This window comes from Alcanivorax sp. S6407 (assembly GCF_023016115.1).
Lineage (GTDB): Bacteria > Pseudomonadota > Gammaproteobacteria > Pseudomonadales > Alcanivoracaceae > Alcanivorax.
This window is the reverse complement of record NZ_JALKBH010000009.1, coordinates 1-57210: the sequence shown is the minus strand read 5'-3', so window position 1 is coordinate 57210 and position 57210 is coordinate 1. Positions and strand designations below refer to the sequence as shown.

At 58.4% G+C, this 57210-nt stretch carries 51 protein-coding genes (1 of these 51 only partly in view); 35 read left to right on the top strand and 16 right to left on the bottom strand.

The features are described 5' to 3' along the window. Window positions 1-937 carry the 3' portion of a VWA domain-containing protein gene (locus tag MWU49_RS16145; RefSeq protein ID WP_246974304.1) on the top strand. The gene continues 458 nt to the left of window position 1, outside the view, so 937 of the gene's 1395 nt are visible here — the last part of the coding sequence; its start codon lies off the left edge, out of view; it ends in the stop codon at window positions 935-937. 5 nt (window positions 938-942) lie between these two features. Here the strand turns inward: MWU49_RS16145 and MWU49_RS16140 are convergent, their stop codons facing one another. After that, the gene (locus MWU49_RS16140; protein WP_246974303.1) at window positions 943-3363 is read right to left on the bottom strand and encodes a hybrid sensor histidine kinase/response regulator; all 2421 of its coding nucleotides are present in this window, start codon (window positions 3361-3363) and stop codon (window positions 943-945) included. Window positions 3364-3570: 207 nt separating this feature from the next. Between MWU49_RS16140 and MWU49_RS16135 the strand changes: the two genes are divergently transcribed. Continuing rightward, the gene (locus MWU49_RS16135) at window positions 3571-4122 is read left to right on the top strand and encodes a porin family protein (protein WP_246974302.1); all 552 of its coding nucleotides are present in this window, start codon (window positions 3571-3573) and stop codon (window positions 4120-4122) included. Between the two features lie 390 nt (window positions 4123-4512). On the opposite strand, the gene MWU49_RS16130 is transcribed toward MWU49_RS16135, so the two are convergent. Together MWU49_RS16130 and MWU49_RS16125 are read right to left on the bottom strand one after the other, a co-directional pair. After that, complete coding sequence (locus MWU49_RS16130; RefSeq protein ID WP_246974301.1) at window positions 4513-5850, bottom strand: AarF/ABC1/UbiB kinase family protein; 1338 nt, start codon at window positions 5848-5850, stop codon at window positions 4513-4515. Window positions 5851-6105: 255 nt separating this feature from the next. Continuing rightward, window positions 6106-6534 (bottom strand): hypothetical protein, encoded by a 429-nt coding sequence (locus tag MWU49_RS16125; protein ID WP_246974300.1) that lies wholly within the window; start codon window positions 6532-6534, stop codon window positions 6106-6108. A 288-nt stretch (window positions 6535-6822) separates the two neighbouring features. Between MWU49_RS16125 and MWU49_RS16120 the strand changes: the two genes are divergently transcribed. Continuing rightward, window positions 6823-7203 (top strand): hypothetical protein, encoded by a 381-nt coding sequence (locus MWU49_RS16120; protein WP_246974298.1) that lies wholly within the window; start codon window positions 6823-6825, stop codon window positions 7201-7203. A gap of 6 nt (window positions 7204-7209) precedes the next feature. Here MWU49_RS16120 and MWU49_RS16115 read toward each other — a convergent pair whose 3' ends face one another. Further along, the gene (locus tag MWU49_RS16115; RefSeq protein WP_246974296.1) at window positions 7210-7413 is read right to left on the bottom strand and encodes a hypothetical protein; all 204 of its coding nucleotides are present in this window, start codon (window positions 7411-7413) and stop codon (window positions 7210-7212) included. 162 nt (window positions 7414-7575) lie between these two features. Beyond that, window positions 7576-8409 (bottom strand): NAD(P)-dependent oxidoreductase, encoded by an 834-nt coding sequence (locus tag MWU49_RS16110; protein ID WP_246974293.1) that lies wholly within the window; start codon window positions 8407-8409, stop codon window positions 7576-7578. 163 nt (window positions 8410-8572) lie between these two features. On the opposite strand from MWU49_RS16110, the gene MWU49_RS16105 reads away from it, so the two are divergent. The 3 genes from MWU49_RS16105 (at window position 8573) to MWU49_RS16095 (ending at window position 10275) form a co-directional block, all read left to right on the top strand. Beyond that, window positions 8573-9589 carry an AraC family transcriptional regulator gene (locus MWU49_RS16105; RefSeq protein WP_246974290.1) on the top strand — a complete coding sequence of 339 codons (1017 nt, stop codon included), beginning with the start codon at window positions 8573-8575 and terminating at the stop codon, window positions 9587-9589. A gap of 84 nt (window positions 9590-9673) precedes the next feature. Beyond that, window positions 9674-10084, top strand: a complete 411-nt coding sequence (locus MWU49_RS16100; protein ID WP_246974288.1) for an HIT family protein — start codon at window positions 9674-9676, stop codon at window positions 10082-10084. Next, on the top strand, window positions 10081-10275 hold the full coding sequence (locus MWU49_RS16095) for a CPXCG motif-containing cysteine-rich protein (protein ID WP_246974287.1): 195 nt from the start codon (window positions 10081-10083) through the stop codon (window positions 10273-10275). The genes MWU49_RS16100 and MWU49_RS16095 overlap by 4 nt, the downstream gene beginning before the upstream one ends. A gap of 131 nt (window positions 10276-10406) precedes the next feature. Here MWU49_RS16095 and MWU49_RS16090 read toward each other — a convergent pair whose 3' ends face one another. The 3 genes from MWU49_RS16090 to MWU49_RS16080 are packed head-to-tail and all read right to left on the bottom strand — an operon-like array spanning window position 10407 to window position 12274. Continuing rightward, a complete protein-coding gene (locus tag MWU49_RS16090) occupies window positions 10407-10682 on the bottom strand; it encodes a SelT/SelW/SelH family protein (RefSeq protein WP_246974286.1) in 276 nt (91 codons plus the stop codon). Between the two features lie 4 nt (window positions 10683-10686). Continuing rightward, window positions 10687-11268 (bottom strand): YajG family lipoprotein, encoded by a 582-nt coding sequence (locus tag MWU49_RS16085; RefSeq protein WP_246974285.1) that lies wholly within the window; start codon window positions 11266-11268, stop codon window positions 10687-10689. A gap of 34 nt (window positions 11269-11302) precedes the next feature. Further along, a complete protein-coding gene (locus MWU49_RS16080; protein ID WP_246974284.1) occupies window positions 11303-12274 on the bottom strand; it encodes a polyprenyl synthetase family protein in 972 nt (323 codons plus the stop codon). Window positions 12275-12562: 288 nt separating this feature from the next. On the opposite strand from MWU49_RS16080, the gene rplU reads away from it, so the two are divergent. The 4 genes from rplU to proB all read left to right on the top strand — a co-directional run bounded on the left by rplU (window position 12563) and on the right by proB (window position 15739). After that, on the top strand, window positions 12563-12874 hold the full coding sequence (gene rplU / locus MWU49_RS16075; RefSeq protein ID WP_246974283.1) for a 50S ribosomal protein L21: 312 nt from the start codon (window positions 12563-12565) through the stop codon (window positions 12872-12874). Window positions 12875-12904: 30 nt separating this feature from the next. Then, on the top strand, window positions 12905-13165 hold the full coding sequence (gene rpmA, locus MWU49_RS16070; RefSeq protein ID WP_246974282.1) for a 50S ribosomal protein L27: 261 nt from the start codon (window positions 12905-12907) through the stop codon (window positions 13163-13165). A gap of 146 nt (window positions 13166-13311) precedes the next feature. Continuing rightward, a complete protein-coding gene (gene cgtA, locus MWU49_RS16065) occupies window positions 13312-14499 on the top strand; it encodes an Obg family GTPase CgtA (protein WP_246974280.1) in 1188 nt (395 codons plus the stop codon). Between the two features lie 109 nt (window positions 14500-14608). Next, a complete protein-coding gene (gene proB, locus MWU49_RS16060; protein WP_246974277.1) occupies window positions 14609-15739 on the top strand; it encodes a glutamate 5-kinase in 1131 nt (376 codons plus the stop codon). A gap of 114 nt (window positions 15740-15853) precedes the next feature. On the opposite strand, the gene rpsT is transcribed toward proB, so the two are convergent. Continuing rightward, the gene (gene rpsT / locus MWU49_RS16055) at window positions 15854-16120 is read right to left on the bottom strand and encodes a 30S ribosomal protein S20 (RefSeq protein WP_022986431.1); all 267 of its coding nucleotides are present in this window, start codon (window positions 16118-16120) and stop codon (window positions 15854-15856) included. Between the two features lie 280 nt (window positions 16121-16400). Between rpsT and murJ the strand changes: the two genes are divergently transcribed. The 12 genes from murJ to MWU49_RS15990 all read left to right on the top strand — a co-directional run bounded on the left by murJ (window position 16401) and on the right by MWU49_RS15990 (window position 31317). Further along, a complete protein-coding gene (murJ, locus tag MWU49_RS16050; RefSeq protein WP_246974275.1) occupies window positions 16401-17978 on the top strand; it encodes a murein biosynthesis integral membrane protein MurJ in 1578 nt (525 codons plus the stop codon). 110 nt (window positions 17979-18088) lie between these two features. Further along, window positions 18089-19057, top strand: coding sequence for a bifunctional riboflavin kinase/FAD synthetase (gene ribF / locus MWU49_RS16045; RefSeq protein ID WP_246974273.1), 969 nt, complete (start codon window positions 18089-18091; stop codon window positions 19055-19057). Continuing rightward, on the top strand, window positions 19054-21861 hold the full coding sequence (ileS, locus tag MWU49_RS16040; RefSeq protein ID WP_246974270.1) for an isoleucine--tRNA ligase: 2808 nt from the start codon (window positions 19054-19056) through the stop codon (window positions 21859-21861). Before ribF ends, ileS begins: the two co-directional genes overlap by 4 nt. A 74-nt stretch (window positions 21862-21935) precedes the next feature. Then, window positions 21936-22430, top strand: coding sequence for a signal peptidase II (gene lspA / locus MWU49_RS16035; protein WP_246974268.1), 495 nt, complete (start codon window positions 21936-21938; stop codon window positions 22428-22430). Next, window positions 22423-22893 carry a peptidylprolyl isomerase gene (locus tag MWU49_RS16030; RefSeq protein ID WP_246974266.1) on the top strand — a complete coding sequence of 157 codons (471 nt, stop codon included), beginning with the start codon at window positions 22423-22425 and terminating at the stop codon, window positions 22891-22893. Before lspA ends, MWU49_RS16030 begins: the two co-directional genes overlap by 8 nt. 97 nt (window positions 22894-22990) lie before the next feature. Further along, window positions 22991-23926, top strand: a complete 936-nt coding sequence (gene ispH, locus MWU49_RS16025) for a 4-hydroxy-3-methylbut-2-enyl diphosphate reductase (RefSeq protein ID WP_246974263.1) — start codon at window positions 22991-22993, stop codon at window positions 23924-23926. Between the two features lie 244 nt (window positions 23927-24170). Then, window positions 24171-24659, top strand: a complete 489-nt coding sequence (locus MWU49_RS16020; RefSeq protein WP_246974261.1) for a GspH/FimT family pseudopilin — start codon at window positions 24171-24173, stop codon at window positions 24657-24659. Between the two features lie 2 nt (window positions 24660-24661). Next, the gene (pilV, locus tag MWU49_RS16015) at window positions 24662-25162 is read left to right on the top strand and encodes a type IV pilus modification protein PilV (RefSeq protein ID WP_246974259.1); all 501 of its coding nucleotides are present in this window, start codon (window positions 24662-24664) and stop codon (window positions 25160-25162) included. Further along, window positions 25159-25944 (top strand): PilW family protein, encoded by a 786-nt coding sequence (locus MWU49_RS16010; RefSeq protein ID WP_246974257.1) that lies wholly within the window; start codon window positions 25159-25161, stop codon window positions 25942-25944. Before pilV ends, MWU49_RS16010 begins: the two co-directional genes overlap by 4 nt. Window positions 25945-25988: 44 nt before the next feature. Then, window positions 25989-26522 (top strand): PilX N-terminal domain-containing pilus assembly protein, encoded by a 534-nt coding sequence (locus tag MWU49_RS16005; protein ID WP_246974254.1) that lies wholly within the window; start codon window positions 25989-25991, stop codon window positions 26520-26522. Between the two features lie 21 nt (window positions 26523-26543). Continuing rightward, window positions 26544-30857, top strand: a complete 4314-nt coding sequence (locus MWU49_RS16000) for a PilC/PilY family type IV pilus protein (protein ID WP_246974250.1) — start codon at window positions 26544-26546, stop codon at window positions 30855-30857. Between the two features lie 43 nt (window positions 30858-30900). Further along, entirely contained in the window at window positions 30901-31317 is a 417-nt protein-coding gene (locus MWU49_RS15990) for a type IV pilin protein (RefSeq protein WP_281502359.1), read from the top strand. Between the two features lie 33 nt (window positions 31318-31350). Here the strand turns inward: MWU49_RS15990 and MWU49_RS15985 are convergent, their stop codons facing one another. After that, the gene (locus tag MWU49_RS15985; protein WP_246974246.1) at window positions 31351-31875 is read right to left on the bottom strand and encodes a GspH/FimT family pseudopilin; all 525 of its coding nucleotides are present in this window, start codon (window positions 31873-31875) and stop codon (window positions 31351-31353) included. A 91-nt stretch (window positions 31876-31966) separates the two neighbouring features. Between MWU49_RS15985 and MWU49_RS15980 the strand changes: the two genes are divergently transcribed. Next, window positions 31967-32995 (top strand): FAD-dependent oxidoreductase, encoded by a 1029-nt coding sequence (locus MWU49_RS15980; protein WP_246974243.1) that lies wholly within the window; start codon window positions 31967-31969, stop codon window positions 32993-32995. On the opposite strand, the gene MWU49_RS15975 is transcribed toward MWU49_RS15980, so the two are convergent. Genes MWU49_RS15975 through MWU49_RS15965 form a run of 3 tightly spaced genes read right to left on the bottom strand, consistent with a single transcriptional unit; the run spans window position 32996 to window position 36182 of the window. Next, on the bottom strand, window positions 32996-34381 hold the full coding sequence (locus MWU49_RS15975; RefSeq protein WP_246974241.1) for a sigma-54 dependent transcriptional regulator: 1386 nt from the start codon (window positions 34379-34381) through the stop codon (window positions 32996-32998). It abuts the gene before it with no gap. Window positions 34382-34393: 12 nt separating this feature from the next. Continuing rightward, window positions 34394-35947: a HAMP domain-containing sensor histidine kinase gene (locus MWU49_RS15970; RefSeq protein WP_246974239.1), complete on the bottom strand. Its 1554-nt coding sequence runs from the start codon at window positions 35945-35947 to the stop codon at window positions 34394-34396. Continuing rightward, window positions 35937-36182 carry a PP0621 family protein gene (locus MWU49_RS15965; protein ID WP_246974236.1) on the bottom strand — a complete coding sequence of 82 codons (246 nt, stop codon included), beginning with the start codon at window positions 36180-36182 and terminating at the stop codon, window positions 35937-35939. The genes MWU49_RS15970 and MWU49_RS15965 overlap by 11 nt, the downstream gene beginning before the upstream one ends. Before the next feature lie 91 nt (window positions 36183-36273). On the opposite strand from MWU49_RS15965, the gene MWU49_RS15960 reads away from it, so the two are divergent. After that, window positions 36274-37899, top strand: coding sequence for an NAD+ synthase (locus MWU49_RS15960; RefSeq protein WP_246974411.1), 1626 nt, complete (start codon window positions 36274-36276; stop codon window positions 37897-37899). Between the two features lie 105 nt (window positions 37900-38004). Here the strand turns inward: MWU49_RS15960 and MWU49_RS15955 are convergent, their stop codons facing one another. After that, window positions 38005-38820, bottom strand: a complete 816-nt coding sequence (locus tag MWU49_RS15955; RefSeq protein ID WP_246974232.1) for an outer membrane protein assembly factor BamD — start codon at window positions 38818-38820, stop codon at window positions 38005-38007. Window positions 38821-38890: 70 nt separating this feature from the next. Between MWU49_RS15955 and rluD the strand changes: the two genes are divergently transcribed. The 3 genes from rluD to clpB all read left to right on the top strand — a co-directional run bounded on the left by rluD (window position 38891) and on the right by clpB (window position 43512). Then, window positions 38891-39862, top strand: a complete 972-nt coding sequence (rluD, locus tag MWU49_RS15950) for a 23S rRNA pseudouridine(1911/1915/1917) synthase RluD (RefSeq protein WP_246974228.1) — start codon at window positions 38891-38893, stop codon at window positions 39860-39862. A gap of 37 nt (window positions 39863-39899) precedes the next feature. After that, window positions 39900-40658, top strand: coding sequence for a peptidoglycan editing factor PgeF (pgeF, locus tag MWU49_RS15945; protein ID WP_246974227.1), 759 nt, complete (start codon window positions 39900-39902; stop codon window positions 40656-40658). A gap of 271 nt (window positions 40659-40929) precedes the next feature. Continuing rightward, entirely contained in the window at window positions 40930-43512 is a 2583-nt protein-coding gene (gene clpB, locus MWU49_RS15940) for an ATP-dependent chaperone ClpB (RefSeq protein ID WP_246974225.1), read from the top strand. A 67-nt stretch (window positions 43513-43579) separates the two neighbouring features. Here the strand turns inward: clpB and MWU49_RS15935 are convergent, their stop codons facing one another. Further along, the gene (locus MWU49_RS15935; protein WP_246974222.1) at window positions 43580-44074 is read right to left on the bottom strand and encodes a DUF4124 domain-containing protein; all 495 of its coding nucleotides are present in this window, start codon (window positions 44072-44074) and stop codon (window positions 43580-43582) included. A gap of 451 nt (window positions 44075-44525) precedes the next feature. Between MWU49_RS15935 and MWU49_RS15930 the strand changes: the two genes are divergently transcribed. Both MWU49_RS15930 and ilvN read left to right on the top strand, forming a co-directional pair. After that, entirely contained in the window at window positions 44526-46247 is a 1722-nt protein-coding gene (locus tag MWU49_RS15930; protein WP_246974219.1) for an acetolactate synthase 3 large subunit, read from the top strand. Next, the gene (ilvN, locus tag MWU49_RS15925) at window positions 46247-46738 is read left to right on the top strand and encodes an acetolactate synthase small subunit (protein ID WP_246974218.1); all 492 of its coding nucleotides are present in this window, start codon (window positions 46247-46249) and stop codon (window positions 46736-46738) included. Before MWU49_RS15930 ends, ilvN begins: the two co-directional genes overlap by 1 nt. 268 nt (window positions 46739-47006) lie before the next feature. On the opposite strand, the gene ilvY is transcribed toward ilvN, so the two are convergent. Further along, a complete protein-coding gene (ilvY, locus tag MWU49_RS15920) occupies window positions 47007-47891 on the bottom strand; it encodes an HTH-type transcriptional activator IlvY (RefSeq protein WP_246974217.1) in 885 nt (294 codons plus the stop codon). A gap of 153 nt (window positions 47892-48044) precedes the next feature. Between ilvY and ilvC the strand changes: the two genes are divergently transcribed. The 6 genes from ilvC (at window position 48045) to MWU49_RS15890 (ending at window position 56882) form a co-directional block, all read left to right on the top strand. Beyond that, window positions 48045-49061, top strand: a complete 1017-nt coding sequence (gene ilvC / locus MWU49_RS15915) for a ketol-acid reductoisomerase (RefSeq protein ID WP_246974409.1) — start codon at window positions 48045-48047, stop codon at window positions 49059-49061. Between the two features lie 103 nt (window positions 49062-49164). Beyond that, window positions 49165-49947: a CDP-diacylglycerol--serine O-phosphatidyltransferase gene (gene pssA, locus MWU49_RS15910; RefSeq protein WP_246974216.1), complete on the top strand. Its 783-nt coding sequence runs from the start codon at window positions 49165-49167 to the stop codon at window positions 49945-49947. A gap of 409 nt (window positions 49948-50356) precedes the next feature. After that, window positions 50357-50905: a PilX N-terminal domain-containing pilus assembly protein gene (locus tag MWU49_RS15905; RefSeq protein ID WP_246974215.1), complete on the top strand. Its 549-nt coding sequence runs from the start codon at window positions 50357-50359 to the stop codon at window positions 50903-50905. A gap of 14 nt (window positions 50906-50919) precedes the next feature. Continuing rightward, window positions 50920-55173, top strand: a complete 4254-nt coding sequence (locus MWU49_RS15900) for a PilC/PilY family type IV pilus protein (RefSeq protein WP_246974214.1) — start codon at window positions 50920-50922, stop codon at window positions 55171-55173. Window positions 55174-55302: 129 nt separating this feature from the next. Beyond that, window positions 55303-56298 (top strand): protein-methionine-sulfoxide reductase catalytic subunit MsrP, encoded by a 996-nt coding sequence (gene msrP / locus MWU49_RS15895; protein ID WP_246974213.1) that lies wholly within the window; start codon window positions 55303-55305, stop codon window positions 56296-56298. Further along, entirely contained in the window at window positions 56298-56882 is a 585-nt protein-coding gene (locus MWU49_RS15890; protein WP_246974210.1) for a protein-methionine-sulfoxide reductase heme-binding subunit MsrQ, read from the top strand. The genes msrP and MWU49_RS15890 overlap by 1 nt, the downstream gene beginning before the upstream one ends. Window positions 56883-57210: the final 328 nt, after the last annotated feature.

Genomic DNA, 57210 nt, shown 5'->3' with positions numbered 1-57210 from the left:
TACCCGCCGGCTGTTGATGAATATGGGCATGGGGGCGGTGGATGATCGCGTATTGCAGCTTGCTCAGGGCAGTGCGGCGGACGAAGCCCGCGCCGATAGCTTGCGGGAGTGGCGCAGTCAGGTTCGCGAGCAGGCCGCCAGTCTGGTGCGTCGACAATTCCTGCTGCATGGTGCGGCAAAGGGGCGAGAGCTTCGCGAGCAGACCATGCGCCAGGTGGCCTTCCGGGATCTGCGTGAGTTTAACGAGGTGAAGACACTGGTGCGCAGGATGGCCCGTCGGCTGGCCAGCGCCCACCAGCGGCGCCTGAAGGTGGCGAAACGCGGACAGCTGGATGCCCGCCGCACCCTTGGTCGCAGTATCCGCCATGACGGGGTGCCTGTGTCACTGGTGTGGCGGCGCAAGCCGCCGCACAAAAGCCGGGTCATGGTGATCTGTGATGTGTCCAGTTCGGTCAGTGATGCCGCCCGCTTTCTGTTGCAGTTTCTCTACGCGCTCAATGATGTGCTGCCGCGGGTTCGCAGCTTTGCCTTTGCCTCGCAGTTCGATGAAATCAGTGACGATTTTCAGCGCTATCCGCCGGATGTGGCTGTAGGCAGGGTGCTGGATCGTTTATCCGGTAGTGGTACGGATTACGGGGCCATGCTGGAGGATTTTCTGGGCCGCTGCGAGCGAGAGCTGGATCGCCATACCACGGTGATTATTCTCGGTGATGCACGCAATAACTACCTGCCGGAACGGGCCGAGCTTCTGGGGCAGATTCGCCGACGGGCCAAGCAGGTCTGGTGGCTGAATCCGGAAGCACGCCGTCAGTGGAACAGTGGCGATGCGGTCATGGCCAGCTATCTGCCGCACTGCAGGGTGGCTCACCGTTGTGCCAACCTCAATGATCTGGAGCGGCTGGTGGACAGTCTGCTGACGAGTCTGCGTGCAGACTGAGCGTGTCAGGCGCTGCGGCCTGTGGCTCTGCGGATATCCGGATCGCGCAGAATCTGCTTGAGAGTCATCAGCAGGCGTTCGCTGTTGATGGGTTTGGCCAGATGGCCCACCATCCCGGCATCGTGACAAGCCTGGATCTTGTCCGGTACTGCGTGGGCGGTGAGGGCAATGATCGGCACTCTTGGCAGGCGACCTTCCTTCTGCAGTTTGATAATGGCTCGGGATGTCTCGAAGCCATCCATTTCCGGCATCTCGCAATCCATCAGAATCAGGTCGAAAGGCTCTTCGGCGGACAACAGTACGGCAATGGCTTCCATGCCGCTCTCCGCTACTTCGGTGCTGTAGCCGATCTTCTTGCACAGTCCTTCTGCCACCATCAGGTTGATGTGGTTGTCATCCACAATCAGCAGGCGGCCGCCGGAGCGGGTGGTATCGATAATATCCGTAGGTGCGGCAGGCAGTGAGGCGCTGCCATCCGTCTTCGGCAGCGGCAGGCGGAACCAGAACCGCGAGCCTTCGTTGCGGCGGCTGTTGACGCCGATCTCGCCGCCCATGATCTCGACCAGCTGCTTGCAGATGGCCAGCCCCAGGCCGGTGCCGCCGTAGCGCCGGCTGGTGGAGCTGTCTCCCTGCTGGAAGTGATCGAACAGGTTGGTTATCTGCTCCGGGCTAATGCCGATGCCAGTGTCGATTACCTCGAAGAGTACGTAGTCGGCATTGTCGCCGTCGCGCTGGGCAGACAGGGTGATGGTGCCGTTGTCGGTGAATTTCACCGCATTACTGATCAGGTTTACCAGGATCTGGCGCAGGCGCACCGGATCACCGATGCAGTAGTGGCCCAGGTTTTTGCCCAGCTCACAGGTCAGTGTGTTGGATTGCACCCGGGCCTTGTGCTGGAACAGGCCCAGGGAGTCGTTGACCAGTCCGTGGAGATCGAAACGGGTCTGCTCGATGGGCATCTTGCCCGCTTCGATACGGGAGTAATCGAGAATGTCGTTGATCAGGTTGAGCAGGCTGTTGCCGGACTGTTCGATGATGTTCAGGTTGTGCTGTTGCTCGTTGTTCAGTGGCGAGGTCTTGAGCATGTCCACGGTGCCGATAATGCCGTTCAGCGGCGTCCTAATCTCGTGACTCATTACTGCCAGGAACTCGCTGCGGGCACTGAGGGCGCTGTTCAGTTCCTGGGTGCGTTCCTCCACCCGCTGTTCCAGGGCTTCGGTAGCCTCACGCTGGATGCGGGCGTTTTCGCTCTTCAGTACGGTCATCCGGTGCGCGAGGGCAAAGGACAGCAGCACGGCTTCCAGGAAGGTGCCCACTTGCATGATGTTCTCGATCAGCCAGCTGCCTTCCACCACGCCAAACGCCTTGAGGATGAAGATGGTGGTGGCTACCGCCACTGACAGGAAGGCGAGCAGGAAGTAGCGGGCCGGGCTGTAGCCCTGATAGATCAGCCACAGGGATAGCACCAGCATGATGAAGGGCCAGGGCAGTACCGCGGCGGTGGTGATCTGGATGCTGTAATGGAAGCTGATCAGGGTGAAGGGAATGGCCACCAGTGACAGGATGGTGACCACGGTGATCACCCTGCTCATCAGCGGCAAACGTGTGCGCAATTCCAGGAAGTGCTGGACGAACAGCATCGAGAACGCCAGCGTCAGCAGATTGAATATCGGTAACGAGTAATGATTCCAGATCGGGGAATCCGGCCACAGCCACTGATAACTCAGGCCTTCGCGGGTAAACAGATTGAGTCCGAAGGTGCCCAGATAGAGCACGTACAGCAGGTAGCTGGGCTCGCGAATGGACATGAAGATCATCAGGTTGAAGATACACATGGCGACGATGGCGCCATAGTAGATGCCGTACAGCAGGGAGATCTGGTTGTCCTGCTGGCTGAAGGCCACCGGGGTCTTGATGCTGACCGGCATTTCGATGACATTGTCGCCCTGGGCGCGTATCAGCAGGTAGCTGCGGTCCAGTGGCGGAAAGCTTTGCAGGCTGATCAGGTGGTAGTGGCGGAACTCCCGCTGGCTGAAAGGGATCCGGTCACCCATGCGCTGGTGATCGATGGCATTGCCGTTGCGATCAAACAGATAGATGTCAAGAAAGTCCAGGTGCGGTCGGCTGATGCGCAGGAACCAGTAAGGGAAGCGGGTGTTGTTATCCAGCGTGACCAGAAACCATTGCAGGCCATTCTGAAAGCCCTGTGACGGGTAGCGGGTGGTCAGGGTGGTGCCATTGCCTTCACGCAGGGCCTTGAGGGCGGTACTGGGCGTCAGGCTGTGGTTCGGGTCGGACAGCCATTGCATGCCAACGGCGGCCTGATACTCCTGCTGGTCTTCAGTCAGGGTAAGGCTGTGGCCCAGCAATGGCAGTAACAGTGCCATCACCATGAGCCCAATTGGCAAGACGCGTCCCTTAGTCATTCCCGATCCTGTTATTTGCTGTTATGTGGACCTGTCTGGTCAGGGGTTGCTGGAACCTCGGGTGCCACGGTGGCCGCCTGTTCTTACCGTTTTCGGCGGCGGTGGAACCGGAACCTGACCTGATTTTACAGAATTTACCGGAATAACAGGAACATTGCGCCTGACCGCATCTCGAAATATCTGACTTAATTGGAAAAGGAGTCTCGAATGAAAGTCATGATGCGAGGAGCACTGATGTTGTCCGGTTCGCTGTTGGTGGCGCCAGTCGCCTGGGCCGCAGGCCCGTATATTGGCGGCAATTACAGCCAGATTCAGTACGACAATGAAGAATTCGACACGGATACCCTGAAGATTGATGCGGCGACAGTGAGCGCCGGGTTTGAGCTTTCCGAGTTTCTTGCCCTGGAGGCCCGTGGGGGTGTGGGGCTGGATGAAGATTCTCAGGGAATCGCCGATTTCGAGCTGGATCACCTTTATGGCGGTTACCTGAAGCTTGGCGTGCCGATCAGTGAAACCGTGCGCCCGTACGTGATTGGTGGTTACACCAAGGCGAAGGGGACAGTGTCTGCCGAGGGCGAGTTGGCGGGTGTGAACTACTCGTTCAGTGACAGCGAAAATTTCGAGGATGAGTCCTTTGGTGCCGGCCTGGATGTGAATATCACCGACACGCTCGGCGCCAATCTGGAGTACATGCGCTATATCGATACGGATGAGGAGGAGATTTCCGGTATCAGTGTGGGGCTGCGTTCAGCCTTCTAATGGTGACGGTTTCTCGCAAGCTCGTGTTAACAAGCCCGGCCACCACAAGGTGGCCGGGCTTTTTTTGCCGCTCTGCGGCCGCAGCACGCTTCATGCAACACGCAACACGCAAAGATCAAAATCGGATTTACCACAGAGGTCACAGGGTTCACTGAGCGCGAATTGCGGAGTGCTGCTGTCCTCGTTTTAGCAGCCCCTCTGGAGGGGCGAACAAAACCCGGGATCATAACCCCCTTCTTCCGCAAGCTGTCCCCCATGGCATCAATCTCACTCAGGGTGGAGTAAAGCGCTGGAGCAGCAGCTTCCCGCAAACCCGCGATGAACCTTTTTTGGGGGCAGGGGAGGGGCGAGCGTCAGGCATCGGGCATCTGGCGTCTGGCCGCACCTCAATCAGCCCCCGGCACGTTTTCCTTCGCCGAGGGCCTTTTCCAGATTGGGCCGGAAGGCCGCATTGACCCCCAGGTTCATCAGCGTCCAGTAGTGGCCGCTGACCACCCGTTCGATGAGCAGGGAGCGTGGTGAAGGCTGGAACTTCATCATCTGCTCCAGAGGCGTTTTACGCACCTGCTTCATGATGTCGGTGTGCAGCTGCGAGTTGGCAAAATCAAACGGTTCACTGGAGAAGGCGCGCAGTAACATCTCGATCCAGGTGGCGTAGAACTGGTCGCTTACCTCCCCATCCTGCTTGCGTGCGCCCAGCGTCTGCAGCAGGCGGTCCAGCTGCTGCCAGTCTTGCTGCAGGGCGGTCTGCACGATGCGTCGCAGCAGGTCTGCGTCTTCGCCGGGCAGGCGTTTTACCGCGCCAAAGTCATACATGACAATGCTGCCGTCGGGACGGAAGGCAAAATTGCCGGGGTGCGGATCGCAGTGCACGGTGCGAAAGCGAAAGATCTGCTCGCCGATGGCGTCAAACAGTCGCTCTCCCAGCAGGTTGCGGGTGGCCTGGTCAAAACCGTTCTGTGCGTTGGCCTGTTCCAGTGGGGTGCCCGTTTCCAGGCTCAGGGTAAGCACCTTTTCGCTGGAAAGCTGATCGTACACAGAGGGGATCACCAGCCACGGCTGGTGCTGGTGGAACTCCCGGAACTGGTTCAGGTTGATGGCTTCCTGGTGGTAATTGAGCTCTTCTTCCAGCTGGTTTCGAATCTCCCGGAACACCCCGTCCAGGGCGGCTTCGTCCACTTTCAGGAGGCTGCCCAGACGGAGGATGCGACGCAGATGCTTCATGTCGGAATCGATGGACTCCTTCACCGCCGGATACTGTACTTTCACTACCACCTCGTCGCCGTCCAGGGTGGTGGCGCGGTGCACCTGGCCGATGGAGGCAGCAGCGAAGGGGGTTTCCTCGAAGTGGGCAAATCGTTCGTCGATGCTGCCTTGCAGTTCGCGCTCCAGCTGGCGGCGAATCACGTGAAACGGCATGGGGGCGGAGGCATTCTGCAGCACCTTGAGTTGCTCGCTGATTTCCCGCGGCAGGATGTCCTGCATCTGCGAGGCAATCTGCCCAACCTTCATCACCGCACCCTTCATTTCCCCAAGGGTGGCGGCCACTTCCTTGCCAATATGCTGCATCAGCTTTTCCCGGTCAGCGGCCCTGGCGCTGTCCGACTGGAACAGGCCCTTGACCTGATGGCCAGCCACGCGGGTGGCAATGGAAGTGGTCATACCGGTAAGGCGGAAAAGTCGCCCGGTAGTGGTGGTGGGGCGTTTGCGACGGCGCTGCTCAGCCATGATCTCTCTCGTAGCGATGTATTGTGTTGTTATTCAGAGAATAACTTAGCGCCGCGGGGTAAAGGCTGTACAGGGTAGAAAGGGACAGTTCCTGTCTCAATTGGTCGACAGGAGCGGTCAGTCGGCTATTTCAGGAGCGAGTTGCGAGTAGCGTGCTGCTTGTTGCATGAAGCATGTTGCAGCCGCGAAGCGGCCCAAAAGAAAGGGGGCCAAGAAGGCCCCCAAAAGGAGAGTAACAACAAAAAGGATTCAGAATCAGCTACGGTTCTGACCGGCAGAAACCAGTTCGTTGAACAGTTTCTCGCCTTCTTCACGTGCGGTGGCAACGGCACCAAAGCCGGCCAGCACGAATTCGTTGGTGGCTTCAGCTTTCTCGCCGCGCTCTTGCTTGCCAGCAGCTACCAGCTTTTCGTAGAACGCCTGACGCTTTTCCGGAGCGCTGTCCAGCAGTTCGCGAGCAGCCAGCAGGGCGCCACGACCGGCCAGCAGGGCCTTCGGCTTGCCCTCGGCTTCTTCGCCGAATGCTTCGGTGCCAGCAGCAACGTACTTGTTCAGCAGTTCTTCAGAGTTTTCTTCGGCCTTGTCATAGGCACCCAGGCTGGCCAGGTACAGCTTGTTGCCCAGTTCCTTGGCACGGTTAACCAGAGTTTCGCTTTGTTCACGCAGATCTTTCAGCTCGCCCATGATGCATGCTTCCTTAAATTTGTCCGGTGTAAGAAAAAGTGCAGCGGTAAATTGGCGCTGCGTGAGAAGAAGAGTAAGAGGGTTTGTGCGAGAGAGGTGTCTTGTTTGTCAGACAATTATACAGATGGCTGATGGTGGCCATGCTTCAAGGTGTGATATCCATCAAAGTCAGTAAGCCAAACCCCGCATAGTCGGGATTTTTTCTCATGCGTACACTGGCAAGAAAGGGCTGTAGAAGTCCTGGCGTGTGAGGTTCATATTCAGGGGTCGTGAGACAGAGAGACAAGAATGATAGAAAAATTCATCGCCAAGGTACCATCACGGATCTGGGCCGAAGGGCGCCCGAGTCAGGCAAGGCAATGGGAGGCCGAATTCAATGTGGCTTCCTGGGTGCGTGTGGCTGGCGCTTCCGGGCAGGTGCAGCTGGTTGTGCGCTATATGGACAAGAATAATGAGCGGGCTGTGCTGGTGGACAGCGCCGAGGTGACCGGTGAAGGCAGTGCGTTGCTGTCCGGTTCCATCCTGTTGCGGCTCAGCGCGGACGTGGAGCAGGTGCAGGTATCTCTGCGACTGGCGGATCCGGCCATGAATTTTGTGGTGGAAGAGCTGTTCATGCAGCGACGCGGTTCCGCGCTGGGTGCCTCCGACAAGCTGATTTCCAACTTCTGATCGCGCTCAGCCCTGTTGCTGGCGTTTTTCTTCGGTAGCCTGCCCGATGCTGCGGGCGGGCGCTTGCTGTGGCTGCGAGTCCTCGCAGAAGGCCACGGGTTCATTGAGCAGTGATTCCGGCCACTGCTGAAAGTCCAGGCCGGTGAGCCTGTTGAGATTTTCCAGGGCCGTTTCCGGCCGTAAGCTGCTGAGTGTCAGTATCTTGCTCATAATCCCGTCCCCGTGTGTCTGAGAGAGACAAAAGCGAGAACCGTGCCAGCTTGACTGGCATTTTTTCTTTCAGTTTTTCAATGGGTTGCAGGATTCAGGCTGGCCGTTGGAGGGATTGCCGGGCGGAGCCCGGCAGCATGTGACAATTTTTGTAACCCGGTTTCAGTCGAGGAAAAAGTCCGGCAGCAGCTTGTCATCATCCAGATCGGGATCGACCCGGTAGCCACTGAAATCGCTGGTGCCGGTTTCGCGGAGAATCTCTTCATCAATGAAGAACTGGCCGCTGGCGGCGGCCACCGGGCGCGTCAGGATTGCATAAGCGGCATCGGCCATGATCGAGGGCTGGCGAGCGGCCTGCACTGCCGGAACCCCGCCCAGCTGGTTCTGTACTGCCGCGGTATTGATCACGGTTTTCGGCCACAGGGCGTTGACTGCTACCTTGCCCTTGTACTCGTCGGCCATGCCCAGCACACACAGGCTCATGCCGTATTTAGCCATGGTGTAGGCCACGTGGCGACCGAACCAGTGTGGGGTCATGTTGAGCGGTGGAGCCAGGTTGAGGATGTGCGGGTTGTCCGACTTTTTCAGGTGGGGCAGGCAAAGCTTGCTGGCCATGAAGGTGCCACGGCTGTTGATCTGGTGCATCAGGTCATAGGACTTCATGCTGGTGGCTTCGGTGCCGGTGAGGGCAATGGCGCTGGCGTTGTTGACCAGGATATCGATGCCTCCGAAGGTCTCTACGGTCTTGTTCACGGCGGCTTGCAGCTGTTCCTCATGGCGGATGTCGCCGACGCAGACCAGCGGGTTGCCTCCGGCTTCGCGGATTTCGTCTGCCGCAGTATAAATGGTGCCGGGAAGCCTGGGATGGGGTTCGGTGGTCTTGGCGAACAAGGTGATATTGGCGCCATCCCGGGCGGCCTTGAGGGCGATGGCCTTGCCGATGCCACGGCTGGCGCCGGTGATGAACAGGGTCTTGTTGTGCAGGGTGTTGGTCATGATGTTCTCCCGAGAATCAGAGGAGAAACCTACCAAGCGCTTGGTTTATTGGCAATAGCGCCTTGTGTCCTGGTGCTAAGGTCACTTGTCACAAAAGGAATGGCAGGCTAAGGTGTCTGGCTCGGTCATTTGGGGCCATGGTGGCCCGGTCAGGATAATAGCGATGACAATATTGAAGATGGACCCGGCGGAGTATTCGGTCTCCGCGGAATATCTTTCCCTGATGCTGGATGTGATGGCGCGACGTGGCATCCCCAGTGAAGAGTTGCTGGTGGGTACCCAGATCGAGCCGGGTTGCTGGCGTGATCCCAAAGCGCGGGTCTCTGCCCATGATTTCGAGCGGGTGGCCAGTCGTGCCATTCGCATGACGGGTGAGCCCTGGATTGGCTGGGAGCTTGGTGCCTCCATGACCCTGTCTTCCCATGGTTTTCTCGGTTATGCCGCCATGAGTAGTGCCACTTTGGGCGAAGCCCTGGAGTTGGCGGTCAAATACTTCCGCACCCGCAGCACCATGGTGCAGCTGGAAACCTTCCAGGAAGGTGATGTGGCGGTGCTGCAGGTCAATGAGTTGCTGTCGCTGGGCGGGTTGACGCCGTTGACCATGGAAAGCCTGTTTTCCAGTTTCCATTTCATGGGGCAAAAACTGTTGCCGGGCATGGAGGTACTGGGCGAGCTGCGTTTCTCCTATCCCGAGCCGGAATACTTTGATCGCATGCGCCCGCTGATGCCGGTGCCGGTGTATTTTGATTGTGCCTATAACCAGATGCGTTTTCCGGTGGAGCGGATGGACTGTGAGCTTCAATTTGCTGACCCGCGCCTGGCGCAAATGGCGGCGGATCAGTGTGAGCAGGAAATGGCCACGATCAAGGCGCCGCCGGCGTTGCTCGGTCAGGTGCGACGGATCATTCTCGCCGGGGGCGGGCGCTTTCCCAGTGTGGAAGAGGTGGCCAGCGAGCTGCACATGTCATCGCGTACCCTGAAGCGAAAATTGCAGCAGCTGGGCACCAGCTATCAGGAAATTCTTGATGGGCTGCGCAAGGGCCTGGCGGTGGAGTTTCTTACCCAGTCCGATCACACCGTGGACGAGATTGCCATGTCGCTGGGGTATTCCGATGCCTCCAATTTCGCCCGGGCCTTCCGGCGCTGGACCAGCCGCAGTCCTTCCGATTATCGAACCTAGGATGCTGACGCCCGGGGCCCGATGCGTGACGCTTGAGGGCCTCGCGCAAACCTTTTCCTTGCCTGCCTGTTCCCGGAGAAAATGATGGCGACACTGCACCCCCGACTGGCCGCCGATACCCGTGCGCTGGGAGAGACCGACCTGTGCTGGTTGCGCTGGATGAACGATCAGCGTTTTGCCTGGCTGATCATTGTGCCCAAGCGCGATGGGCTGCGTGAGTGGCACCATCTACCTGCGGACGAACAGCTCCAGTTGCTGACGCAGGTGAATACCCTGGCGGGCCAGCTGGAAGAGATCACCCGAGCCGACAAGATCAATATCGGCGCTCTTGGCAATATGGTGCCCCAGCTGCATATCCACGTGATCGCCCGTTTCGAAGGTGACCCCTGCTGGCCGGGACCGGTTTGGGGGCAGGGGGAGCCTTTGCCATGGGCTGAGGGTGAGCGGCCAGCCTGGATTGAGAAGCTGGATCTGGCGGCACTGGAGCACGCATGAGTGGCCTGCAGCCGGTGTCAGTGCAATGCCCATGCTGTTGGGAGTCCATCGAGGTGTTGATCGACATGTCGATGGAGGAGCAGGAGTACGTGGAAGACTGTCAGGTGTGCTGCCGGCCGTTGCTGTTTACGGTGCAGGTGCCGTTTGGCAGTGATGAGCCGGCAGTCGATGTGCGGCCGGAGAATGACTAGCTACAAGCTACAACGCGTCATCTTCCCGGATTTGTAGAAACGATATTGGCCGCGCACCAAGGTTTGCGTCGCGGCGTCACCGCTGTGAGTCAATGCAAGCCGTTCCCCGCGTTGTAGCTTGAAGCTTGTAGCTACTTTTTCCGGTCGATGTGGCCCAGATCCCGCTCCGGAAACAGCGCATCCCGGACCCGCCGCTTAAGCTCGGTAATCTCTGGAAAGCCGCCATCCTCTTTGCGTTCCCAGATGCACTGCTGGTTGGCGGTGATGCGGAAAACACCGCCGGTGCCCGGTTGCAGAGCCACTTCGTCCAGCTCTTCGCTGAAGGTGTTGAGCAGCTCCTGGGCGTACCAGCCGCTTCTCAGCAACCAGTTGCACTGACTGCAATAGAGAATGGTGACCTTTTTCATCCGTTCAGGCCGGATCGTTGCCGAGCAGGAAGTTCTGCATTTTGGGATCTTCCAGCATGCGGGTGATGGCGGCGCTGAGGATCTCGTTGATCATTTCCTGGTTGCGGTTGGCGCTGGGAGTGATCGGCAGATCGTGCTTGATGCTGCTCTTGTAGGTGCCGGTGTAGCCCACATCGGGACGACTGGCTTCGCCGACCAGTACCAGTGAGATTGTCACGCTGTTCACCACCGACCCTTGCTCGGGCACGTAATCCAGCTGCTCCAGACGCACTTCCAGGGAGGTGGCATCGGTACCCGGGTTGAAGGCGTTGAAGCCTTGCTTCTGCAGGCCCTGGCGCACCGCCTCTTCGATGGCGGTCTTGACGTCATTGGCGGGCTGCACCAGGGAGGTTTCCTTGTACACACCGCCACGGGTGCCGAAGGCCAGCTGGTCACGGGAGTCTACGGCCAGCACCATTACCGGCTGGTTCTGGCCGATATTGGTGGTCTGCACCTTTGCAGCGGGCTGGACAGTGATGGATTGGGGGCTCAGGGCGCAGCCGGTAAAGGCGGCGCTCAATGTCAGCAGCAGGGCGGCACGCAACATGGTGTCTCCTTTTGATTGTTAGCAGGTGGTTCGCTCAGAAAGTGCGTTTCAGCGATTCTTCCGCAAGGGTGACCAGCGAATCCTTGTAGGGGGACGCGGGCACCTCGGCAATCGCTTCCAGGGCCAGCCGGGTATGCTCGGCGGCCTTGTCGATGGTGTATTGAAGACCACCGCTGGCGCGAACAGTTTCAACAATTTCCTCAAGATGATCGATGCCGCCACTGCGAATGGCGTCCTTGATCAGTGTGGCCTGCTCTTCAGAGCCGTTGGCGATGGTGTAGATCAGCGGCAGGGTGGGTTTGCCTTCGGCCAGATCATCGCCCACGTTCTTGCCCAGCTCGCTGGCGTCGCCCTGATAATCCAGCACATCGTCGATCAGCTGGAAGGCGATGCCCAGATGGCGGCCGTACTCGGCGAAGGCGGCAGTGAAGTCCTGATCGTCGGTAATCCCCAACACCGCACCGGTTTCGGCAGCAGACTCGAACATCTTGGCGGTCTTGTGGTGAATCACCCGCATATAGTTCGGTTCGGTGGTGTTGGGATCGCGCACGTTGATCAGCTGCAGCACTTCGCCTTCGGAGATGGTGTTGGTGCTCTGCGAGAAGATGTCCAGCAGGCGGGGGTGACGCAGGGCCACCATCAGCTGCAGGGCGCGGGAGATCAGGAAATCCCCCACCAGTACGCTGGCCGCGTTGCCCCACACCGCATTGACCGTGGGCCGGCCGCGGCGCAGGTTGGATTCGTCCACCACGTCGTCATGGAGCAGGGTGGCGGTATGCAGGAATTCGATGATGGCCGCCACGTCCACATGGTTGTCACCGCGGTAACCGGAGGCGCGTGCGCAGAGGATCGCCACCAGAGGGCGCAGGCGTTTTCCGCCAGACTGCACGATATAATCGCCCACCTCGCGAATCAGGGGGACATTGGAGTCGAGATGATGGGTGATGAAGGTATCTACGGCAGCGAAATCCTGCTCGACCGAGGCATAAATGGCCTTGAAATCCATGTACTTGAGTCCAGGCGAATGAAGGTGGCGCAACAGCCGGCAATGCTAACAGGGGAGGCCGGCCAGTCAATTGATTCTGCCCATTTGCCACTGACGGGTGTCAACCTGCCGTGATTTCCCCTGCGAAAGGGTCCCGATAGTACAAATTAACCCGCCAGATCGTTGCGTGGGCTGGTTAATTGCCGTACACTTCGCGGCCCGATTTAACCCTCTGCCTGGCCTGCAAGTGGTCAGCTGCTCTGAAAAGGGTGGCGCCCGCCTGAGTGGAGTCGTGCTGGAGCACACTGAATGTACGCAGTAATCAAAACTGGTGGCAAGCAGTATCGCGTCGAAGAAGGCGATGTTGTTCGCATCGAAAAAATTGAAGTAGCAACCGGCGAATCCGTGGATTTCGACCAGGTGCTGCTGGTTGCCAACGGCGACGACGTGAAAGTCGGTCAGCCGGTTGTGGATGGCGCTAAAGTGACTGCCGAGGTTCTCGAGCAGGGTCGTCACAAGAAAGTGAAGATCCTCAAGTTCCGTCGTCGCAAGCACCACCGCAAGCAGCAAGGTCACCGTCAGTGGTACACTGCGGTGAAAATCACCGGGATCCAGGGCTGATCCTTAACAGACATTCGAGAGGATTGAGACATGGCACATAAAAAAGCCGGTGGTAGTACTCGTAACGGTCGCGATTCGCAGAGTAAGCGCCTTGGCGTGAAGCGTTTCGGCGGCCAGCTGGTGAATGCTGGTGAAATCATCGTTCGTCAGCGCGGCACCAAGTTTCACGCTGGCGTCAACGCTGGCATTGGCAAGGATCACACCATCTTTGCCACTGAGACTGGTTACGTGAAGTTCGAAGTCAAAGGTCCGCTGAACCGCAAATACGTGGTGATCGAGCCTGCGGCCTGATCCTGAGGGATCATTAAAAAGCCCCGCGAGGCTCTGCCCGCGGGGTTTTTTTGTATTTGATGCCGGGCTTTTCGCCCGGCGTCGGCTGTCCCCAAAGTGAATCTGTTGCCGTAGAATGGCGGCGATCCGAATGAGAGTCCTTTTCCATGCAATTTGTCGACGAAGCTACCATTGAAGTGCATGCCGGCAAGGGCGGCGATGGCTGCCTGAGTTTCCGTCGTGAAAAATATGTGGAATTTGGTGGCCCGGATGGCGGCGACGGCGGTGCCGGCGGCAGCGTCTTCTTTCAGGCGGACAGCAACCTCAATACCCTGGTGGATTATCGTTACGACCGTATTTTCAAGGCGCGTAATGGTGAGGGTGGCCGTGGGCGTCAGATGACCGGTAAATCTGCAGACGATGTCATTCTGCTGGTGCCGGTGGGTACCACGGTAATTGATGTGGATACCGAAGAGGTGCTGGCAGATCTCACCGAGACCGGCAAGCCGGTGATGATTGCCCGTGCCGGTCGCGGTGGTCTGGGCAATATCCACTTCAAGAGCAGCACCAATCAGGCGCCACGCAAGACTACCAAGGGCAAGCCGGGGGAATCCCGTCGCCTGCGTCTGGAGCTCAAGGTGCTGGCGGATGTGGGGCTGCTGGGTATGCCCAACGCGGGCAAGAGTACGCTGATCCGCGCCATTTCTGCGGCCAAGCCCAAGGTGGCGGATTATCCGTTTACCACCCTGGTGCCCAATCTGGGGGTGGTGAAGGCGGATCGGCATCGCAGCTTTGTGGTGGCGGACATTCCTGGTCTGATCGAGGGGGCGGCAGAAGGTGCTGGCCTCGGTATCCGTTTTCTCAAGCACCTGGCGCGCACGCGTCTGTTGCTGCATGTGGTGGATCTGGCGCCCATGGATGGCGGTAATCCGGCAGATCATATTGATGCCATCGCCGATGAGCTGGATCAGTTTTCGCCGGCGCTGGCGGAGCAGGAGCGCTGGCTGGTATTCAACAAGATTGATCTGCTGGCGGATGACGAGGCGGATGCGCGTATTGATGCCATCGTCGAGGAGCTGGGCTGGCAGGGGCCGGTGTTCCGTATTTCTGCGGCGGCCGGCGTGGGCTGCGAAGACCTGGTCTACGCGCTGATGAATGCCATCGAGGATCGCCGTCGTCTGGAAGCTGAGGATCCAGAGTATGCTGCCGCCCAGCAGGATCTGCGCGCCCGTCTCGAGGAAGAGGCGCGGGACAAGGTGCAGGAGCTCAAGGCGGAAGCTCGTCGTGCTCGTGATAATGACAGCGATGACGACGATGATGACGATCACGATGTGGAAATCGTCTACGAGCCCTGATATTTCGTAGTGCGGAAATGGGGCAATGCCCGTCTCCGCCGTTACCGCATTGGCTGGCGGAGATTGGCTGACGCCAATTTCCGCCCTACGGAACCTGTAAGGAGCGAAGGTGGCTGATCGCCAGCGTTGGGTTATCAAGATCGGTAGTGCCCTGCTGACCAATGATGGCAAGGGGCTGGATGTGGCGCTGATGCAATCCTGGGTGGATCGCATGGTGGTGCTGCGTCAGCGCGGCATCGAGGTGGTGATCGTTTCTTCCGGTGCGGTGGCCGAGGGGATGACCCGGCTTGGCTGGGCGCGCCGTCCGGACTCCGTGCATGAGCTGCAGGCTGCTGCTGCCGTCGGGCAGATGGGGCTGGTGCAGGCCTGGGAGTCCTGCTTTCAAAGGCATAACCTGCACACCGCCCAGGTGCTGCTGACCCATGATGATCTTTCCGACCGCAAGCGTTACCTGAATGGGCGCTCAACCCTGTTGACCCTGTTGGGCTTTGGGGTGCTGCCGGTGGTGAACGAGAACGACACTGTGGTCACCGACGAAATCCGTTTTGGGGATAACGATACGCTGGCGGCGCTGGTGGCCAATCTGGTGGAGGCGGATCGTCTGGTCATCCTCACCGATCAGGAGGGTCTGTTTGATGCCGACCCCCGCAATAATCCGGATGCCAAATTGATTGCCGAGGCGCAGGCGTCGGACCCGCTGATCGAGCGGGTGGCCGGCGGTGGCGGCTTGCTGGGGCGCGGTGGCATGGCGACCAAGGTGCGTGCGGCCAAGCTGGCGGCTCGTTCCGGTGCCCTGACAACCATTGCTTCGGGGCGTAGTCCTGAGGTGCTGATCGAGTTGGCGGATGGTCGGGGCCCGGGTACCACCTTGTTGCCGGACACTTCCCCCATGAATGCCCGCAAGCAGTGGCTGGCTGGGCATCTGCAGATGCGCGGCCGGGTCGTCCTGGATGCCGGTGCGGTCGAGCGTGTCCGTGAAGGAGGCTCCAGTCTGTTGCCTGTCGGGGTGGTGGATGTATTTGGCCAGTTTTCCCGGGGCGAGATGGTGGCCTGTGAAACCGAGCAGGGTGAGCGTATTGCCTGCGGGTTGGCCAATTACGATGCGGCAGATGCCCGTCGCCTGTGTGGCAAGAAGAGTTCAGAGATTGCCGACGTGCTTGGCTTCATGAATGAAGAGGAGCTGATCCACCGGGATAATATGGTGGTGGTCGACGCTGGAGGCCTGGCGCCGGACGCCTGACGCCTGACGGATTTTTGCGTGCGGCCTGTTGCGTGAAGCGTGAAGCGTGAAGCGGCCGCAGAGCGGCATAAAAAAACCGGCACAAGGCCGGTTTTTTTGTGTCCACCAAGAGACTTAGGCAGCCATTGCCTTGATCTTGGTGTTCAGGCGGCTCTTGTGACGAGCTGCCTTGTTCGGGTGAAACTTGCCCTTGCGGGTGGCTTTGTCCAGCACGGATACCGCTTGGGTGTAAGCTTCCTGGGCGGCACCTTGGTCGCCGGACGCAATAGCCGCGTTCACCTTCTTCAGGTATGTGCGCACCATGGAGCGCATCGCTGCGTTGTGCTGACGGCGCTTTTCCGCCTGACGCGCACGCTTGCGTGCTTGCGGTGAATTAGCCAAGGTCCTGCTCCTATCTTGAATTCTGAAATCGAAATTGGTTTATGACACAAGCCGTTATCGGCCGGCCCGCACCGTTGAGACCCGAGTTGATGGTCAAAAAACAGGCGTGCCAAGGTCTAAAGACGCGCAACTATGCCGATCTCGAGGTGGGTTGTCAATGGGAAATGGGCTCTGAAATGATCATCGGTAGCGGTAACGGTGGCCTTTCGCTACTCTTGCCCGATTCTGCCCCGGAGGAGGGCGGTGTCGAGGCTTGAGCAGCCGGTCCCACGGAGATCTGATGACCGAAAACAAGGATACACAGCAGCAGGAAAGTTCCAGGCAGGCGGGCTTGCTGGCCTCCACGCTGGTGGTGTCTTCCATGACCATGCTGTCGCGGGTGCTGGGGCTGGTCCGGGATGTGGTGATTGCCCGCATGCTGGGGGCCTCGGCCGGGGCGGATGCCTTCTTTGTGGCACTGAAAATTCCCAATCTGTTGCGCCGCCTGTTTGCGGAAGGTGCTTTCAATCAGGCCTTTGTGCCGGTGCTGGGGGAATATCGCAGCAAGGGCAGTCTGGCGGCCACCAAATTACTGGTGGACCGGGTGGCGGGGACACTGGGTGGCACCTTGATGCTGGTGACCCTGCTGGGGGTGATCGGGGCGCCGGCGATTATCTGGGTGTTCGCGCCGGGTTTTGGTGACGACCCGCACAAGCGCGAGCTGGCCGTGGAAATGCTGCGGCTGACCTTTCCTTATCTGTTCTTCATTGCCCTGACCGCCTTTGCCGGTGGCATTCTCAATACCTGGAACCGCTTTGCGGTGCCGGCCTTTACCCCGGTGCTGTTGAATCTGAGCCTGATTGGTTGTGCCCTGTTCCTGACCCCTTACTTCAGTGAGGACCGGATGGCGGTGGCGCTGGCCTGGGGGGTTTTGATTGCTGGCGCCGTCCAGCTGCTGTTCCAGTTGCCGTTTTTAGCGCGCCTGAATCTGATGCCGGTGCCGCGCATGGGCTGGCGCGATCCGGGTGTGCGCAAGATCATGACCCTGATGATTCCGGCTCTGTTTGGTGCCTCGATCTATCAGCTCAATTCCTTGGTCAATACGGTTCTGGCCTCATTGCTGCAGACTGGCTCTGTGACCTGGCTGTACTACACCGATCGACTGATTGAGTTGCCGCTGGGCATCTTTGCGGTGGCGATTGGTACCGTGATTCTGCCGGGGCTGTCGAAGCAGCATGCAGAGTCGGACCCGGAAAACTTCTCGAAAATGATGGATTGGGCCATTCGCATGGTATTGCTGATTGGCCTGCCTGCGGCATTGGCACTGGCGGTGCTGGCTGAGCCACTGCTGTCCACCCTGTTCCAGTACGGTGAGTTTGCTGTCGCGGATGTGGAAAAAACGGCGCAGTCTCTGCGCGCGGCCAGTGCGGGCTTGCTGGCTGCGATGCTGATCAAGGTGCTGGCCCCGGGATTCTATGCCCGCCAGGACACCAAAACGCCAGTGAAAATAGGCGTCCTGGCGATGGTGGCGAACATGGCAATGGCCGCGTTGCTGGTGTGGGAGTGGAACCATGTGGGGCTGGCAACCGCCATGGCGCTGTCCAGCTGGTTGAACGCCGGCTTGCTCTTCATCGGCCTGCGCCGGGCCGGGGTCTATACCCCCCAGGCAGGCTGGCTGTTCCATTGGGGGCGGATGCTGGTGGCCGGTGTCGGTATGGCGGCAGCCACCTGGTGGCTGTCTCTGCAGACGTCGGTCTGGACGGACGCGGGCGTCTTTCAGCGGGTGGGCTGGCTGAGTCTGATCGTGGTCTCTGGCCTGCTGCTATATGGTTTGTCACTTGTGATTCTCGGCCTTCGGCCTCGCCATCTGCGCCGCTGACCGGCTTGCGGGTGACAAAAATGCGGGATTATCCGCTTCGGGGCGCTTGCGTGTTGCGTGTTGCACGCTGCGTTCCTGTATAATCGTGCGTCTTTCAAGGCGAGGGTGAGATGCGACTGATTCGCGGCATTCACAATCTGCGCGACAGGCATCGCGGCTGTGTGGCTACCATCGGCAATTTCGATGGGGTGCATCAGGGACACCAGAAGATTCTCGATCAGGTGATCGCGGAAGCTCGTCGCCGTGGCAGCAAGTCCACGGTGATGCTGTTCGAGCCCCAGCCCCAGGAATTCTTTGCGCCGGATCAGGCGCCTGCCCGGCTGATGTCACTGCGCGACAAGCTGATTGCCCTGCGCGAAGCCGGCGTGGATCAGGTGCTCTGCGTCCGCTTCGATGACCGTTTTCGTTCCCTGACTGCGGAGGCTTTTGTGCGCGGTTTGTTGGTGGACGGGCTGGGTATCGAATATCTGGTGGTGGGCGATGATTTCCGCTTCGGCTGTGGCCGGGATGGAGATTTTGCCTACTTGCAGCAGGCTGGCGAACAGTTCGGTTTTGATGTGACCGATACCGCCACCTGCGAAATTGACGGTGAAAGGGTGTCCAGCACCCGGGTCCGGGCGGCTCTGGCGGAGGGGAATTTCGCCCTGGCCGAAACCCTGCTGGGGCGTCCGTTCAGTATCAGTGGCCGGGTGCGGCATGGCGACAAGATCGGCCGTACCCTCAACCTGCCTACGGTGAATCTGGCACTCAAGCGGCTGCGCTCGCCGCTGCACGGGATCTTTGCGGTGACCGTGGATGGTGCCCGGTTTCAGGCCCAGCCCGGTGCCGCAAACATGGGCACCCGCCCCACGGTGAACGGCACGGAAAATCGCCTGGAAGTGCATCTGCTGGACTACAGCGATGCTGGCGTTGGCAAGGACAGCCTGTACGGACAGCACCTTACAGTTGCGTTCCGCCACTATGTGCGGGCGGAAGAGAAATTTGCGGATCTGGACCAGCTCAAGGCTGCCATCTGGCAGGACGTGGAAGCGGTGCGGAACTACTTTGAAAAGACGGGACTATCCAAGACGGTACTATGACGGACTACAAGGCAACGCTTAACCTTCCCCATACCGACTTCCCCATGAAGGCCGGTCTGTCCCAGCGTGAACCTGCACGGCTGAAAGAGTGGCAGGAAAAAGAGCTCTATCAGAAGATCCGTGCGGCCTTCGCCGGTCGTCCCAAATTCATTCTTCACGATGGCCCTCCCTACGCCAACGGCAATATTCATATTGGCCATGCGGTGAACAAGATCCTCAAGGACATGATCGTCAAGTCGCGCACCCTGGCGGGCTTCGATGCCCCCTACGTGCCGGGCTGGGACTGTCATGGCCTTCCCATCGAGCTGATGGTGGAGAAGAAGGTCGGCAAGGCCGGCCACAAGGTGGATGCACGCACCTTCCGCCAGAAGTGCCGTGAGTACGCCAGCAAGCAGGTGGAAGGCCAGAAGGCGGACTTCAAGCGCCTGGGCGTGTTTGGCGATTGGGAAAATCCCTACCTGACCATGGATTACGGTTTCGAAGCCAATATCATCCGTGGGCTGGGCAAGATCGTGGACAACGGCCATTTGCAGCAGGGTTTCAAGCCGGTGCACTGGTGTCTGGATTGTGCGTCTGCCCTGGCGGAAGCGGAAGTGGAATACTACGACAAGGTGTCCTTTGCCATCGATGTGGCCTTCCCGGTCGTGGATGTGGCGGACTTCACCGCGCGCAGCGGGATCGAAGCGAAAGCCCCCAGCCTGGTGATCTGGACCACCACGCCCTGGACCCTGCCGGCCAACCGTGCCGTGTCGGTCCATCCGGAGCTGGACTATGTGCTGCTGTCTGCTCAGCAGGATGGCGCCGCCCGTGAGTTGCTGGTGGCAGAAGCGCTGGCCGATGATCTGGTGGAAAAATGGGGGCTGGAAAACGTGTCCCGTTCCGCCACCGTCAAGGGCGAGAAGCTGGAAATGCTGTCCCTCCAGCATCCGTTCCTGGACTACCAGGTGCCGGTGATTCTTGGTGAGCATGTGACCACCGATGCCGGTACCGGTCTGGTCCACACCGCACCCGGCCATGGTGCCGACGACTTTGTGGTTGGGCAGAAGTACGACCTTGATCCGATCAGCCCGGTGCTGGATAACGGCAAGTTCCGCGATGATCTTGCCGTGGTCGGTGGCATGCATGTAAGCAAGGCCAACGAGCCGGTGATCGAAGCCCTGAAAGAAAAGGGCATGCTGGTGAAGTTTGCCAAGCTTGAGCACAGCTACCCGCACTGCTGGCGACACAAGACGCCGCTGATCTTTCGCGCCACCGCCCAGTGGTTCGTGTCCATGGACAAGAATGGCTTGCTCAAGCGCGCCCAGCAGGAAGTGGACAAGGTGCAGTGGCTGCCGGAATGGGGCAAGGCCCGCATCGACGGCATGCTTACCGATCGCCCGGACTGGTGTATCTCCCGTCAGCGTACCTGGGGAGTGCCCATTGCCTTGTTCGTGAACAAGGAAACCTCCGAGCTGCACCCGGATACCCCGGCGCTGATCGAGCAGGTGGCACAGCGTGTCGAACAGGAAGGCATTGATGCCTGGTTCGATCTTGAGCCAGCCGAGCTGCTCGGTGACGAGGCGGATCAGTACAGCAAGGTGGTGGATACCCTGGACGTGTGGTTCGATTCCGGCGTGACCCATTACTGTGTACTGGATCAGCGCGAGCAGCTGCGTGCGCCGGCGGATCTGTATCTGGAAGGCTCCGATCAGCACCGGGGCTGGTTCCAGTCTTCCCTGCTGACCAGCCTGGCCATTCGTGATGCCGCGCCCTACGAAACCGTACTGACCCATGGTTTCACCGTGGACGAGCAGGGCCGCAAGATGTCCAAGTCCATCGGCAATGTGATCGCACCGCAGGAAGTATGGAATGATCTGGGTGCGGACATCCTGCGCCTGTGGGTGGCGGCGACTGACTATCGTGGTGAGATGTCCGTGTCCAAGGACATCCTCAAGCAGATGGGCGATAGCTACCGTCGCATCCGTAATACCAGCCGCTTCCTGCTCTCCAATTTGAGCGGTTTTGATCCTGCCGTGGATGCGCTGCAGCCTGAGCAGATGCTGGCGCTGGATCGCTACATTGTCGATCGTGCCCTGCAGCTGCAGGACGAGATCAAGGGCCTGTACGACGGCTATCATTTCCACCAGATCTACCAGCGTCTGCATAACTTCTGTGCGCTGGATCTGGGCGGTTTCTATCTGGATATCATCAAGGATCGCCAGTACACCACCCAGGCGGATTCGGTGGCGCGTCGTTCCTGTCAGACCGCCTTGTATCACATTGCCCAGGCACTGGTGCGCTGGATGGCGCCGATTCTCAGCTTCACCGCTGAAGAAATCTACGAGAATCTGCCCGGTGAACGGCTCGATTCCGTGTTCCTGGCGGAGTGGTATGACGGCCTGTTTGCGCTCGGTGACGTGGCCATGGGCCGTACGTTCTGGGAGCAGGTGCAGGAGGTGAAGCAGGGGGTCAACAAGGCCATCGAAGGGACCCGTCGCGACAAGATCATCAAGGGCGGTCTTAGCGCGGAAGTAACCCTGTTCGTGGATGCAGACAAGCAGGCCCTGCTGGAAACACTCGGCGACGAGCTGCGTTTCGTGACTATTACCTCTGCAGCCACCCTCAAGCCGCTGGCCGAGGCGCCGGCGGAACTGGAAGAGAGTGTGCCTGGTCTCAAGGTGCAGGTGGTGGCTTCCGGTAATGCCAAGTGCGTGCGCTGCTGGCATCACCAGCCGGATGTGGGTAGCCATGCCGGCCACGAAGAGCTGTGTGGCCGCTGTGTTACCAACGTGGATGGCGACGGCGAGGTTCGTCATTACGCCTGATCATGCCGCAGGGCGGAAATGGGCAAGCGCCCATCTCCGCTTGGGCGTTAACGCATTAACCGGGTAGAGAATCAATGAAGTCAGCCAGGATTCCTGGGCAATTGGTGTGGCTGTGGCTCACCGCCGTTGTGATTGTGCTGGATCAGATCACCAAAAACATGATTGTGGAGCGGTTCTCCCTCTATGAGCGACTGGAAATCTTTCCGCATTTCAATCTGACCCTGGCTTATAACACCGGCGCAGCGTTCAGCTTTCTGGCGGATGCTGGTGGCTGGCAGCGCTGGTTCTTTACCGCCATTGCGGTCATCGCCTCCGTGATGATCCTGATCTGGCTGGCCCGGCTGACCAAGGCAGAAACCCTGCAGGGTATTGCCCTGGCCCTGATTCTCGGTGGCGCCCTGGGGAATTTCTACGACCGGCTGGTGCTGGGGCATGTGGTGGATTTTCTCGATTTTTACTGGGGTAACTATCACTTTCCGGCATTCAATATTGCCGATACGGCCATCACTATTGGTGCCGGCCTGATCCTTCTCGACATGGTGCTGGGAGCGAAAAAGACCGATGACTGAGATTCTCCGCGCAGGCCCGGAAACCCGGGTGACCCTGCATTTCGCTGTGCGTCTGATGGATGGCACCGAGATGGATTCCACCTTTGGTGGTGAGCCGGCGTCCTTTGTCTGGGGTGACGAGTCCCTGTTGCCGGGCTTTGAAAGTTCCATTCGCGGCCTTAAGGCTGGCGACAAGCGCAGCGTATTCCTGGAAGCCAAAAAAGCCTTTGGGGAGTACAACGATGACAACGTGCAGCACTTCACCCGCGAGACCTTCATCCAGTACGACACCCTGGAGCCGGGCATGGTGCTGAGCTTCGCCGATGCCGCCGGTGGCGAACTGCCAGGCGTGATCAGCCGGGTGGAGGACGACTGGGTCTACGTGGATTTCAACCACCCCCTGGCCGGCCGCGACCTGACCTTCGAAGTGGAGATCGTGTCGGTAGAACGCTACGCCCCCGAGCAACCAGTTACCCTCAATTAATAGTGAATAATGAATAGTTAATAACGAGAGAGTACAGTGGGAGCGTGGTCCTCAGGGCTGCGCTATTAACTATTAACTATTAATTATTAATTGCCTTATGCAGATTCGTCTCGCCAACCCCCGCGGCTTCTGTGCCGGGGTGGATCGTGCCATCGACATCGTCAACCGGGCCCTGGAAGTGTTCGGCCCGCCCATCCATGTGCGTCATGAAGTGGTGCATAACCGTTTCGTGGTGGACGACCTGCGCCAGCGTGGCGCGGTGTTCGTGGAAGAACTGGACGAAGTGCCAGACGACGCCATCGTCATCTTCAGTGCGCATGGCGTCTCCAAGGCGGTACAGCAGGAGGCCGAGCGGCGCCAGCTGAAGGTCTTCGATGCCACCTGTCCACTGGTGACCAAGGTGCATATGGAAGTGATCCGCTATGCCCGCGAGGGCCGCGAAAGCATCCTGATCGGCCACGAAGGCCATCCCGAGGTGGAAGGCACCATGGGGCAGTATGACAAGTCCCATGGCGGCGATATCTATCTGGTGGAAGATGAGGTGGATGTGGCTGCTCTTGAGGTTCGCGACCCGTCCAAACTGGCCTTCGTTACCCAGACCACCCTCAGTGTGGACGATACTGCCAAGGTCATCGATGCCCTGCGCCAGCGCTTCCCGGAGATTCATGGCCCCAAGCGCGAGGATATCTGCTACGCCACCACCAACCGCCAGGACGCGGTGCGCCAGCTGGCCCTTGAGTGTGATCTGGTGCTGGTGGTTGGGTCGGTGAACAGCTCCAACTCCAACCGTCTGCGTGAGCTGGCCGAGCGCTGTGGCACCGAATCTTACCTGCTGGATGAGCCTGGCCAGATCGACAAGGCCTGGCTGGAAAGCAAAAAAGTGGTGGGCGTCACCGCCGGCGCCAGTGCCCCGGAAGAGTTGGTGCAGCAGGTGATTGCCACGCTGAAGTCCTATGGTGGCCAGGAAGCTGAAGAGGTGCCCGGCCGCGAAGAGAATATTCGTTTTTCCATGCCCAAGGCGTTGCGTCCGTAACGCCTGTCCCCGTTTTGCTACCGCCAAGAGTGCAGTTTTCGGACCAATACTTTCGTATAGGAAGAAAATTGCGCCAGTCTACGACGATAGTGTGAGCGTCCTCACACCCGAAAGTACCAAAAGTCATTACATTTCAGCAGCTTATACCGTCTGGTGCCACTGGCTGCCCGTTTATCACTCCTGCGTTGATGCCACTGGTCGGCTTGCTAGAGTTAAGACACACATATTGGGCTGGCATGTCTCCATGAAGAGCATAAATAAAAAACAACGAGGTTTTTCGCTTATCGAGCTGATTGTGGGGGTCATTATTCTTGGGGTAATGGCTGCTATTGCTGCGCCTGCATTTCAGCGAATGGCGGCAGGTTCAGCGGTTCGCTCCTGCACCATGGACCTCGTTACCGCTTTGAATACCGCGAGAGCGGATGCTGTGAATCTGCGTCGTGGCGCCACGATGTCAGCAACTAATACTTCATCTTCCGGGAATGAGTGGGGGAGCGGAGGCTGGTCCTTGACGTATCCGGGAGTGGCCGAAACCAAGAACTTCGAGCCCTGTGAAAATGCCACCGCTACTGAGGCGGGAGGCGCAACGACCTTGTCGTTTGATATCCAGGGGCGAACCCCGGCTGCGCTGACATTCCAGGTCTGCCATTCGCAAGGCGTTGTCGCAGGGCGTCAGATTGCGGTCAGCCGCACAGGGCTGCTTACCAATACGGAATTTAACGGGTGCAATTAATCATGAAGCGAGAATCGATGCGGGGGCATCAGTCCGGTATGGGCATGATGGAGGTGCTGGTGGCCTTGCTGGTGCTGAGCGTGGGGGTGCTGGGCTATGCAGGCCTGCAGCTTCGTGCTCTGGATTCCACCGATGAAACCTATATGCGTTCTCAGGCCATGGCAGTGGCACAGGATGCGGTGGAGCGAATGATGGCCAATCCCGGTGCATCGGCCGTTTATGAGACAGAGGGGAATTGGGGTGGGGCTGCGGCAGCGAATCTCCCACAAACCTGTCTTGGCCAGAATTGCACCGCCGCCCAGATTGCGGCCTGGGATATTGCCCAGTTGACCTGGTATGCCAATGACCTGCTTTCTCAGGGTGTTGTTGGTGTGGAAGATTGCGCCACCGGCACCTCCCAATGTGTTCTCGTTGCTTGGGGGGGAGAGTCCCTGGATAACTGCCAGGATGCGGGCGGAGCCGCCTCCGGCGTTGATTGTGTGGTACTGGAGGTGAGGCTATGAATATCAAACAGAGAGGTTTCAGCCTTGTCGAACTGATGGTCGCGTTGTTGCTTGGCACAATCATTATCGGTGCCGCGACGCAATTGTTTTTGACTAATCAGCGCTCCTTCCAGCTGCAACAGAATATGAGTGAAGTGCAGGAAACCGGGCGATTTGCCGTGGAAATACTCTCTCGGGAGCTGCGGATGGCGGGCTTGACCCGGCCAGACGGAACGGAATCCGGTGGACTGATAGCCGCGGCAGCCTTTGAAGGTGGTGCCGGAGCAATGGCCAATGACCAGCTGCGTTTTCGCTTCTTTGGCACTACCGATTGCCAGGGCGATACCTACACCGGGGCAGGGGATGACACCCTGATCGAGAACCGCTATTCGGTGGTCAATGGGAATCTGATCTGTACCGGCTTGATCGATCAGGATAGCAACGGTGCAGTCGATGCCGACGCTACCAGTGTGACTCTGGTCAGTAACGTAAGCAGCTTCCAGGTGCTATACGGCGTAGACCGGGAAATGGTTGCCGGGGCGGGGGCTGAAGATGGTATCCCGTTTGCCGGTCGTTATTTGCGCGCCAACCAGGTGGCGGTCACGGATCAAGTGGTAAGCGTGCGCATTGGTTTATTGGTGAGGGCTGCACAGGACAGTAATGAGCAAGCCGGAACGCCAAGAGGTTTTACGGTTCTGGACAAGGTGCTGGCTGGTGGCGCTGCGCCTCTGGATACCCAGGCGGTGCGCCGCCTGTTTGTGCGGACGATCAAACTGCGTAACTACAGATGGGATTCGGTGTGATGAGATCTCGAGTTTACTTACAGACGTTCAGGCGGCAGCGGGGTGTGGCGCTGTTTATTGCGCTGATTCTGCTGATCATTATTTCCATTCTTGGCGTTTCAGCCATGCGCATGTCCATGTTCAACGCGAGGATTTCAACCGGAGCCCAGGTCAACACCATGACCTTCCAGGCGGGGGAATCTGCGTTGCAATCGGTCTATGAGGAAGCGCTGGATGCGGACGAGGGCGGCGAGAATAACGTCATCCTGCGTGCCATGAACAAGCGTTTTGCGGAAGGGGTTTTCGAGGTGCAGCTGCGTTGTGTGACCACTGCGGATCCGTATAAATCCGGAGCCTGTGCAGACGGTGACTACATGGATACCCGTGATCTGCTCAAGGCATCTTCGCAAACCGTAGTGAAAGATACGATTCGAAATATTGCCGGCAACTCCATCACACAGACGGGGTCTGGCGGCACTACCGTAGTCTGGTATGACTTTGTGTCAGTGGCCAAGGGCGAAATGCAGGACCTTCAAGTGGAAAGTCATAACGTCCAGGAATTCTCCCGCAAGGGGCTATACATAAGCGGCAATTTCTAATTGCGGGGTGGGGAGGCAACAATGAACAGCATGAAACGCATCAGCTCTTACATCGGCCTTGGCGCAGCCATATTTCTCAGTGTGCCCGCATTGCATGCGGATGATACCGAGGTCTATCTGCAGGGGATTCCTGCCAACAGCAGTAACAACATCATGATGATGATTGATACTGCCGGTGCCAGTAATACCGGGACAGTGATCGAGGACATCGCCGGAGCCCTGAATCGAGTGATCGACCGGACTGCTTCCAGCACCAACATGGGCTTGTCCCGTTATTACGCAGGTGGCCAGCCAGTAGGCTCCTATGTGGCCTATCCAGTACTCCCCCTGTTGGGCAGTGCGGGAACGCAGCTAACCAGCCTTGCCATGAGTGGTGACGGGGATGCCTATCAGGCCAGTAGTGCCGATGCCATTGTGCTGGATGATGCCGAAGTGAAAGTGGTGGGGGGCGATGCCAGTACCCGCCATGGCTTTGTCTTTAATCCTATCGCCATACCACGACATGCCACCATCACCAATGCCTATATCGAGCTCCATTCCTCATTCCCGGTGAGTGGGGCGCAAATCAGTCTGCTGCATGATGATGTGGACTTGGCTGAACCCTTTTCTGCCGCAAATGACCTGTTTTCCGGTGGCTGGGCGGAGTCCGTAATCAGCAAGGTTACAGGCCCGGATAACCGCAATTACAATACCGGCGCAGACTGGGATACCAAGGTGGAAAAGGTGGACGCCAACACCATCCGCATCCCTCTGACCCCGGTAATGCAGGACATGGTCAGCCGGGCGGTCTGGTGTGGCAATGAACCGATCGGGCTGGGCTTCCTCAAATCCGATTCCACCTTTACGTATTATGCTTCCGAAGCAAGCGGCCAGCTGATGCCCGATGGGGTGACAACCATCAAGTCACCTTCCCTGCATGTGGAGTGGGATCCGAAAACCATGTCGGTAGGCGCCGGTCTTACTGGCAATGATACTTATGCCTGTATGGGCGGAGAGCACCGGGATCCGACTGATTCCGAAAATGATGCCATCGAGTTGATTGCCGATGGCACGCTGTTCAACGACCGTCCGCTCCTTGTGGGGGATGTGGCTAACCTGAAAACCGTTTCGACCTCGAATAAAAAAGGTAACGGCAATGGCAACGGCAACTCGGGCAGTCAGGAAGCCGTTTCTTCCGGCTCTTATATCGCGGGCTTGCGAATGCCACAATTTGGCCTGCAAAAAGACGATATCGTCAGTAATGCCAAGTTGTTCATCAACGCGACAGAAGTGTCCGGTAGCGGCAAGATAATCATTGAGGCCATTGACGGCGATGCCCAGCCATTTGATACGGCCAACAGTATTTCTTCCCAGGGCAAGCTGGGCCTTTCTGCAGAGTATGCGTTGTCTGATGGGCAGGAGGGTTACTTCGAAGTCGATGTGACCGATATGATCAACAAGCTACTGGCGTCGGCTGACTGGGCGCCGGGTTACAGTGTTGGCTTCGTGCTGTCCAGCTCCTCGCCGGGCACATTCGATGTGCGGCTGGGGGGTATGGATGATGGTGTCGCCAGTGGCTCCTACATGACTTTCGATGCCCTGGCGGCATCAACCGCCAGTTTTCTTCCTTCTTCCCGGGGCGCCCTGAAGCAGCAGGTCTCCCTGCTGGCAGATGCCGGTGGCGGTGGTAATTCCAATACCGTGACCAGCTTGATGGATATGGGCTCCTACATGCGTGGCCATGTCCCCATGACCGGTGCCGATTACTATAAGAACAACGCAGGATCTGAACCGGCGGATACCTATGCGGAGGATATTTTCGACGCCAAGTATTCCAGCTACCGTTTGCCGCCCAGCGCAGCAGACCAGTGTTCTCGCAGCCACATCATCATGATGGCTGGCAAGGCGCCCAATGATGGCAAGGATGGGCAGGGCTTCATCTCCTCGGCAACAGACAAGGCAATTGGTGGTGGGGATGGTGATTGCCCCACCGGTGCTGAGGGCGTGTTTACGTGCTCGGCCAACTACGCCAAGTGGCTAGCCAACCCTTCTGATCCTGCTGACCGTGTGCCGGTGGTAACCCACATTGTCGGCTTCCAGCTGACAGACAAGGAAACCGCTGGTTATTCCAAGGTGACGGAAGCGTCCGGTGGCATTTTCGTGTCGGCTGAAAATGTGGATGAGGTAGAAGACGCCTTTTCCGAAATTATTGACCGCATTACCGTGGAAAACGCTTCCCTTGCCGCACCGGGTGTGGCGGTGAACCAGCTGAACCGCTTCCAGCATCTGGATCAGCTCTATTACTCCGTGTTCAAACCTGACTTCCTGACCCAGTGGAAAGGGAACCTGAAGCGTTATCGCCTGAAATTTACCAATGCCGGTCCGCAGATCGTGGATGCCAATGGTGCGGTGGCCATTGATGATTCCACCGGTTTCTTCAAGGAAGAGTCCAGAAGTTTCTGGTCTGACTCAACTGACGGTAACCTGGCGGTAATGGGTGGCGCCCGTGGTGAGATCGACAATGACAGCACCACCCGCAAGCTCTACTACTTCACCGGTACGGAAAGCAGTCTGGATCCTTCCGGTTCCATCACCAGCACTACTTTTGGTGCCGGTGAAAAGCTGACTTTGATGGACGACAGCAACAAGCCGACGGCAGCCCAGATGGGAATCGATGCCGCGAATGTGGACGATGCTTATACCTTCCTGAATTACTCCTGGGGGGATCCGCTGCACAGTGAGCCACGACTGGTGACCTATGCTGTTGATGTGAGTGCCGGCACCCAGGATAACGTGATCTTTGCGGGAACCAATGACGGCATTCTTCATGCAGTGGATGCAGATGATGGCAGTGAGCGATTCTCCTTCATCCCGCCCAGCGAACTGGCCAAAACCGGTGACCGCGTCAGGAACGGCAAGCTACTGCCGATGGATTACCTGCGCTCTACCTATGGCCTGGATGGCACCTGGACCCCTTGGCGCCGCGTGGATGGTTCCAATGTGAATGTGTACCTGTTCGGTGGTCAGCGTCGTGGTGGACGTAACATGTTTGCCCTTGATGCCACCAAGGCGGGCTCAAGCGCTGATCCGCGTTTGCTGTGGCGGATTCAGGGTGGCAAGACATCCGGGTTTGATGATCTTGGCCAGACCTGGTCCAGTCCGACACTGGCGCAGATCAAGATCAATGGTGATGCCGTGCCGGTACTGATCTTTGGTGGTGGCTACGATGCGGATAATCACGATACCGCAGGCAAGACCTCTACCGGCGATGATTATGGCAATGCCATCTATATGGTGAACGCTACCAACGGCAAGCTGATCTGGAGTGCCTCGAATGCTTCCAGCAACAGTGGCGCCTCAAGTCACACCACTGTCAGCGACATGAAGTGGAGCATTCCTTCCGATGTGTCTGCGGTGGACCTGAACGTGGACGGCTTTATCGATGCGCTGTATGCCTCGGATCTGGGCGGCCAGATTTTCCGCGTCGATCTGAATATGGAAAATGCCGGAACGGGCAGCCTGGTTCGTCGAGTGGAAACTGTGGCGTCCCTGGGGTACGCGGAAACCTCAGGCTATAGCAGTCATCGTCGCTTCCATGCCTCTGTCTCAGCGGCGCTGGCCTATGACAGCTCTGACAACCCGTTCCTGCAGATCCTGATCGGCTCTGGTTATCGGGCCCATCCGCTGGAAACCAATGCCACCCAGGATCGCATCTTCATGATCGAAGATCGTGACATCTTTAAAGCCCAAAAGGCGCCCTATGCTTCTTCAGGCACGGTGAAAACAGCCGACCTCGTGGATCTGACAAACAATCTGTCTCCCAGCGCCAGCGATCTGACCGGCAAAGGCTGGCGTATTGATCTGGACAAGACAGACGGCGAGAAAGTGTTGGGTGCAGCCGCCATTCTCAATGGTGTTGCCTACCTGAGTACCTATGTGCCTACCGATCTGAGTACACGCTCTGACTGTGCTCCGATTCAGGGTCGTTCTCGCCTGTATTCCATTAGTGTGACTGATGGTTCGCCGGCTTCTTCTGACCCCAACATTAGTGGTCGCTATGAAGAGTCCGTGTCCCTCGGTTTGGCACCGGAGCCGCAGATTTTGATTGGTGGTGAAGATCCGGGTGATGGCGGTGACGATGAGGGGGGTGATGATGGCACTACTCCGGATGAGAATGGGCTCGATAGTGCCTGTTCAAGTGAATCCCAGGTTGCGATTCTTATCGGTACCTCGGTTCGTTCCGGCGGCTTCCTGAAGGGGTGTGGCCTGAAAAAGACCCGCTGGTACGAAGTGAATAGTGATGAAGACGCTGACGCTGTTATTCAGAAAGAAAACCCGAACCAGCAAACGCCTTAATAGTCCACAGGCGCCCGAGAGGGCGCCTTTTACGGGGGTTGATATGTCTCAGACCGAAAGAGGGTTTACCCTCATTGAATTGTTGATTGCAGTGATGATCATCGGGATTCTTGCTGCCGTGGCGTTTCCATCCTACACGCGCTATGTGCAATCAGCGACAGAGTCTCAGGTGCAGGGTGAGTTGATGGATCTAGCAGCAGCCCAGGAGAGGTGGCGGGCGCAAAACTTCGAATATACCGCTTCGTTAGCGGACTTGAGAACGCCGCTCGCCAGTAACAAGAATTATTCTGTTTCCCTGACGCTGGCTAATAACAACCAGACCTATGTCGCCGAAGTGACACCTAATTCAGGCACGCCAGTTGCCGGGGAAGCTTCTTTCAAAATTGATCAGGATGGCACCACTTGCTATGGCAAGGGCGGTTGCACTCTTGGTAGTGGACCGTCCTGGAGCAAGAAATAACCATGCTCTGACATCTGCCATAATTCTGCCTTGCTAACCTCCAGAGTTGTTGGCAGGGCAGCTGCCTTCCGGCACATCCTTCTCAATCCTCGGTCTACCAGCCCAGTTCATCACCACACGTCTTCCATGCCCTTTCAGGCAGACGTAGAAGCTGCCATTCTGGTAGTAGCCCTTGCCGCTGGCCTGATAGCGGAACCAGGGTTTCCCCCGAAAGCTTTTCCATTGCCACTGAATTTGTTTTGCGTTGCCGGTTTCCGCGACAATGGTCTCGCCGCTATCCCGCTTAAGGTTCTTGTTGCTGTCGTGAAAGGCCTGCAGGCCCGGTCCCGGGGCGTCCCCTTCACAGCCGCTGTTCTTGATGCAGATCACGATGTCGCCTCGCACCAGGCTGCTGCTGCGCGCCTGAAGCAGCACTGCCAGTGTATCATTGGCCGCGGCGGCGAGGCGCTGGCTAGTGACCATGCGTTGCATGGGGGGCAGGGAAATGCTTAATAAGGTTCCCATAATGACCAGTGCGATCAGGGCTTCCAGCAGGGTAGTGCCGGCCTGTAATTTCATCTTTTCTGCCTGTTGGCTATCGACAAGTCAGCATAGGCAGCGCTGGCCGGGGACGGCGTAAGTGATTATCGCAAGACAATGTAGGGCAGTTATGACAGAGCATGTAGCCGATGTAGCAGTGATTGGAGCGGGAGCCATAGGTTTGCTGTCCGCACTGGAGCTGTTGCGCCGGGGGCGGCAGGTGACCGTATTTCATGATGAACCGGCCCGCAATCCTGCCTCCTGGGCGGGGGGCGGCATTCTGTCTCCGCTGTTTCCCTGGCGGTATTCTGATGCCCTGACTCGGCTGACCCGGCATGCCATGCATGACTATCAGGCACTGGCCGCTGAACTGAATGTGGATTTCGGGGTGTTGCCTCAGGGGCTGTTGACGGTGACCGAGGAGAGTGAAGAGGTGCTGGACTGGTGTCGCCGCCACGACATGCAGGTTGAGCAGCATCCGGATGGCTGGTTCTTTCCTGCTTTGGGCTCGGTGCGAAACCCCAGGCTGTTGGCGCGTTTACGGGAATACCTGCAGGCCCAAGGTGTTCGCTTTGTGGCTGAAAGGGTCGAGCGTGTTGGTGATGCAAGTGAAGGCTTGCGCCTCGACATTGAGGCAGGAAATGACGCGTCGTGCTTTGATCAGGTTGTTGTTGCAACGGGGGCGTGGTCGTCGCAACTGCTCGCTCCCTGGGGATGTGACTTGCCGGTGTCTGCGGTAAAGGGGCAGATGTTGTTGTGGGATCTGGGTAAACACTGCCCTGATACGGTGTGGCTGAGTGATGCCGGTTATTTTATTCCGCGCGGTGACGGACTATGCCTGTTTGGCTCAACCCTGGAAGCGGATTTTGACTGTTCACTGCCTACCCGACAGGGCTATGAGCAACTTTGTGAAAGGGCCAGAGCATTGAGGCCCGAGATTTCAGGGCTAACTCCGCTGGCGATCTGGGCGGGGTTACGGCCGGGAAATATCCGCGATGTGCCTTTTATCTTTCCAGTCGATGAGTCACGCCGGTTATGGGTGAACACCGGCCACTTCCGTAATGGCCTGGTTGCCGCTCCGGCCAGCGCGCGTTTGATGGTGCAGTGGATGTGTGGTGAGGCGTTGGAGTTTGATCCGGCGCCCTATGGGGCGCCTTGATCATTCACCGTCGTCGTCTTCCCGGTCCAGCTCCAGTTTTTTCAGCCGGTAACGTAATGAGCGGAAAGTCATGCCAAGCTTCTTGGCGGCGGCTGTCCGGTTCCAGTGAGTGGCCTCCAGGGCTTTGAGGATTTCCTGTCGCTCAATATCCTGCAGAAAATCTTCCAGCGGCTGTGTGCTGTCTCGCTCGGGCACGCTGCCCGTACTGACGCCTTCTGAGCTTGTTGACCCGGGTTGAGACTGTCCTTGAAGATGCAGGTTTTCCGTTTCGATCACGGCGCCTTCGCACAGGGTCATGGCCCTTTCCAGGGTGTTTTCCAGCTCCCGGACATTGCCGGGAAAGGGGTAATCACGTATGGCCGCCATGGCCTGATCGCTGACGCGGGGTGCGCTGGTGTCCCAGGCCTGACTCAGGCGTTTGAGGATATGATCCACCAGGGCAGGAATATCTTCCTTGCGTTCGCGCAGCGGTGGCACGTGGGCCTCGATGACGTTCAGGCGGTAGAATAAATCCTGGCGAAAGCGCCCTTCGTTCATCTCTCTGGCCAGATCCTTGTGAGTGGCACAAAGAATACGCAGGTTGACCTGGAATTCCCGGGCCTCACCCACCGGGCGGACACTTTTTTCCTGAATGGCGCGCAGCAGTTTGACCTGCATGTGTAGTGGCAGATCCGCCACTTCATCCAGAAACAGGGTGCCGCCATCCGCCTCGCGGAACAGACCTTTGCGGTCTTCCACCGCGCCGGTGAAGGCGCCTTTGCGATGCCCGAAGAATTCACTTTCCATCAACTCTGAAGGAATCGCGCCGCAGTTTACGGCTACGAATGGCTTGTCACGACGAGGGCCGAGAGTGTGGATCAGTCGCGCAATGCGCTCCTTGCCGCTGCCGGATTCGCCACTGATATAGATGGGTGCCTGGCTGCGCGACAGTTTCTTGACCTGGCTCTTGAGAGCCTGCATGGCAGGCGCTTCACCGATCAGATTGTTTTCTTCTTCCTGGTGTTCTTCCACATGGCTAATGCCCAGGCCGTCCTCGATCAGCTGGCGCAGGCGATCCAGTGCAACGGGTTTGGAAATGAAATCATAGGCGCCCAGCTTCATGGCATCCGTCGCGGTTTCCATGTTGCCGTAGGCGGTAATGACGGCGGTGGGCATGTCCGGGCGGTGTTGTGAAATGTGCTGCAGCAGCTCCAGACCGGTGCCATCGCCGAGATTCATGTCGGTGAGGCAAAGGTCGAAGTGTCCATTATTCAGTTTATCCTTGGCGGCCCCCAGGGATTCCGCAGCGGTGGCCTTGAGCTTCATGCGCCCAAGGGTAATGACCAGCAGCTCGCGAAGATCGGCTTCGTCATCCACAACCAGTACGTGGGGGGTGTCTGCACTCATAGTCGAACTCTGTTATTGAAATTGTCGGTGCGGGTGGGCAAAGGTTATCACAAAGCTGGCGCCTGTCCCGGTGTCTTCCAGGTCCAGGCTGGCCTGGTTGGCCTGGCATAGCTCACGGCACAGATACAGCCCCAGGCCATTGCCATCCGAGGCGGTGGTGTAGAACGGCTCGAACAGGTGGCGGGCGGCTTCTTCGCTGATGCCGGTGCCGTTGTCGCGAATCCGTAACCAGGGCAGGCCGGTGCGGTCATGGGTGCCGCAGCTGAGGGTGACACGGGTGCCATCACCACCATGTTTCAGGGCGTTGGAGATCAGGTTATCCAGCACCTGTCTCAGCTGGTTGGTATCAAAGCGTACTTCCACCTCATTGCCACAGCTCAGTTCTACGGGAGCCCCGTCGCTTTTCAGATTCCAGTCATCGTGAATGGATTGCAGCACCGGAGCCAGCACGAAACGCTCGGCATTACCCTTGCCGCGCCGGGACAGGTCAAGCACATCGTGGATGATGCCGTTTACCCGTGTGACATGGTTGCGGATGATGGACAGCAGGTGCTGGTCTTCCTCGCTGGGCTCACCGTCCAGCAACAGATCCGTGGCATGGTTGATGGCGCTGAGCGGGTTGCGGATTTCGTGGGCCAGGGTGGCGGACAACCGCCCCAGCGAGGACAGGTTGAGTTGCTGAGCTTCCTGGGCCACCCGGGAGGTGTCTTCCAGAAACAGCAGGGTCAGGTGCTCGTGGCCGGTGTCGAGACTGGCAAAGCGCGGACTCAGCACCGGGCTTTGTTCGGACACCCGCAGGGTGGCCAGTGGCAGCATGGGGTTGTCCTGCCAACGCTCAAACCGGCTGATCAGGCCTTGCGGAAGCTGCTTGCCGAGCATGGGCGAGTCGAACAGATTGTTGGCGGAATGGTTGGACATCAGGATGCGTTGCTGTTCATCGAACACCATCACTCCGGTACGCATACGCTGGACAATCTGCTGGTTCAGGGCTTCCAGTCGCTCGATGGCGACCCGCTGTCGACGGGCAATCTGTTCGCTCTGTTCCAGCTTTTGGGCGACTTGTTGAATGATCAGCGACACCATGAAGAAGGCGATGCCCAGTAATCCGGATTCCGTTAGCAGGAAAGGGGAATCAAACTGTTCCTGAATGGAAAAATAGAATTGCTCGAACATGGCCGACAGGGTGGCCAGGGCGGCGATCAGAAACCCCAGCCGTCCCCGCAACAGAATGTTGCCCGCGGCCACGGTGACCAGTAACAATACTGCGAGCCCCCCTTCCAGGCCGCCCTGGGCATGCACCACCAGAGTCAGCATGATCAGGTCGGTGATCAGGGCGGTGGGCTGGGCCCAGCCCGGAAACGCCCGTTGGTGCCGGCGGAAATCCAGTGTGGTAGAAGCCAGAATCAGGCCGAGATAGGCAAACAGCGTGGCCTGGAAAAGATCAGGGGAGTGTTTGCCTATCAGTGGGTTGTCGGGGGCAAAATGCAGAAACAGCAGCGCGCAGGCAATGGCAATGCGGTAGACATTATAGATGCGGGCTGGCGTCCAGCCCTGGTTACTGATCATGGTGCTCCAGATAGAGGCGTTGATGCTCCATGCTGCAGAAATGCTGGCCGTTGTGGCTGAACGCTTCGTGATCCGGTACATGCACCCCACACTGGGCGCATTTGCGCATCAGTTGCTGTTGCTGGCCGGTTGTCGGAGGATTATTGGCTTGTCGGGGCGAAGCTAGCAGGTTCTTGACCACTCGCCAGACAATATAAATCAGTGCTGCAATGACCAGCAGTCGTATCAGCCCCATCCTTTTCTCCTTGTTTTGTGCATCCTGATGCATTCATGGATCGCGGACTAAAGAGTACAATCAGCGCTCATTTCATGAAAGGCCGGTGAAGATGCGAATTATCATGGCCCAGCAGAACGCGCTGGTGGGCGACATTGAAGGCAACGCACAAAAGGTGATTCAGGCTGCCGATGAGGCCCGCCGTCTGCTAGGTGCTGACCTGGTGGTCTTTCCGGAATTGATGCTCACCGGCTACCCCCCTGAAGATCTGTTGTTGCGCCCCAGTCTCAACAGCCGGGTGGATGACGCGCTGGCCACCATTGCCGAAGCGATTACCCTGCCGGTGGTGCTGGGCTACCCGGCGGTTCGAAACGGACTACGCCGCAACGCCGCGGGGGTCATCTTCCCCGGTGAAGCCCGGCCTCGTCATGAGTATTTCAAGCAGTGTCTGCCCAACTACCGGGTGTTCGACGAGAAGCGCTATTTTCAGGCTGGCGATCAGTCCTGTACCTTCGAGCTGGACGGCTGGACCTTTGGCCTGAGCATTTGCGAGGACATCTGGCACAGCGAGCCGACTCGCCAGCTTCAGGAAGCCGGCGCCCAGATCGTCCTGAGTCTGAATGCCTCGCCGTTCCGGGCCAACAAGGTGGCCGAGCGGCTGGAGCAGGTACAGGCGCGCAGTCGCGAAACCGGCATGTCCATCCTCTACTGCAATCTGGTGGGCGGGCAGGATGAACTGGTGTTTGATGGCGCCTCCTTCGCGTGTGATTCCCGTGGCGAAAAATGTATTCAGGGAGCCAGCTTCAACGAGGCCCTGGTGCCGGTAGATCTTCAGTGTCAGGGAGGCAGTTGTGACCCGGTGGGCGAAGTGCTGCCAGTGCCCGAGTTGGAGCAGAGCCTTTATCAGGCGCTGGTACTCGCCACCCGGGATTATGTGAACAAGAACGGCTTCAAGGGGGCCTTGCTGGGGCTGTCCGGCGGGATCGATTCTGCCCTGACCCTGGCCGTAGCGGTGGACGCGCTGGGGCCTGATCGAGTGGAAGCGGTCATGATGCCGTTCCGCTATACCTCGGCCATGAGCCTCGAGGATGCGGAAAAGCAGGCCCGTACCTTGCGGGTGAAATATCATGTCATGCCCATCGAGCCTGCCTTTAACGGTTTTATGGGCATTCTGGATGAAGCCTTTGCCGGGTTGCCAAAAGATACGACTGAAGAAAATCTTCAGGCGCGCTGCCGTGGAGTGATTCTCATGGCGCTCTCCAACAAGAGCGGCTCGGTGGTGCTGACCACCGGCAACAAGAGTGAGATGGCGGTAGGCTATGCGACCCTCTACGGGGATATGGCCGGCGGCTTCTCCGTGCTCAAGGATGTGTTCAAGACCATGGTGTTCCGGTTGTGCAGATGGCGCAATCAGCAGGCGGGCAGTGAAATCATTCCGGAACGGGTGATTACCCGCCCGCCCTCTGCGGAGCTGGCACCGGATCAGGTGGATACCGATTCCCTGCCGGATTACGACGAACTGGATGCCATTCTGCAGCGCTACGTGGAGCAGGACATGAGTGCCGAGGCGGTGATTCGCGATGGCTTCGATCGGGACAATGTTTATCGTGTGGTGAAACTCACCGACCGTAACGAGTACAAACGCCGTCAGGCCGCCGTAGGCCCCCGCGTTAGTCGCCGCGCCTTCGGTAAAGACCGTCGCTACCCGATCACCAACGGCTGGCGGCCAGGGGATTGATTGAACGCTGGATGCCAGAGGCCGGATGCCTGACGAAGTAAAATAAAAAAGCCCGCGAAAGCGGGCTTTTTAGCGTCTGGCATCAGGCGTCCAGCGTCAGGCGCTCTACAGCAGGTCGAATGTCAGCAGGCTGAGGATGCCGTTGTCCTCATCCGGCCACCATGCCAGGTCGACCTGTTGTTCCTTGTCCAGATATTGGCTTTCCGGGTAGTTCAGGGCCAGGATCGCGCGGCTTTTCTCGGCCAGTTCCGGGTATTCCAGGCGCTCGTAGCTTTTCACCATGATCGCCAGCGCTTCTTCCACGGCAGGTGTTTGCTGGTAGTGTTTGACCACATACTGGGCGCGATTCACCGAGGCGACGATGGCGCCACGGCGGGCATAGTAGCGCGCCACATGCAGCTCCTGGCGGGCCAGCTGGTTGCGAATGTGTACCATGCGTGCGCGGGCATCCGGGGCGTATTCACTGTCCGGGTAGCGGGTCACCAGACGCTCGAAGTCCCGGAAGGCGTCCTTGGCGGCATCCATGTCCCGGGCGGAGCGGTCAGAGCTGACCATGTTGTCGAACAGCCCTTTTTCCATGTTGAAGTTGGCCAGGCCACGCATATAGAGGGCATAGTCAGTACGAGGATGGGCAGGGTAATTGCGCATGAACCGCTGGGCCGCGACCACGGTGGCCGGGTAATCCACCGACATGTAGTAGGCGTAGATCAGATCAAGGCCAGACTGCTCCGCGAAATCGCCGTAAGGAAAGCGGACCTCAAGCTCCTTGAGCTCATCAATGGCCGTAAGGTAGTTCCTGGAGTCAATTGACTCCCGGGCTTCCCGATACTGGGCCGCTTCGGTAAGTTCCGGGGCATCCTTGTTGCTGGCGCAGCCAGCAAACAGCATCAGGGCCAGTAGTGGCCAGAAAAAGCGTGGCATTCTTTCCTCGTCGGACGGGTTACAATAGCGGGTTCATTAAGTCGTGCGACATTTAAACACAGGTTGGGTTATGGGACATCTTGGTGGCGAGAAAATTCAACGTACCGAGCAGGTACAGCCGGAACAGGCCGGGCAGCGCGTGGATCAGGCTGCCGCTGAGCTGTTTGACGGATTTTCCCGATCCCGTCTGCAGAGCTGGATCAAGGACGGTGTGCTGACCGTCAACGGCAAGAAGGCCAAACCCAAGGACAAGCTCACCGGCAACGAATCCCTCAGTCTTGAAGTGGTGATCGAGCCGGAGATTGAAGATCAGGCCCAGGCTATTGCGCTGGATGTAGTTTATGAAGATGACGACCTGATTGTCATCAACAAGCCCACCGGCCTGGTGGTCCATCCGGCGGCCGGTCATGCGGACGGCACGCTCCTGAACGGCTTGTTGCATCATGATGAGCGGCTTAACAGCCTGCCCCGGGCGGGCATCGTACACCGGTTGGACCGGGACACCACCGGTCTGATGGTGGTAGCCCGCTCTCTTGAGGCGCATACCAGTCTGGTTGCCCAGCTACAGGACAAGAGCCTGTTTCGCCAGTACGAAGCTATCGCGGTGGGCGTCATGACCGGTGGAGGCAAGGTGGATGCACCGATTGGTCGCCATCCCGTGGATCGCAAAAAGCAGGCGGTGCTGAAGGAAGGCGGTAAGGAAGCGGTCACTCACTATCGTGTCATGGACCGCTATCGCGCCCACACCCGCATTCAGGTGAAACTGGAAACCGGCCGTACCCACCAGATCCGCGTACACATGGCTTACCGTAACTATCCGTTAGTGGGTGACCCGCTCTATGGCGGTCGACTCAAGTTCCCGGCTGGAGCGACCGAGGAGCTCCGACAGGCCCTGCGACGCTTCCCCCGCCAGGCTCTGCACGCCCGCAAACTGGGCTTGATTCACCCGGCCAGTGGAGAATATTGTGAATTCGAAGCGCCGTTGCCCGACGACATGCAGGACCTGATCAAGGTGCTGGAAGACGACGCGGCCACCGAGTGATACCCACCGTGCCCGAGGCACCTTGAAGGCGGCTCCCATGACGTTACCTGATCGCTCAGACTGGCTCTGGCCTGACTGGCATCCTCACCCGGCCGTAAGGGTGGCAGTGACCACCCGTGCCGGCAGTCATTCCCCGAAACCCTGGGATGGTTTCAATCTGGGGCTGAACTGTGGCGACCAACCGGCTCGGGTGGAGCAGGCGCGTCATCATGTGGAAAAGCTGCTGCAGGCCGATCATCCTGCCGCCTGGTTGTGGCAAGTGCATGGCAAGCGGGTGATTCGCGCCGATGATGCGGATAATGAAGCCGATGGTGTCTGGACCGATCAGCAGCGCTGGCCCTGTGTGGTGCTGACTGCCGATTGTCTTCCGGTACTGCTGGCCAGGCAGGATGGTTCCGCGGTCGCGGCGGTCCATGCCGGTTGGCGGGGGCTTCAGGCGGGGATTATTGCCGAGGGAGTGAACAGGATTGCCCCCAACGGCGAACCCGTCAGCGCCTGGCTGGGGCCGGCGATCTGTGGCAAATGCTATCAGGTTGGTGATGAAGTCTATCGCGCCTTCGTGGATACGAATCCTGCCTTCAAAACCGCTTTCAGCCAGGATGCCACACCCCACCACTGGCGCTTCTCCGTGGCTCACGCCGCCATGACCGAACTGGCCAGCCTCGGCGTCGACGATGTACAGGGCGGCGAGCTGTGCACCGCCTGTGACCTGGAACGCTTCTATTCCTACCGCAAGGAAGGCGAGACGGGGCGGTTTGCGTCGTTGATCTGGCTGGATGAGAGCAGTGAACAGTGAATAGTTAACAGTGAACAGCTCGCGATCGGAGTCGGTCTGTTTTGAGGATCTGGAGGCCGCGTCCATGGTTTGGGCGCGGCCTTCTGCGTTTAATGACCTGATAATTGATCTCGCGCAATTGTTAACTGTTCACTATTAACTATTAATTGCCCTTGAGTTTGGCCCAATCGGACCCATCTTAGGTCCAGTTGATTGATTTCCGGTGATCAGCGGTCGCTTGCCGTCAGGGAGTGTCCGGCTGGATCAACCCCGGACAAAGGAGAGCCAAGAGATGCGAATGGACAAACTGACCGCGCGTTTGCAGGAAGCCCTTTCTGACGCGCAATCCCTGGCTGTAGGGCAGGGCAACAGCACCATTGAACCGGTCCACCTGATGCTGGCGCTGATGCAGCAGCAGGGCGGCGTGGCCCGGCCGTTGATCGAGAAAACCGGCGCCAATCCTGCCGATGTGATTACCGCCCTGAACATGGCTGTGGACAAGCTGCCCACGGTAAGCAATTTCAATGGCGATGTGACCATGGGGCAGGGCACGGGGCGTCTGCTCAATCTTGCCGACCGTGAAGCGCAGCAGAATGGCGACCAGTATCTGTCGTCGGAAGTGGTGCTGCTGGCCGCCTGTGATGACAGCGGTGAGTTGGGCAAGATTCTCAAGAATGCCGGTGTTACCAAAAAGGTGCTGGCGGAAAAAATTGCCGAGGTGCGAGGAGGCGAAGCGGTGACCGATCCCAATGCGGAAGACAAGCGCGAGGCGCTGGACAAGTACACCGTCAACCTCACCGAGCGGGCTGAATCCGGCAAGCTGGATCCGGTGATTGGCCGTGACGATGAAATTCGCCGCACCATTCAGGTGTTGCAGCGTCGGACCAAGAACAATCCAGTGCTGATCGGTGAGCCCGGTGTGGGCAAGACTGCCATCGTGGAGGGTCTTGCCCAGCGTATCGTCAACGGTGAAGTCCCTGAGGGTCTCAAGGACAAGCAGGTGCTGTCACTGGATATGGCGGCGCTGATCGCCGGCGCCAAATACCGCGGTGAATTCGAGGAGCGCCTCAAGGCCGTTCTTAATGAGCTGGCCAAGCAGGAAGGCCGCATCATCCTGTTTATCGACGAGTTGCATACCATGGTGGGCGCCGGTAAAGGCGACGGCGCCATGGATGCCGGCAACATGCTCAAGCCGGCGCTGGCCCGCGGTGAGCTGCATTGTGTGGGTGCCACCACGCTGGATGAATATCGCCAGTACATCGAAAAGGATGCCGCGCTGGAACGCCGCTTCCAGAAAGTGCTGGTGGATGAGCCTTCCGTGGAGGATACCATCGCCATCCTGCGTGGCCTGAAAGAGCGTTACGAAGTGCATCATGGTGTGGACATCACCGATAGCGCCATTGTGGAAGCGGCCCGTCTGAGTCATCGCTACATCACCGATCGCCAGCTGCCGGATAAAGCCATCGACCTGATCGATGAGGCGGGTAGCCGTATCCGTATGGAAATCGATTCCATGCCGGAAGAAATGGACCGTCTTGATCGACGTCTGATTCAGTTGAAGATGGAGCGCGAAGCGCTGCGCAAGGAAGAGGATGAAGCCAGCCGCAAGCGCCTCGACAAGCTGGAAGAAGATATCAGCGAGCTGGAAAAAGAATACGCCGATCTGGATGAAATCTGGCAGGCGGAAAAAGCCGCTTTGCAGGGCGCTGCCGAGTACAAGGCCGAGCTGGAACAGGCGCGTGTGGAAATGGAACAGGCTCGTCGCGCTGGTGACCTGAACAAGATGTCTGAACTGCAGTATGGCCTGATTCCCGAGTTGGAAAAGAAGGTCCAGCAAGCGCAGGATCAGGAAGAGCAGGCCCAGGCGGAAACCCAGTTGCTGCGTAACAAGGTGACCGAGGAAGAAATTGCCGAAGTGGTCTCCAAGTGGACCGGCATTCCGGTTTCGAAAATGCTGGAAGGCGAAAAGGAAAAACTGCTGCGCATGGAAGAGGCGTTGCACCAGCGGGTTGTCGGTCAGAATGAGGCAGTAGAGGCGGTGGCCAATGCGGTGCGCCGTTCCCGTGCCGGGCTGTCTGATCCAGATCGCCCCAACGGCAGCTTCCTGTTCCTCGGCCCCACCGGGGTGGGCAAGACCGAGCTGTGCAAGGCGCTGGCCAATTTCCTGTTCGACACCGAAGAGGCCATGGTGCGCATCGACATGTCGGAGTTCATGGAGAAGCACTCCGTGGCCCGGTTGGTGGGTGCACCTCCCGGCTATGTGGGGTACGAGGAAGGCGGCTATCTGACCGAAGCCGTGCGCCGCAAGCCCTATTCGGTGGTGCTGCTGGACGAGGTGGAAAAGGCGCACCCGGATGTGTTCAACATCCTGCTGCAGGTGCTTGATGATGGCCGCCTCACCGATGGACAGGGACGCACTGTGGATTTCCGCAACACAGTGGTGGTGATGACGTCCAACCTGGGGTCGGATCTGATCCAGACGCTGGCTGGCGAGGGTGACTACGAGGCCATGAAGTCCGCCGTGATGGAGGTCGTGGGCAACCACTTCCGTCCGGAATTCATCAACCGTGTGGATGAGACGGTGGTGTTCCATCCGCTGGAGAAAGATCAGCTCAAGGGCATTGCGTCCATCCAGCTGGATTACCTTCGCAAGCGTCTGGCTGAGCGGGATATTCGTCTGGATATCAGCGATGCGGCGCTGGGCAAACTGGTGGATGCGGGCTTCGATCCGGTCTACGGTGCTCGTCCCCTGAAGCGGGCGATTCAGCAGCAGCTGGAGAATCCGCTGGCTCAGGCTCTCCTCAAGGGCGAGTTTGGTCAGGGCGATGTGATCAGCGTGGATCTGGATGGCGAGGCGTTCCGCTTCAGTAGCTGATCCTGCAACTGCCAAAAAAAGGCCGCTCAATGAGCGGCTTTTTTTAGGTTTTTTTAGTCGTCACAGATTATTGCTGCTCGCACTGTTCCAGCGCCTTGCGAGATTCTTCGATCAGCGCCTCTCGCTGCTCTGGTTCAAGCACTTCCAGTTCGCCGGTTTGCGGGTTTTCCCGCCGAACCACTGGTTTGTTCTGCAGGATTTCCAGGTTTTCACGGTGGCCCTCACAGCGCTCTTCGCTGACGGCACGGGGATTCTCCGCCAGTTTTTTTGCTTCCGCGGCAGCCTTTGCTGCAGCCTCCTGCTCTTTGGCTCGGCGTTCGGCGTCGGCCTGGCGACGAGTATTCAGCGCGTCAATGGCGTCCCCCTGACTGGAACTGGCATTGGTGCGGGTGTTGACTTCGCTGGCATCCTGGTCGTGCGGAGCCTGGGCGCCGTAGTGGGTAACTCCGTTTTCATCCACCCACTTGTAGAATTTCTCGGCCAGGGCGGTGCTGCTGGTAGCAAGCAGGGCAATACTCAGGAACAGGCTGATTCGGCTCATGGTGTCAGTCTTCTTATTCACGAATGTCCATAGTCAGACTTTAGCATGACGTGAGAGGGGGTTTTCCTGCAAGTCAAAGCCGACAAAGGGCTTTGATTCGGTGCACATTTCTGACAGAATTGACGCTTTCCGGAGATCGGGACCCGCATTCGCTTACCGGCGATTGTGTGGCCGGGACCCGGGGCATCGTTACCGCGATGTCCGGTCAGCAGTATCACTGCACTCTCGTCCCGCTGTGGGAGCCTCCGGAGGTCTCTGTATGATGAGCGGGAGGACTCTCATTCTTCTTCCCGATCGATCTTCAGTACCTCCAGATTGCGTCTCTTAGCCTGCGTCTCGTCGGCCACCTCCGACAGGACTTCAGAACGCCCAAATACGGTGTTCTCTCTGCAGGTCTCCAGCAAAAGCAAAGTCGTCCTGCTGCGCGTGATCGTGCCGCGGGGGTTATGCATTCTGATTTGAGGTAACAACTGTGGAAATGTTATCCGGCGCGGAAATGGTGGTCCGTGCGTTGCAAGACGAGGGGGTGGAGTACATCTTCGGGTATCCCGGTGGATCCGTACTGCACATCTATGATGCGCTGTTCCAGCAGGAAAGCGTTAACCATATCCTGGTGCGTCATGAGCAGGCCGCGACCCACGCGGCTGACGGCTATGCCCGTGCCACCGGCAAGCCCGGCGTGGTCATGGTGACCTCCGGCCCGGGTGCCACCAACGCCATTACTGGCCTGGCTACCGCCTTCATGGACTCCATTCCCATGGTGGTGCTGTCCGGTCAGGTGCGTTCCGACTGGATCGGCGATGATGCCTTCCAGGAAACCGACATGATCGGCGTGTCCCGTCCGGTGGTGAAGCACAGCTTCATGGTCCGTGACGCCAAGGACATCCCGGAAATCATGAAAAAGGCGTTCTACATTGCCACCACTGGCCGTCCCGGCCCGGTACTGGTTGATATTCCCAAGGACCAGACCGCGCCGAACGTGAAGAACCCCTACGAATATCCGAAGAAAGTGAAGATGCGCTCCTACGCGCCGGTCAGCCGTGGCCATTCCGGCCAGATCCGCAAGGCGGTGGAAGAGCTGATGAAGGCCAAGCGCCCGGTGATTTATGCCGGCGGTGGCGTGGTGCAGGGCGAGGGCAGCGAGCTGCTGACCCAGCTGGCCCATCGACTTAATTTCCCGGTGACCAACACCCTGATGGGCCTGGGCGGTTTCCCGGGTACGGATCCTCAGAACGTGGGTATGCTGGGCATGCATGGCACCTATGAAGCCAACATGACCATGCACAACTCTGACGTCATTCTTGCGGTGGGTGCGCGCCTTGACGATCGCGTGACCAACAACGTCAAGAAGTTCTGTCCGGGTGCCAAGATCATCCACATCGATATCGACCCGGCGACCATCTCCAAAAACGTGATGGCGCATATTCCCATTGTGGGTCCGGTACAGCAGGTGCTGGAAGAGATGCTGGCGGCACTGGATGAGTACGATGGTGAGCCGGACAAAAAGGCGCTGGAGCGCTGGTGGGAAGAAATCGCTGGCTGGCGCAAGGTTCACGGGATGCGTTTCGAGACCAACGAAGACGGCCCGATGAAGCCCCAGCAGGTAGTTCAGGCGTTGTACAAGGCCACCAAGGGTGATGCCTATGTGACCTCTGATGTGGGTCAGCACCAGATGTTCGCTGCCCAGTACTATCAGTACGACAAGCCCCGTCGCTGGATCAATTCCGGTGGTCTCGGCACCATGGGCTTCGGCCTTCCGGCTGCCATGGGTGTGCAGTTCGCGTTCCCGGATGCCACTGTGGCTTGCGTCACCGGTGAAGGTTCCATCCAGATGAACATTCAGGAGCTGTCCACCTGTCTGCAGTACGGTCTGCCGGTGAAGATCATCAATATCAACAACCAGGCCCTGGGCATGGTGCGTCAGTGGCAGGACATGCAGTACGGTGGCCGCCACAGCCAGTCCTACATGGAGTCCCTGCCTGATTTTGTGGCGCTGGCCGAGGCCTATGGTCACGTGGGCATGAAGGTCACCAAGTTTGAAGACCTGGAAGGTGCCATGAACGAAGCCTTTGCCCTGAAGGATCGTCTGGTATTCATGGATATCTATGTGGATCCCACCGAGCACGTGTACCCGATGCAGATTGCAGACGGTTCCATGCGCGATATGTGGCTGAGCAAGACGGAGCGGACCTGATGCGTCGAATTATTTCTATTCTCATGGAAAACGAGCCGGGCGCACTGAGCCGGGTCATCGGTCTGTTCTCCCAGCGTGGCTACAACATCGACTCTCTGTCGGTGGCGCCCACCGAGGACAACACCCTGTCCCGTCTGACGCTGACCACCTACGGTGATGATCTCAAGATCGAGCAGATTACCAAGCACCTCAACAAGCTGATCGAAGTCGTGAAGCTGGTGGATCTCACCGAAGGGGCGCACATTGAGCGTGAGCTGATGCTCATCAAGGTGAAAGCCACTGGTGCCCAGCGTGCCGAGGTGAAGCGCAGTGTGGATATCTTCCGCGGCCAGATCGTTGACGTGACCAGCACCGTGTACACCATCCAGCTCACCGGTGCTTCCGACAAACTGGACGCCTTTATCGGCGCCATCGGTGAAGCGCAGGTGCTGGAAGTGGTGCGCTCCGGCGTCTCCGGCATTTCCCGCGGTGAGAAGGTGTTGAGTTTGTAGTACGCTCGACGCCTGAAGCTTGATGCCAAAAAGAAAAAGCCGCTTTCCGAGCGGCTTTTTTGTGGCCGTTGTGGGAGCTTGCCTGCAAGCGATCCGAGCCTTGGCGAGGTAGAGGAGCAGCGAGTTGCGAGAAGCGAGTTTCGAACGGCAAAAAGATGTTGTTCCTTCCTGGGGGGAGCGGTGTTTTGATCTTCGAAACTCGAAACTCGAAACTCGAAACTCGAAACTCGAAACTCGAAACTCGAAACTCGAAACTCGAAACCAGAGCCTACTCCGTCACTTGCGACCAGAACGCATTGATCAACGGTTCTTCAAGGCGCCGTTCCTGGGTAAAAAGCCCCACCTCATAGGGCGCCAGTGCAGGTTGTACATCCAGTGTCCGGATCCGTGCAGCCAGCGGACTGTTCTCCAGTACAATCTTCGGTACCACTCCGACCCCGAATCCCAGGCTCACCATGCTGACGATGGCCTCGTTACCGCTGACCTGAGCATAGATTTGTGGCTTTACACCCAGCTGGCGAAACCACCGGTCTACCCGCTCCCTTGCGAGGCCTTCTTCAGACAGGATCATGGGAACCTTTTCCCAGGCACCCTTCTCGGCAATGCCACCCAGTCGCTCGGCCAGCTGTGGCTGACTGGCGGGAGCAATGAACAGCAGGGGGGAGCGGGCGATGGGTCGAAAGGCAATGCTGGCGGGCAGGTGATCCGGGCGGGCGCCGATGGCTATGTCTTCCTCGCCCTGTTGCACGCGATGCACCGCTTGGGCGGGATCGCCGGTGTGCAGCTTCAATTCGATGCGCGGGTACTGGTGTCGGAAGCTGCTGAGGATGTCGTATAGAAAGCTGTAGCTGGCAGTCACCGAGCAGTAAAGACTCAGCTCCCCCTGCAGTACCCGGCGATCGTCCTGCAGGGCGTGGCGCAGATTGTCCCACCGGGTCAGGGTATCGCGAGCATATTCCTGAAAACGCTGCCCTTCCCGGGTCAGGGTGACACTGCGGTTATCCCGATAGAACAGCGGGGCGCCCAGTTCGTCCTCCAGCTGCTGCACCGTGCGGCTCAGGGTGGAGGGGCTGACGTGGCACATGGTGCTGGCGCGGCCGAAGTGCAGGGTGTCGGCCAGGGTCAGGAACAGGCGCAGGGGCTTGGTATCCATAAAATCGTCATGTTGCGTTAAGTGGAATGCAATGTTTCAAATATATCATTTTACGCAACACGGCGAATAGCCTAGAGTGGCTGGCCTGATTGAGACGCCGTAAGGCGGCTCGCCACCCAATTTCCGTTACCAGAACGAGTCAGAGCTATGAGCATGCAAGTGTATTACGACAAGGATTGTGATCTTTCCATCATCCAGGGCAAGAAAGTTGCCATCATCGGTTACGGCTCCCAGGGCCACGCCCACGCCTGCAACCTGAATGATTCTGGCGTTGATGTAACTGTTGGCCTGCGCCCGGGCTCTTCTTCCATCGCCAAGGCCGAAGCTCATGGTCTGAAAGTGAGCGACGTACCGTCTGCCGTTGCTGCTGCCGACGTGGTCATGATCCTGACCCCGGACGAGTTCCAGGCCCAGCTGTACAAGGCCGAAATTGAGCCGAACCTGAAGGAAGGCGCCACCCTGGCCTTCGCCCACGGTTTTGCCATCCACTACAACCAGATCGTTCCCCGTGGCGACCTGGACGTGATCATGGTAGCTCCCAAGGCGCCGGGTCACACCGTGCGCACCGAGTTCACCAAAGGCGGTGGTATCCCTGACCTGATCGCCATCTTCCAGGATGCTTCCGGCAACGCCAAGAACGTGGCTCTGTCCTACGCTTCCGGTGTGGGCGGTGGTCGTACCGGCATCATCGAAACTACCTTCAAGGACGAGACCGAAACTGATCTGTTCGGTGAGCAGGCCGTTCTGTGTGGTGGTGCGGTCGAGCTGGTGAAAGCCGGTTTCGAAACCCTGACCGAAGCCGGTTACGCGCCGGAAATGGCCTACTTCGAGTGTCTGCACGAGCTGAAGCTGATCGTTGACCTGATGTACGAAGGCGGCATCGCCAACATGAACTACTCCATCTCCAACAACGCAGAGTATGGTGAGTACGTGACTGGCCCGGAAGTGATCAACGACGAATCCCGTGCTGCCATGCGCAATGCCCTGAAGCGCATCCAGAGCGGTGAGTACGCCAAGATGTTCATCGCTGAAGGTGCACACAACTACCCGTCCATGACTGCTGCCCGTCGCAACAACGCTGCTCACCCCATCGAGCAAGTCGGTGAGAAGCTGCGTGGCATGATGCCGTGGATCAAGGCGAACCAGATCGTCGACAAGACCAAGAACTAAGCAAGAACCTTTTGTGACGTTCTCGAAAAACGCGGCCTCGGCCGCGTTTTTTGTTTACTGGGGCTGCGTTACACTAGCCTCACTATCAATGGGATGGACCACCATGCAGGATAACGACAAGACAACTACCAGTGAGCAGCCCGAGACCTTTGAGGTGGTAGAAGCCGAGCATCGCACCGGCGCCCGCCACAAGGGGGTCTACCTGCTGCCGAACCTGTTTACCACCGGTGCGCTGTTTGCCGGTTTCTACGCCATTGTTTCCGCCATGAATGGCATGTTTGAAAATGCCGCGCTGGGCATCATTGTGGCAGGCATTCTCGATGGCATGGATGGTGGCGTTGCCCGTCTGACCAACACCCAGAGCAAGTTTGGCGCGGAGTATGATTCCCTCTCTGACTGTGTTGCCTTCGGGGTAGCGCCGGGTCTGGTGGCTTACTCCTGGGCTCTCTCTGGCCTGGGCAAATTTGGCTGGGTGGCGGCCTTTATCTATGTGGCATGTGCGGCCCTGCGGCTGGCGCGCTTCAATGTGCAGGCAGAGTCCACCGACAAACGCTTCTTCATTGGCCTGCCCAGCCCCACTGGTGCAGGGCTGGTGGCGACCATGGTCTGGCTGGGTGCCAGCCGCGGGATTGAGGGGGCAGACGTGTCCTGGGTTGTGGCCCTGATGGTGGCCGGTGCCGGTCTGCTGATGGTCTCCTCGGTGAAGTATCACTCCTTCAAGGAATTCCATATTGGCCGGGTGCCTTTCAAGGTGCTGCTGGGCGTGATCATCGCCTTTGCCATCGTGTTCCTGGATCCGCCGCTGGTGTTGCTCAGTGTGGCCGTGATTTATGTGGTGGCGGGTCTTGTCATGAGTGTGTGGGGGTTGAGAAAGGCTTCACACTAACTCCACTGGCTTCTGTTTCTGCCGGTTTGTTCCTCTTCTCAGGGGCGCCTGTCATGCGAATGATTGGCGCCTTTTTGATACGGTTACATCTGTCCGTATCGTTTCTCGTTTGCATTTGCATGCCGTTTGAGCCAAAAGTGCCACATCACTCTCGGGGTGGTACTTTTTTGCCTATTCAATTCTTTACAGTGCTCGTTTTTTGTGCGACGTTCCGTCTGTCGGCCGATGAATTGTTTTCATTTTTTGGCCTTCTCTACAAAATTTCATTAGCAGCTTGGCTCCGTTTTGGAGCACTGCGCACAAAAACAATGATATCGGCGGAACAATCCGGATCGTCCATTTTTCATGGCTGATGTATGGGAGTCATCAGGATCGCGGTGTCTCTGCCTGGACCTGCAAAGGAGGGGATATGCGGGTATCTCGAGCATCCCAGCGCGGGGTGGCGTTGGTCGTGACGCTGCTGCTGCTGGTCGTTCTGGCATTGATGGGCGTGTCGGCAATGCGCATGTCCATGTTCAATGCGCGTATCGCCACTGGCGCACAGCTTTCCGCGATGACGTTCACCACCGCGGAATCCTCGCTGGCTTCTACCTATAACGAGGTGGTGGATACCAATTCCATCATGCTGTTGTCCCTGCTCGATGGCGAGACGGTCCGTCGTTGCCAGAAAGCGAACGATGCCCAGGCCAATGGTACCTGTGCAGAGGCAGACCGTTTCGATTCCCGTGGCCTGCTGCAGGCCCAGTCCCGTACCGACCAGCTTGGCGTTTCTCCGGATTTTTCCCTGCTTGAAGGGGCCCAGCTCAATGGTCAGCAGTTGCTGGTTCCGCATCGTATGGAAATTACTGCTGTGGGTGAGGCGCCGGACTTCCAGACCGCCAGTTATCACGTGCAGGAATTCAACGTAAAAGCCATGACAGATCCGGGCACGCTGATCGCCCAGACCAAGAATAACTAGAACAGGAGGGAGCCATGAAAGCGCTAAGGACAGGGTTTATTGCGGTGTGCTGCCTGCTGTCTGCACCCGATGTTTATGCCGATGATACCGAAATCTATCTTTCTCCATCCCTGTCGGGATCGGATGCCCAGATCATGGTGCTTATCGATACCTCCGGCTCCATGGTCTGGTGTGAAGATGAGGAATATAACGGCCGCTATGTAAAGGCCTGTGACGATGTGCCGAACCGTCGTATCAACCAGCTGAAAGAAGCGTTCACCAATGTGGTGGACAGTCTTGGTGGTGGCATCAGCATGGGCATTGGTCGTTATCGCCAGAGCGGGAGCGGCAATGGGCTGGGTACCGGCATCGGCGGTTATGTGATGCGTGAGGTGGAGCCCCTCAATAATCTGGTCAATACCGAAGTGCTGCATGCGGTGGAAGATGAGTACGGCGATATTGTCGAAGACGGTGCCGGTAATCTTGAGGCAAACGGCGATACCATCGTTTTTCCCAATGGCGGTGACTCCGCTGGCCAGGTCGGTCTGTTCTTTCCCGCTGTCGATGTGCCGCGCTATGCGGTGATCAAGGAGGCAGTGCTGGAAGTGGACCCCAGCGAGAATGCCTGGGGGCCAATGCAGCTGGAAGGAGCGTTTGACGTGGCTCCACTAAACAGCGCATTCACGGCGCTGGACACGGTGTCAGATCGAAGCTGGAGTACTGGCTATCCTTCCGGGGTGAATGATTTCTGGGATCGGCGCAGCAGCCGTGAGGCAGTGGACGTCACTGCGCTGGTGCAGGCGGCTACCTCTCGTGCGCAGTGGTGCGGTGGCCAAGGGTTGGCGTTGCGTTTTCGCAGTTTGCCGCCGCACAACAGTCGGGAAATCCACGCCTACGGCAGCCGCAATGGTAATGCGCCGCGGCTGAGAGTGACCTGGGGGCAGAATGAAAATCTGACCGTGGTGGGCGGCCCGGCAGATGGTCAGGCATACCGTGATCAGCTGTCCTGTAATCAGGGGATGGCTTATACCGTTGGCAACGGCAATAACGATGTCTGGGAGTCCACCAGTGGTCAGGTGACGCTGGATTCCAGCAATCTTCAGGTTGAGTCGTCCCGGGTGGCTGGCTTGCGCTTTCCCTCCATTCCTTTTGATCCTCGTTCGTCTCAGGCGCAACCGGATGTGATCGAGAAAGCAGTGCTGCGCTTCAGTGGTGCCAAGGGTGCGACCCAGCAAGTCCAGGAGCGGGTATGTCCATATCCGTGGTGGCCCAGCTATTGCCGAACGGAAACGGTGGAGCGTCCTGATTACGGCAATGTGACGTTGACGATCCGTGCGGAGGCGGGCTCGGGAGCCCAGTTTGCCGCCAGCAATAACAACGTCAGTAACCGTTCCACTGGCACGGCGGTGAGCTATTCCACGGAAGGGGCGGACGGCACCTTCAATGGCAATGATGTCATTCATGAAGTGGATGTGACCGATATTGTCTCCGATGCCTTGTCCAGTAGTAACTGGCAAGCCAATGGCAGCCTGGTGTTGACGGTGTCTGCCAACAAGAATGTCAGGATTGGTGCCGTGGAGTCGGGGCAGGCCAACGGGGCCAGCCTGATTATCACTGCTCTGAGCGCCAATCAGGCCAACTATGGCGAGCGGGTTCGCGATGAGCTGAAGCGTCTGGTGAATAATATTTCCCCCAATGGCGGTACGCCCTTGATGGAAGCCTACACCGAGATGGCCAAGTACATGATGGGGCAGAGCGCCGTGTTCGCCCGTGGCGAACCGGATGCCGTGGGGTTTGATCAAAATGGTGTTTATGACACGCCGTTGGATAGCAATGCCGGGCAGTGTAGCTCCAATCACATCATTCTCATGACCGACGGCGAGCCCACTTCGGACAGCGCTTACGGGCAAGTGACCAGTACCACAGGCCAAACTGGTAGCTGTGCATCCGGGCTCCAGGGCGGTTCCGCTGAGGCCAGTTTTGCCTGCATGAAACAACTGGCGGGCTGGCTTTATGATGGCACTCAAAACAGCCAGAAGAGCGCCGTGCAGACTCACACGGTTGGCTTCCACCTCGATGATTCGACGGCGGCACAGCTGGCAGAAGTGGCCGATGCCGGGCAGGGCTCGGCCCTGACCGCCGCCTCGGCTACCGAGTTGGAAAGTGCCCTGCGTCAGATCATCAACTCCATTTCGGATGTGAACAGTACCGTGGCAGCGCCGGGGGTGGCGGTGAATCAGCTGAACCGCATGCAGCATCTGGATCAGTTGTATTACGCCATTTTCGGTCCGGAGCTGGATTCCCGCTGGGAGGGGAACCTGAAGCGTTACCGGCTTTCTCTCGGTAATAATGCGCCCCAGCTAGTGGATCAGAACGGCAATCCTGCGGTGGATCCCAACACCGGTTTCTTCATGGAAAACTCGCAAAGCTTCTGGTCCCGGGAAGTGGATGGTCCTGAGGTAGAGATGGGTGGCGCGCGCAGCCTGCTGGGAGACGAGCCGAGACGCCTGTTTGTGGCCGGTGACAGCAATGGCGACGACATCGGTTCTGCGTCCGGCACCTCCGCCAGTTCCACAGCCATTTCCCGGATCAGTAATCCCGGTGACCTGGCCAAGACCGGTTACGGGCTGGATGCCAGCGCCAGCGATGAGCAGCGCGATCTTCTGTTTGGCAAGCTGATGACCTCCTGGGGCGATCCTTTGCACAGTGAGCCGCGGCTGGTCAACTATGGCTATCTTGGTGACATCGACAGTGCCCGCAATGATCCGGACAAGCAGGATAACGTGCTGTTTGTCAGTACCAATGACGGCATGTTGCACGCCCTCGATGCCAAATCCGGCAAGGAATACTTTACTTTCATGCCGGCAGAGCAGGCGGTCATGGCGGCCACCCGCTACAGTCAGCCGCCGCTGGATGCGGACAACGATCGTACTACCTATGGTCTGGATGGTTCCTGGACTGTCTGGCGCCAGCCGGACCCGGATAACCTGACCGATGTGGACAAGGTTTATCTGTATGGCGGCATGCGTCGCGGTGGCCGTAATTATTACGCTCTGGATGTGAGCAACAAGACCACTCCCCGGTGGTTGTGGCGCATCCGTGGCGGCACCGGCGACTTTGTCGAGCTGGGCCAGACCTGGTCCACGCCGACGCTGGGCCAGGTAATGCTGGATGACAAGGCTGTACCGGTATTGATCTTTGGCGGCGGTTACAGCCCGTTCGATCATGACGTTTCGGGCCAGTTCAGTGGTGGCGGAGATCTGATGGGCAACGCCATCTATGTGGTCAATGCCAATACGGGTGGCCTGATCTGGAAGGTGACATCCGGTGGCAGCAGCGGTGGGCTGGCGCGGGATTCCCACTCCGACATGAAGTGGAGTATTCCCGGCGGCATCTCCGCGGTGGATATCAACTTCGATGGCTTTACCGACTACCTGTATGCGGCGGACCTGGCCGGCCAGGTGTTCCGAGTGGACCTGGACAACCAGAATGGTGGCGCGTCGGATCTGGTTAAGCGTGTGGTGACCCTGGCCCAGCTGGGGGACGGTGCTGGCGGTGATGCCGGGCGACGTCGTTTCTATGAGCCGCCGGCAATTACCCTGGGTAATAAAAACGGCAACTGGTTGCTGCGTATTGCGCTGGGGTCTGGCTATCGGGCGCATCCGCTCGATACCCAGGCTGATGAGCACTTCTTCATGATCGAAGATACGTCAGCGTTGGCGGATGCGGCACCTGCGGATGTTATCGGTGAGGGGGATCTGCTGGATGTCACCTCCGATGCCAGCCCGGACGAAAGTCAGCTCGCCAACAAGTCGGGTTGGCTGATCGAGCTCAGGGGGGAGGGAGAGAAAGTGCTCTCCAGCCCGGCGATCATTCAGAACACGATCTACTTCACTACGTATTTGCCGGATACGGGCTCACTGCAGCAAACCTGTACGGTGCAGAGCAAGGCCCGTCTCTATGGTATTTCTGCTGTGGATGGCTCGCCCCAGGGGCTGGATGGCAATAACGACGGAACCATCCAGGACCGCTACACGGAAAATCCCCAGGAAGGGCTGCCTTCCACGCCGCAGGTATTGATCCTGCCGCCGCCTTCCGATGGCGACGGTGGTGATGGCGGCGGCGGCGGTGGCGGTGGCGGCAGCGCCTGTGGTGAAGGGGGCTCCCTGGTGGTGCTTTCCGGCACCAGTGTCCACGACGGCGGAGAACTGAAAGGCTGTCCGTTGCAGAAAACCCGTTGGTATGAGGTGGATCAGGCCAGTGGCAAGGCGGCCATAGACGGTCCCTGACTGCGGCCGGTGAAGTCAGAAGCGTTTCCTCTGAAACAATTCTGCCTGTCACGCATCAAAAAAGGGTGCCTTCACGAAGGCGCCCTTTTTTTCGTTTAGGCTGCAGTGAAGCTGAGACCGGGAGTTGCAATGATTATTCGCCATAAAGACCCTTCTGCCCCGAAAAGCCATGAAATAACTCCGGAGTCCGTTTATCTCAAGCGACGAGAGCTAATGATGCTGGGGGGGCTGGCGGGATTGTTCAGCGCCATGCCGGCCTGGGGCCGGGAGATCAAGGCGGTGGATGAGGAGGCTTCTCGCCCCCTGTGGCTAAAGGATCAGGTGGCACGTGCCATTGATGGCGCCCCGGACACCGATGAAACCCTGACCCCCTATGCGGATGTGACCGGCTACAACAATTTCTATGAGTTCGGTACCGGCAAGACCGATCCGGCGGAGAATGCCCACACCCTGAAGACTGACCCCTGGACGGTCACGGTGGCTGGCGAAGTCGAGAAGCCGGGGACGTACGCGCTGGAGGATCTGCTCAAGGGCCAGCAGCTGGAAGAGCGCATTTACCGGCTGCGCTGCGTGGAGGCCTGGTCCATGGTGATTCCCTGGGTTGGGGTGCCGCTGGCCAGCTTGCTGATAAAGCTGCAACCCACCAGCAAGGCCCGCTATGTGGCGTTTACCAGCCTGGCCGATCCCAAACAGATGTCAGGCGTGCGGTCTCCCTTTACCGGCATCGACTGGCCTTACCGGGAGGGCTTGCGGTTGGATGAGGCGATGCATCCGCTGACGCTGATGGCGGTTGGCCTGTATGGGCGCACCCTGCCAAACCAGAATGGCGCCCCGTTCCGGCTGGTGGTGCCCTGGAAGTATGGCTTCAAATCCATCAAGTCCATCGTGCGTATCGAGTTGACCGAGACCATGCCGGAAACCACCTGGAATATGCTGGCGCCGGATGAGTACGGCTTCTATGCCAATGTGAACCCGGCGGTAGACCACCCGCGATGGTCCCAGAGTCGTGAACGGCGTCTTCCCAATTCCTTTTTTGACCCCAACTGGGTGCCTACCCGCCCATTCAATGGTTATGACGAGGTGGCTTCCCTGTACAAGGGCATGGATCTTGGCAAGTTCTACTGATGAAGAGCAAGCACTGGACATGGGTTGGCTGGCCGCTGGGTGCACTGCCTCTGGCCTGGATAACGATGCAGGCGGCGGGAGGGCAGTTGGGGCCGGATCCGGCTGAAACTCTGGTGGAGTTGCTGGGTTGGTGGTCACTAGTGATGTTACTGGCCTGCCTGACCATGCGGCCGGCTGCACAGCTGCTGAAGGTGCCCGGGCTGGTGATCTGGCGCAGGACCTTCGGGTTGTGGGCGTTTGGCTATGTCTGCATGCATTTTCTTGCCTGGGCAACCTTGTTGCTGGGCTGGGATCCGTCGTTTCTCGGTGAGGAGCTGACAAAGCGACCCTATATCATTATTGGCATGCTGGCCTGGCTGGCATTATGGCCGCTGGCGCTGACCAGTACCCGTCAATCCCGGCGCCGATTGGGGAGGAAATGGGTGAAATTACATCGCCTGATCTTCCCGGCGGTGCTGCTGGGGGTGGTGCACCAGAGCTGGGTGCAGAAATCCGGATACGGGGAAACCCTGATCTTTGTCAGTGTTCTGCTCATTTTGCTCTTGTACCGGATTCTGCATGGGCGCAACATGATCAGGAAGTAGTCAAAAACAGGGTGTTTTGGCGCTTTTTTGCACTTCATGGCCAAATGATGACCGTTTGATAAAAAAGATGTGCAAAAGGTGTTGACGCTCCTCGGGAAATCTCTAGAATGCGCACTCCTCGACGGGGCAACAACGCAAAGCGCGGCGCCGGACGAGGCGCTCTTTAACAATCAGGCAAGCAAACGTGTGGGACCTGTTCGGGATGGGATCTTTAAAAGATTTCAGTTCTGAACGAGTCAACAAAGTTTTTGTTAATTCAGATGACGAACTGAGCATGTATTAAGTGCTCCTTCTTCGGAAGGCCACTTTAAACGCTTTTCTTAACTGA

Excerpts from the sequence above, each read along its gene's own strand:
- MWU49_RS16000 (WP_246974250.1), top strand. The coding sequence starts at position 26,544 with ATGAACAGCATGAAACGCATCAGCTCTTACATCGGCCTTGGCGCAGCC.
- MWU49_RS15965 (WP_246974236.1), bottom strand. The coding sequence starts at position 36,182 with ATGGGGCTGATACGACTGCTGGTCATTGCAGCACTGATTTATATTGTC.
- MWU49_RS15985 (WP_246974246.1), bottom strand. The coding sequence starts at position 31,875 with ATGAAATTACAGGCCGGCACTACCCTGCTGGAAGCCCTGATCGCACTG.
- MWU49_RS15970 (WP_246974239.1), bottom strand. The coding sequence starts at position 35,947 with ATGATCAGTAACCAGGGCTGGACGCCAGCCCGCATCTATAATGTCTAC.
- ilvC (WP_246974409.1), top strand. The coding sequence starts at position 48,045 with ATGCAAGTGTATTACGACAAGGATTGTGATCTTTCCATCATCCAGGGC.
- MWU49_RS16140 (WP_246974303.1), bottom strand. The coding sequence starts at position 3,363 with ATGACTAAGGGACGCGTCTTGCCAATTGGGCTCATGGTGATGGCACTG.
- ilvY (WP_246974217.1), bottom strand. The coding sequence starts at position 47,891 with ATGGATACCAAGCCCCTGCGCCTGTTCCTGACCCTGGCCGACACCCTG.
- MWU49_RS16010 (WP_246974257.1), top strand. The coding sequence starts at position 25,159 with ATGAATATCAAACAGAGAGGTTTCAGCCTTGTCGAACTGATGGTCGCG.
- MWU49_RS16100 (WP_246974288.1), top strand. The coding sequence starts at position 9,674 with ATGGCGACACTGCACCCCCGACTGGCCGCCGATACCCGTGCGCTGGGA.
- MWU49_RS15900 (WP_246974214.1), top strand. The coding sequence starts at position 50,920 with ATGAAAGCGCTAAGGACAGGGTTTATTGCGGTGTGCTGCCTGCTGTCT.
- pgeF (WP_246974227.1), top strand. The coding sequence starts at position 39,900 with ATGACGTTACCTGATCGCTCAGACTGGCTCTGGCCTGACTGGCATCCT.
- MWU49_RS15975 (WP_246974241.1), bottom strand. The coding sequence starts at position 34,381 with ATGAGTGCAGACACCCCCCACGTACTGGTTGTGGATGACGAAGCCGAT.
- MWU49_RS16115 (WP_246974296.1), bottom strand. The coding sequence starts at position 7,413 with ATGAGCAAGATACTGACACTCAGCAGCTTACGGCCGGAAACGGCCCTG.
- MWU49_RS16085 (WP_246974285.1), bottom strand. The coding sequence starts at position 11,268 with ATGTTGCGTGCCGCCCTGCTGCTGACATTGAGCGCCGCCTTTACCGGC.
- MWU49_RS16110 (WP_246974293.1), bottom strand. The coding sequence starts at position 8,409 with ATGACCAACACCCTGCACAACAAGACCCTGTTCATCACCGGCGCCAGC.
- pilV (WP_246974259.1), top strand. The coding sequence starts at position 24,662 with ATGAAGCGAGAATCGATGCGGGGGCATCAGTCCGGTATGGGCATGATG.
- rluD (WP_246974228.1), top strand. The coding sequence starts at position 38,891 with ATGGGACATCTTGGTGGCGAGAAAATTCAACGTACCGAGCAGGTACAG.
- pssA (WP_246974216.1), top strand. The coding sequence starts at position 49,165 with ATGCAGGATAACGACAAGACAACTACCAGTGAGCAGCCCGAGACCTTT.
- cgtA (WP_246974280.1), top strand. The coding sequence starts at position 13,312 with ATGCAATTTGTCGACGAAGCTACCATTGAAGTGCATGCCGGCAAGGGC.
- msrP (WP_246974213.1), top strand. The coding sequence starts at position 55,303 with ATGATTATTCGCCATAAAGACCCTTCTGCCCCGAAAAGCCATGAAATA.
- MWU49_RS15960 (WP_246974411.1), top strand. The coding sequence starts at position 36,274 with ATGCGAATTATCATGGCCCAGCAGAACGCGCTGGTGGGCGACATTGAA.
- murJ (WP_246974275.1), top strand. The coding sequence starts at position 16,401 with ATGACCGAAAACAAGGATACACAGCAGCAGGAAAGTTCCAGGCAGGCG.
- MWU49_RS15905 (WP_246974215.1), top strand. The coding sequence starts at position 50,357 with ATGCGGGTATCTCGAGCATCCCAGCGCGGGGTGGCGTTGGTCGTGACG.
- MWU49_RS15980 (WP_246974243.1), top strand. The coding sequence starts at position 31,967 with ATGACAGAGCATGTAGCCGATGTAGCAGTGATTGGAGCGGGAGCCATA.
- MWU49_RS16125 (WP_246974300.1), bottom strand. The coding sequence starts at position 6,534 with ATGGGCGAGCTGAAAGATCTGCGTGAACAAAGCGAAACTCTGGTTAAC.
- clpB (WP_246974225.1), top strand. The coding sequence starts at position 40,930 with ATGCGAATGGACAAACTGACCGCGCGTTTGCAGGAAGCCCTTTCTGAC.
- MWU49_RS16135 (WP_246974302.1), top strand. The coding sequence starts at position 3,571 with ATGAAAGTCATGATGCGAGGAGCACTGATGTTGTCCGGTTCGCTGTTG.
- rpmA (WP_246974282.1), top strand. The coding sequence starts at position 12,905 with ATGGCACATAAAAAAGCCGGTGGTAGTACTCGTAACGGTCGCGATTCG.
- MWU49_RS16105 (WP_246974290.1), top strand. The coding sequence starts at position 8,573 with ATGACAATATTGAAGATGGACCCGGCGGAGTATTCGGTCTCCGCGGAA.
- MWU49_RS15890 (WP_246974210.1), top strand. The coding sequence starts at position 56,298 with ATGAAGAGCAAGCACTGGACATGGGTTGGCTGGCCGCTGGGTGCACTG.
- ilvN (WP_246974218.1), top strand. The coding sequence starts at position 46,247 with ATGCGTCGAATTATTTCTATTCTCATGGAAAACGAGCCGGGCGCACTG.
- lspA (WP_246974268.1), top strand. The coding sequence starts at position 21,936 with ATGAAGTCAGCCAGGATTCCTGGGCAATTGGTGTGGCTGTGGCTCACC.
- ileS (WP_246974270.1), top strand. The coding sequence starts at position 19,054 with ATGACGGACTACAAGGCAACGCTTAACCTTCCCCATACCGACTTCCCC.
- rplU (WP_246974283.1), top strand. The coding sequence starts at position 12,563 with ATGTACGCAGTAATCAAAACTGGTGGCAAGCAGTATCGCGTCGAAGAA.
- ribF (WP_246974273.1), top strand. The coding sequence starts at position 18,089 with ATGCGACTGATTCGCGGCATTCACAATCTGCGCGACAGGCATCGCGGC.
- MWU49_RS16120 (WP_246974298.1), top strand. The coding sequence starts at position 6,823 with ATGATAGAAAAATTCATCGCCAAGGTACCATCACGGATCTGGGCCGAA.
- MWU49_RS16080 (WP_246974284.1), bottom strand. The coding sequence starts at position 12,274 with ATGGATTTCAAGGCCATTTATGCCTCGGTCGAGCAGGATTTCGCTGCC.
- MWU49_RS15955 (WP_246974232.1), bottom strand. The coding sequence starts at position 38,820 with ATGCCACGCTTTTTCTGGCCACTACTGGCCCTGATGCTGTTTGCTGGC.
- MWU49_RS16090 (WP_246974286.1), bottom strand. The coding sequence starts at position 10,682 with ATGAAAAAGGTCACCATTCTCTATTGCAGTCAGTGCAACTGGTTGCTG.
- ispH (WP_246974263.1), top strand. The coding sequence starts at position 22,991 with ATGCAGATTCGTCTCGCCAACCCCCGCGGCTTCTGTGCCGGGGTGGAT.
- MWU49_RS16130 (WP_246974301.1), bottom strand. The coding sequence starts at position 5,850 with ATGGCTGAGCAGCGCCGTCGCAAACGCCCCACCACCACTACCGGGCGA.
- MWU49_RS16020 (WP_246974261.1), top strand. The coding sequence starts at position 24,171 with ATGAAGAGCATAAATAAAAAACAACGAGGTTTTTCGCTTATCGAGCTG.
- MWU49_RS16030 (WP_246974266.1), top strand. The coding sequence starts at position 22,423 with ATGACTGAGATTCTCCGCGCAGGCCCGGAAACCCGGGTGACCCTGCAT.
- MWU49_RS16095 (WP_246974287.1), top strand. The coding sequence starts at position 10,081 with ATGAGTGGCCTGCAGCCGGTGTCAGTGCAATGCCCATGCTGTTGGGAG.
- MWU49_RS15990 (WP_281502359.1), top strand. The coding sequence starts at position 30,901 with ATGTCTCAGACCGAAAGAGGGTTTACCCTCATTGAATTGTTGATTGCA.